Source organism: Streptomyces sp. NPDC058650 (assembly GCF_042717315.1).
Lineage (GTDB): Bacteria > Actinomycetota > Actinomycetes > Streptomycetales > Streptomycetaceae > Streptomyces.
This window is the reverse complement of record NZ_JBHXRL010000012.1, coordinates 1-56994: the sequence shown is the minus strand read 5'-3', so window position 1 is coordinate 56994 and position 56994 is coordinate 1. Positions and strand designations below refer to the sequence as shown.

Below are 56994 nucleotides of genomic sequence, written 5' to 3'. Positions count from 1 at the left end.
CAACCCGGCCTGCATCGCCTACGACCCGGCCTTCGGTTTCGAGATCGCGCACATCGTCAAGGACGGCCTGCGCCGGATGTACGGCCCGGCCGCCGAGGACGTCTTCTACTACCTGACCGTCTACAACGAGCCGATCCAGCACCCGGCCGAGCCGGCGGACGTGGACGTCGAGGGCATCCTCGCCGGCATCCACCGCTTCAAGCCGGCCGAGGCCGGTGTGATCCCGGCGCAGATCATGGCCTCCGGTGTCGCCGTGCCGTGGGCGATCGAGGCGCAGCGGATCCTCGCCGAGGAGTGGAACGTACGGGCCGACGTCTGGTCCGCGACCTCGTGGACCGAGCTGCGCCGCGAGGCCGTGGCCGTCGAGGAGCACAATCTGCTCCACCCCGACGAGGAGCAGCTCGTCCCGTACGTGACGCGCAAGCTCCAGGGCGCCGAGGGCCCGTTCGTGGCGGTCTCGGACTGGATGCGCTCGGTCCCGGACCAGATCTCCCGCTGGGTGCCGGGCCAGTACACCTCGCTGGGCGCGGACGGCTTCGGCTTCGCGGACACGCGGGGTGCGGCCCGTCGCTACTTCCACATCGACGCCCAGTCGGTCGTGCTCTCGGTGCTGACCGAGCTCGCCCGCGACGGCAAGGTCGACCGGTCGGCGCTGAAGCAGGCCGTGGACCGCTACCAGCTGCTCGACGTGGCGGCCGCCGACCCGGGCGCCGCGGGCGGCGACGCGTGACCGGACGGGCCTCCTAGCACGGAGGTCCTGGTGAGGGGCGGTGGGACCGATGGTCTCGCCGCCCTTCGGCGTTCTCTACGATGCCCCGCATGAAGGTTCGCTGGAAGAGCTGGGAAAAGCGCACGCAGACACCCCTGCTGGTGCTGGCCGTGGCCTTCGGCATCGCCTATGCCGTGCCGATCGTGGCTCCCGATGCCGCCCCCTGGGTGCACCGGCTGTGCACCCATGTCGAGTGGGCGGTGTGGGCGGCCTTCGCCCTGGACTACGCGGTCCGCCTCGCCCTCGCCCCGGCCCGCTGGGCCTTCGTCCGCTCCCACCCCCTAGATCTGCTCGCGGTCCTGCTGCCGATGGTGCAGCCGCTGCGGCTGCTGCGGGTCGTCTCCACACTCCTCCTCGTGGGCCGGCGGGCCCGGATGGCCCCGCAGATCACGCTCACCACCTATGTGGCGGGCGCGGTCGTCGGGCTGATGATGTTCGGCTCGCTGGCCGTGCTGCACGTCGAGCGGGACGCCCCGGACGGCAACATCAGGACGCTCGGGGACGCGGTCTGGTGGTCCTTCACCACGATGACGACGGTCGGCTACGGCGACCACGCCCCGACCACGGGTCTCGGCCGGGTCCTCGCGGTCGGTCTGATGCTCTCGGGCATCGCCCTGCTGGGTGTGGTCACCGCGAACATCGCGGCCTGGTTCATCGCCCGCTTCGACCGGGACGACGCGGTGGAGCGCCGGCAGACCGAGCTGCTGGAGGCGCTGACCCTGGAGGTGCGGGAGCTGCGCGCGGAGGTGGCGCGCCTCTCCCCGTCGAACGGCCCCCGAGACCTTCCCCGGGACGTCCCCGCCCCTACCGCTCCCACAGCTTGAACGCTCTGACCTCGTAGGGCGTCTGCGGCACCCAGGTCCCCCGCCCCGGGTAGGTCTCGAACTCCCCCACCTCCGCGCACTCCGCCGACTGGTACGTGGTGACCGGCCGGCCCGTGCGGTTCGCGAGGGACTGCGCCGAGGCGCCGGGCGGCAGGGCGACACAGCTCTCGATGTCGGTCGTGGCCAGCTCGTGGCTCTGGACCCGGCCCTTGAAGTCGGGCTTGGGCCAGAGGCAGAGCCGGCCGGGACCGCAGGCCCCGAGGGCGGTCCCGGCCGGCCCGACCGCCGCAGGGGCCGGGGCGGCCGCCAGGAGCCCGGTCAGAAGCGCGGCCAGGACGGCCGCGGCCGCCGTGGCGAGCACGGTCTTCGTATACGAGTACATGCTGATGACCCCCCGTTTCGTCACTCTCTGTAATCACGAGCATGGCGGAGGTCACCCCCGGACGGAAGAGGGGCCGCCCCCGTTCACGCGAACGGGTGACGGCCCCCTACGGGAACCCCGACTACGGACCCCCGGTTACGGGAATCGCGCGGGCGTCAGATGTGACCGCCCATGCCGCCCGCCTCCGCGTTCTCGCCGCGCTTGGTGAGCATGGCGACCAGGGCCGCGACGACAGCGACGCCGCCGGCGACGGTGAAGGCCAGGCCCATGCCCTCCAGGAAGGTGTCGTGGATGACGCCGGCGACCTTGTCGAAGAGGTCGGGGGTCATCCCCGGCGCCTGGGCCAGTTCCGGCGGGGCCATGCCGAACTCGGCGGCCTCCTCCAGCTTCGGATCGGCCGGGACCGGGATGCCGGCCTCCTTCCAGTTGCCCGCGAAGGAGTCCGCGACCTTGGAGGACATGACGGCGCCGAGCACCGCCGTACCGAGCGCGCCGCCGACCTGCATGGCGGCCTGCTGCAGACCGCCGGCGACACCGGAGAGCTCCAGCGGGGCGTTGCCGACGATGACCTCGGTGGCGCCGACCATGACCGGGGCGAGGCCCAGGCCGAGCAGCGCGAACCACAGGGACATCACCAGCGTGCTCGTACCGGACGAGAGCGTGATCATGCCGAACATCGAGACGGCCGTGCAGACCATGCCGCCGACCAGCGGGACCCGCGGGCCGAACTTGGTGATCAGGGCGCCCGCCAGCGGCGAGGAGACGATCATCATCGCGGTCAGCGGAAGCAGGCGCAGTCCGGCGTCGATCGGACCGAGCCCCTTCACGCCCTGGAGGTAGAACGTCACGAAGAACAGGCCGCCCATGAAGGCGAAGGCCATCAGGACCATCAGCACCACGCCGGCCGAGAGCGGCACGGAGCGGAACATGCCCAGCGGGACGAGCGGCTCCTTGACCTTGGTCTCCCAGAAGGCGAAGACCAGGAAGAGCAGCAGCGCGCCGATGATGCAGCCCCACGTCTTGCCGTCGGCCCAGCCCCAGTCCGCACCCGCCTGGATGATGCCCCAGATGAGCGATCCCATCGCGCCGGAGAGCAGCAGGATGCCGAGGACGTCGAAGGAGCGCGGCGCGTTCTCGGCGCGGTGGTCCTTGAGGATCACCAGGCCGAGCACGAGCGCGATCACACCGACCGGCACGTTGATGAAGAAGACGGACTGCCAGCTGACGTGCTCGACGAGGAAACCGCCGAGGATCGGGCCGCCGGCCGTCGAGGCGCCGATGACCATGCCCCAGATGCCGATGGCCATGTTCAGCTTCTCGGCGGGGAAGGTGGCGCGCAGCAGGCCGAGGGCGGCCGGCATGAGGAGGGCGCCGAAGACGCCCTGGAGGACACGGAAGGTGATCACGGCCCCGATCGAGTCGGAGAGGCCGATCGCCCCGGAGGCGACGGCGAAGCCCGCGATGCCGATGAGGAAGGTCTGCCGGTGTCCGAAGCGGTCACCGAGCTTGCCGGCGGTGATCAGGGCGACGGCGAGCGCGAGCAGGTAGCCGTTGGTGATCCACTGGAGCTGGCCCAGCGTGGCGCCGAGGTCGGCCTGGATGGCGGGGTTGGCGATGGCGACGATCGTGCCGTCGAGCGCGACCATCATCACGCCCACGGCGACGCCGAACAGGGTCAGCCAGGGGTGGCCGCGCAGTCCCTTCGCCGGGCCCGGAACGGGTTCCCGGACGCCCCCTTGACCCTGCGGGGCCTTTTCCACGGTGGTCTGACTAGTCATGCGAGTGAGGCTAATGTCAGCCACTGACAATTGACAAAGCGATTCACACGCCGGTAACTGTCACGTAGCTCACAGGTACCCTGACTCGGACGAAACGCCTGAAACGACGCCAGAGAAGAGGATCCTCGTTGACCGTCCCCGCCCCCGGCCTCCGCGAGCGGAAGAAGCAGCGCACGCGCGACGCGCTGATCCGGGTGGCCCTGGAGCTCTTCACCACCCAGGGGTACGAGCGGACCACCGTCGACGAGATCGTCGACGCCGTCGAGGTCTCCCAGCGGACCTTCTTCCGCTACTTCGCCTCCAAGGAGGAGGTCGCCTTCGCCGTCCAGCACATGGTGGAGGCGCTGTTCGTGAGCGCGCTCGAGCAGCGACCGCCCGGTGAGGGACCCTTCGACGCGCTGCGGCACGCCGTCCTCAGCGCCTGGGACCGCACGGGCGAGGCGATCGTCGAGGTCGTCCCCGTCGAGCTGTACCTGCGGACCTTCCAGCTGATCGAGTCGACGCCCGCGCTGCTCGCCGTCCACCTGCGCCGGTCGGCGGAGACCGAGGAGACGATCGCCCGGATCATCGCCGAGCGGGAGGGCCTCGACGTCGACGAGGACCCGCGCCCCCGGATCGCGGTGGCGGCGTTCAGCGGGGTCATGCGGGTGACCGGCCAGATGTGGGTCCGGGGCACGGACCAGAGCTTGGAAGCCATCCGGGCCCTCACCGAGCGCTATCTCGACCACCTCGGCCCGGCGCTCGCCCCGCACTGGCGGAACGGCTCGGCCGGCGACGACGCCCCGTAGGCACGCGCGGCCGGCGGCGGCAGCCCGCAGGCACCGGCGGCCGGTGGCGGTAGCCCGCAGAAGCCCGCGTCAGCGACGCCCCGCACGCACCGACGGCCGACGACGACACCCCGCACGCACCAGCGGCCCGCGGTGGCAGCTCGCGGAAGCCCGCGTCCGGCGACGCCCCGTAGGCGTCCCGTACCGCTCCGAAGTACCCGGCGCCGGCCTTTGAGCCACCCGCGGCGACCCCCGTAGGGTGGCGGCCCGTGACCCCCGCCGACGCCTCGCCCACCCTCGCCGTGACGCGCACGCTCCTCGCGCTCGCCGTCGTGTTCGTGCTGCTCGCGACCACCGGATGGACCACGATCCGGCACCGGTCCGAGCCCGGACCGTCCCGCGAGACCGCGCTCACCGCGTGGGCGCGCGACCGCGTCGGCCACCACCCGCTGCCCGACCCGGCCGTCGCCCCGGCCCGCACGGTCGCCGCGTTCTTCGCCCGGCTCGGGCCGGCCGGCGGCCTCCGGCTCGCCGAGCGGCACCCGCTCGTCGTCGGCAACCTCAACGGCGCCCCCGTCGCGCTCCGCTACCGCGCCAACCGGCTCACCCTCGCGGTGGCCCTCGCCGCCGAGCGGGGCCGGCTCGGCGACTCCCGGCTGACCGCCGACGGCCGGCACGAGGCGCGGCGCCGGGCCGACCGCTTCGCCTCCCTGATGCGGCCGGGCCGCCAGGTCCTCGCCTTCGACCCGACGGGCAAGGGACGCGCGGCCGAGGTCCTCGGCGACCTGGAGCGGGCCCGGCGGGTCTCGGTGATCGTGCCCGGCGTCGACACGACCCTCCTCACCTTCCAGAAGACCCACGGCCGGTACGCGGCTCCCGCCGGCATGGCCGAGGCACTGTTCGCCGCCGAGCGGCGGGCCTCCCCCGGCGCGCGGGTCGCCGTCATCGCCTGGGCCGACTACACCGCGCCCGCCGGGGTCGGCGTCGACGCGATGACCGGCCGGCTCGCCGCGAACGGAGCCGTACGCCTCGTGGAGCTGACCTCGGCGCTGCCCGGGACCGCCCGGGTGGCGCTCTTCTGCCACAGCTACGGCTCCGTCCTCTGCGGGCTCGCCGCGCCCCGGCTGCCCGCCCGGGTGACGGATCTCGCCGTGGCCGGCAGCCCCGGCATGCGGGTGGAGCGCGCGGCGGACCTGGCCACTCCGGCCCGGGTGTGGGCCATGCGGGACGCGGACGACTGGATCGCGGACGTGCCGCACGTGGAGGTGGGCGGGGTCGGGCACGGCGCGGACCCGGTGGAACCGGAATTCGGCGCGCGGCTGCTCTCGGCGGACGGAGCGGTCGGCCACGGCGGCTATTTCGAGCCGGGGACGGAGAGCCTCGGCAACTTCGCCGCGATAGGGGTCGGTTCGTATCAGGACCTGATCTGCGCACGTGCCGACAGCGCTTGCCACCACGGAATATCCGGTGCGGAAGAGGCCCGACGCGCGTAGATCACGGAATTTCCCGACCTTTCACAGGGGCGACGCATGGGCACGCGCCGCTTACGATGAGGCGTATGGGTGATGTGCTGGCCGGAATTCATGCCACCTGGGAGTTCGAGAGCGATGCCCTCGTCATCCGCTTCGAACGGGGGAACCGCAATACGCCGAAACTCTTCAGCGCGCTACGCGAACGACGAGTACCGCACGAGGCGTTGGCGTCCGTGACGCTCACGCCCGGGAAGCGGGGCACCGTCGTGCTGCACGCCGTGCCGAGGCCCGGCGCCGATCCGCTGATGGAGGCGGCCGCGGGACAGCTCAAGGAAGCCTGCGACCCGTACCGTCTGGTGCTGCCGGCGGACCGGGAGACGCTCGCCGAGTACTACCGGGACGAGCTGCGGGCGCTGCTCCCGGCGGACGCGGTGGACCCGGCGGACCCGGCCGGGGGCGAGGACGCGGCGGCCGTGTGGCCCGCCGACGGCTTCCTGGTGGCCGCGCCCACGGGACCGCAGTCCTTCAAGACGTACGACGGGAGGGCGAGCTTCGACGGGATGTCGGAGGTCGCTTTCCGCTGGTCCTGGACGGGCGCGTCCTCGGAGAAGTGGAAGGCCGGCGACCAGACCTTCTCCGTACGGGAGCTGAGCGGCGTCGAGTGGCGGTCGCCGGAGGTCCTCGACGGGTACCTGCGGCTGGTCCCCCGGGACGGCGGCTCCCGGCCCGCCCAGCCCGACCGGGACCCGGCCTCGGTCGTCTTCGGTCTCGGCTACGGGCCGGTGCACGAGTCCCTCCCCTTCGCCGCGGCCGTCCTCGCGGCGACCCGGGGCAAGGACCGCGTGCCCGCCGCCGTCACGGCCGGTGCTCAGGACGCCGCCCGCCGCGACCCCGGGGCGGTCGCGGACAGGATCCGGCACCTGGGCGATCTGCACCGGGCGGGGCTCGTGACGGACGAGGAGTTCTCGGCGAAGAAGGCGGAGCTCCTCGCGGAGCTGTGAGCCACCCACCAGGCCCGGCGTCATACCCCGGTATCGGGTCGCGGCCCCCTCCCCGGTATGACGCCGACCGCCCCACCCGCTGCCTACCCTGGGCGGGTCATGGCTACCGAACAGCGGCACGAGCCGCCCCTCCGCCGCTTCCGCCGGTACAGCGCACGGTCACGCGAGTTGTTCCAAGGCCTCGGGGCCGCGCTCACCACCCCGACCACCCCCGGCGCGCCCCTGCTCTCCGAGGCCTCCTCGCGGTGGGTGCGCCTGCTGCCGTACGTCGTCGCCCTCGCCTTCGTCTCCTCGCTGCTGCCCACCACGATCACCGTCCTCGTCAACGACTACGGCGTGAACGGCGGCCTCGCCGGGGCCATCGCCGTCGCCCAGACCGTGCCGCTGCTGCTCGCCGTCTCCCGCCCCCTCCAGGCCTGGTGGGTGATCTTCACCGCCGACGTGCTCGGCTCGCTCGCCCTCCTCGGTTCGGACGGCGTCCACGCCGACCTGTGGCCCTGGACCCCGCCGGTCGTCATCGGCTACTGCGCGCTGATGGTCGCGCTCGGACTGCGCGAGTCGCGCCGGACCCTGTTCGGCGTCTGGCTGGCGACCGGCGCCGCCGGGTACGTCCTGGAGGCCTTCCGGCCCGACGGGGTCACCAGCGTCCACACACTGCTGCTCGTCCTGAGCGGCGTGCTGCTGCTGCTCACCTCGGCGGTACGCGCCCGGGGCGACGCGCAGCGGCGGCTCGTCGAGCAGGAGATCATCAACGAGGCCGAACGCTCCCGCCGCACGCTCCTGGAGGAGCGCGCGCGGATCGCGCGCGAGCTGCACGACGTCGTCGCCCACCACATGTCCGTGATCACCGTGCAGGCCGACTCGGCCCCGTACCGCATCCCGGACCTTCCGGACGCGGCCCGGGAGGAGTTCACGTCCATCGCGGCGAGCGCGCGCGAGTCGCTGGCCGAGATGCGGCGGCTGCTCTCCGTGCTGCGCAGCGACGGCAGCGAGGGCGAGCGGGCCCCGCAGCCGGGTCTCGACCGGGTCCAGCAGCTGGTCGAGGCGACGGTACGGGCCGGGGTGCCGGCCGAGCTGTCGCTCGCCGCCGGCCTCGGGGACGTACCGCAGGCGGTGGACCTGTCCGCGTACCGGATCGTGCAGGAGGCCCTCGCCAACATCGTCCGGCACGCGCCGGGCGCCGCGACCCGGGTGTCGGTGCGCGCCTCGGACGACGGGTGGCTGACGGTCCTCGTCGTCAACGGGCCCGGCGAGGAGGCGGGTTCCGGGGTGGAGCGCGGTGCGGCCGGCACCGGGCACGGCCTCGTCGGGATGCGGGAGCGCGTACGGTTGACGGGCGGCTCGCTGGACACCGGGCCGCTGCCGGACGGCGGCTTCCGGGTGGCCGCACGGCTCCCGCTGACGGCGGACCCGGCGCCCGAACCGGACCCGGAACCGGCACCCTGAGGGGCCCGGGCCCGGGCGACGACCACGACCCCGAGCCCGAGCCTGAGCCCGACCCCAAGCCCGAGCCCGAGCCCGCCCCTGACCCCGACCCCCAAGGACCCCGAGTGACCATCCGCGTGATCATCGTCGACGACCAGGCCATGGTGCGGGCCGGTTTCGCCGCGCTGCTCGCCGCCCAGCCCGACATCGACGTGGTGGGCGAGGCGCCGGACGGGCGGCAGGGCGTGGACGTGGCCCGTTCGACGCATCCGGACGTCGTGCTGATGGACGTGCGGATGCCGGAGCTGGACGGGCTCGCGGCGGCCCGCGAGATCCTCCACCCGCCGACCGGCGTCACGCACCGGCCGAAGGTGCTGATGCTGACCACCTTCGACGTGGACGACTACGTGTACGAGGCGCTGCGCGCGGGCGCGTCGGGCTTCCTCCTGAAGGACGCGCCGCCCGCCGATCTCATCGCGGCGGTACGGATCGTGGCGGCGGGCGAGGCACTGCTCGCACCGTCCGTGACCCGCCGCCTCATCGCCGACTTCGCCGCCTCCCGCCCCGCCCCGCGCCGGGACACCACCGCGCTGCGCCTGAACGGCCTCACCCCGCGCGAGACGGAGGTCCTGGAGCTGATCGCCCGGGGCCTGTCGAACCAGGAGATCGCGGACCACCTGGTCCTCGCTGAGCAGACGGTGAAGACCCACATCGGGCGGGTGCTCGCCAAGCTGGACCTGCGCGACCGCGCGCAGGCCGTGGTCTTCGCGTACGAGTCGGGCCTGGTCACCCCCGGCACGACCTGACACCCGGGGGATATCCCCACCGGGAAACCCCCACCCCCGCCAGGGGGTCGGCTGCTCCTCCACCCCCTACCCCGGTATCAACCCGTGGTTGGCTCCCCGGTGTGACGTGCCGTCACCCGTCGTCTTCCTACCTTCCTCTCGCCGACGAAAGAGCGAGAACCGGAGAGGGAGGGCGACCCCATGCGCCGCTTTGCGAGGACCCTGACCACCGTGGCCGTAGTGGCCACCGTGATCGCCGGGACGGCCGGCTGGGCGTCCGGGGACGCCCAGGAGGCCGTCACCGGTGCGCCGGCCGGGACGGGGGCGTGGCGGGATGCGGGGCTTCCGGACCCCGAGCGGATGAGCCCGGCCGGGACCGCGCGGTACTTCGCGGGACTCGCTCCCGTACGACAGAGCGAACTGGCCCGCACGCACCCCACGGTCGTCGGGAACCTCGACGGCGCACCCCTGGCCCTGCGGTACGAGGCCAACGACCGTGCCACGCGCGGCCGGTTCCCCGGAGCGCGGGTCCTGGCCCACGATCCGCGCGGCCGGGGTCAGGTCGCCCTCGTGTACGGGGACCTGGCGCGGGCCGAGCAGGTCGCCGTGATCGTGCCCGGCTCCGACACCGACATCGACCACGTCACGCCGCTCGCGGCCATGGCACGGGCCCTGCACCGGGCGACCGGCGGCCGTACGGCGGTCGTCGCCTGGGCCGGGTACACGACGCCCGTCGGCGTCGGCCTGGACGCGGCCACCGGCCGGCTCGCCGAGGCCGGGGCGGACCGCCTCACCCGGTTCGTGGCCGGTCTCGCCGCCGTCAGGCCCGCCGGGGCCGCAGAGCCGTCCGTGTTCTGCCACAGCTACGGCTCCGTCGTCTGCGGTCTCGCCGCGCACGGCCTCAAGGCGAAGGACCTCGTGGTCTTCGGCTCGCCCGGGATGCGCGCGGAGAACGTCGCCGAGCTCGGCACCTCCGCCCGTGTCTGGGCGGCGAAGGACCCCACCGACTGGATCGACCGGATCCCGAACGTCGAGCTCGCGGGGCTCGGGCACGGCGCCGACCCCACCGACCCGTCCTTCGGGGCCCGCCGGGTCCCGGCCGAGGACGCCACCGGCCACGGCGGCTACTTCGCGGCCGGCACCAGCTCCCTGCGCACGTTCGCCGCGATCGCCGAGGGAGACGTCCGATGAGCTCGCTCGCCACGATGGCCCGCAAGACGGCCTCGAAGATCGAATCCGGGACTCCCGCCCACCGCGACCGGGCGATCGACGGGCTCCGCGCCCTCGCCCTGCTCGCCGTGCCGACCGGGCACTGGCTCCTCGGCGGCTTCACCCTCTCCTCCGACGGGGCCCTCCACAACGCGAGCCCGCTGGGCACCTTCGCCGGGCTCGCCCCGGTCAGCTGGGTCCTCCAGATGCTGGGCATCTTCTTCCTCGTCGGCGGTTACGCCTCCGTCCTCTCCTACCGGCGCCGCAAGGGCTCCACGGGCGAGTGGCTGAAGGGCCGGCTGGCCCGGCTCGGCCGCCCGGTGCTCGGCGTCACCGCCGTGTGGGCGGCACTGCTCCCGGTGCTCCACTTCGGCCTCGGAGTGCCCGTCGACAGCCTGCGGACGGCGTCCACGCTCGTCGTCCAGCCGCTCTGGTTCGTCGGGGTCTACACGGTGGTCACCGCGCTCACCCCGTACTGCGTCCGGGTCGCCCGCCGCCTCGGGGTCTGGGCCGCGGCGCCGCTGCTCGCCTCGGTCGCCGTCGTCGACTTCCTCCGCTACGGGCCGTACGCCGACGCCGTGCCGTCCTGGCTGAGCCTCCTGAACATCCTGCCCGGCTGGCTCTTCGCCTATCAGCTCGGCGTCTCGTGGGGCGAGGGCCGGGTCACCCGGCGCCACGCCTGGGGGCTGCTCGTCGGCGGGGCCGCGCTCTTCGCCGCCCTCCTGCTCGCCTTCGGCTACCCGGCGTCCATGGTCGGCGTCCCCGGCGAGGCCCGCACCAACTCGCACCCGCCGTCGCTGCTCGTCCTCGCCCTCGCCGCCGCGCAGAGCGGCGCCGCGATCCTCCTCCGCGGCCGGCTCGGCCGGCTCCTGAAGCGGCCCGCGCTGTGGGCGCCGGTCGTGGTGGTCAACCTGTCCGCGATGACGATCCTGTGCTGGCACCAGACGGCGATGCTCGCGGCGGCGATCCCCGGCTCGTACCTCGGGGAGATCCCCGGCCTGGTCGGCGCGCCGGACTCGGTCGGCTGGATCCTGGCCCGGCTGGCGTGGATGCCGGTCTTCGCCGGGCTGCTCGTCCTCATCGGGCGGTTCGCGCGGGGCTTCGAGTCCCCGTGGGCGAAGACCGGGCCGGCCCGCCGTGTGCTCGCGGGGCTCCTTGCGGCGGGCTTCGGGGTCTTCGCCCTGGGGCTCGCGTGAGCGCGGTGTCAGACCTCGCGGGCCAGGGACGTGAGGCTCATGTCGGGGTACCGGTCGCCCGCCACCAGGCCCGCGATCGGCTCCAGTTCGGCCAGCTCGGCCGCGGTGAGGACGATCCGGGTGGCGGCCGCGTTCTCCTCCAGGCGGGAGCGCTTGCGGGTGCCGGGGATCGGGACGACCGTCAGGCCGTGCACGGCGGACCGCTGCTGCACCCAGGCGAGGGCGATCTGCGCCGGCGTGGCCCCGTGCGCGGCGGCGATCTTCCGGACCGGGTCGAGCAGCGCGGCGTTCCGCTCCGCGTTCTCGCCGGTGAACCGCGGCTGGTGCCGGCGGAAGTCGCCGCCCGACAGGTCCTTGCCGGCGTCCGCGAACGCCCCGGTCAGGAAACCCCGGCCGAGCGGCGAGTACGGCACCAGGGTCACCCCGAGTTCGGCGGCGGCGCCGACGGCGCTGCGCTCCACGTCCCGGGAGAAGAGCGACCACTCCGACTGGAGTGCGGCGATCGGATGCACCGCGTGGGCCTCGCGCAGCTCGGGCCCGGTCACCTCGCTCAGCCCCAGGAAGCGGACCTTGCCCTCCTGGACGAGCTCGGCCATCGCGCCGACGGACTCGGCGAACGGGATCTCCGGGTCGCGGCGGTGCATGTAGTAGAGGTCGATGGTCTCGATGCCGAGGCGGCGCAGGCTGTTCTCGGCGGCCCGCTTGATGTACGCGGCGTCGTTGCGGACGGCGCGGTACGACGGGTCGTCGGCGCGCCGCTCGATGGCGAACTTGGTGGCGAGGGTGATCTCGTCGCGGTGGGCGGCGACGAAGGGGGCGAGGAACTCCTCGTTGGCGCCGTTCCCGTAGATGTCGGCCGTGTCGATCAGGGTGACGCCGGCCTCCAGGGCCGCGTCGAGGGTGTCGCGGGCGGCGGCCTCGTCGGTGTCGCCGTAGAACTCGCTGATGCCCATGGCGCCGAAGCCCTGGACGCCGATCTCCGGGCCTCGGCCGGCGATGTCCTGGCCGCCGAGCCGTACGGTGTCGATCCTGGTCATGTGGGTGTACCTCCGCAGACGGTCCCGTAATGGCTGATCTTGATGTCGAGCACGGCGAGCGTGTCCTGGAGCTCGGTGATCCGGGCGAGGACGTCCCGCCGGGTGGTCTCCAGGAGCTCGCGCCGTTCGTCCCTGGTGTGATCGCCCTCGCGGACGAGTTCGGCGTAGCGGACCATGTCGGCGACCGGCATGCCGGTCAGCCGCAGCTTGCCGACGAAGCCCAGCCAGCCGAGGTCGCGCTCGCTGAACCGGCGCTGCCCGGTGTGCGAGCGGTCGACGTGCGGCATCAGGCCGATCCGCTCGTACCAGCGCAGGGTGTGCGCGGAGAGGCCGGTCAGGGCCGCGACCTCGCTGATGGTGTAGTGCGCACGGCCGCCGTGCGCGGCCGTCGCCGCCGTACTCGTGCTCGCGATCACGCTCATGACCCCACGCTAAAACGTTGGAGTGCACTCGAAGCAAGTAGGCTCGGCCCCATGCAGAGCAGCAGCGTGCCGAGCCTGGCGTCGATCGAGAACTGGCCCGTCCCCACCGCGGCCGCCGCCGTCGTCCGTGCGGACGGCACCCTGGCCGGGTCGCACGGCCCCACCGGGCAGCGCTTCCCGCTCGCCTCGGTCACGAAGCCGCTCGCGGCGTACGCCGTCCTCGTCGCGTACGAGGAGGGGGCGATCGACCTCGACGAGCCGGCCGGGCCCGAGGGCGCGACCGTCCGCCATCTGCTCGCCCACACGTCGGGGCTCGCCTTCGACGAGAACCGGGTCATGGCGGCGCCCGGCACCCGCCGGATCTACTCCAACACCGGGTTCGAGGCGCTCGGCGACCACGTCGCCAAGGCGACCGACATCCCCTTCGCCGAGTATCTGCACCAGGCGGTCCTGGAGCCGCTCGGCATGGTCTCGACGACGCTGGAGGGCTCGCCCGCCAAGGACGGCGTGTCGACCGTCGACGACCTGGTGCGGTTCGCCGCCGAGGTGCAGGCGCCGCGGCTGCTCGACGCCCGGACCGTCCTCGACGCGATGACCGTCACGTACCCCGGCCTGACCGGCATCCTGCCCGGCTACGGGCACCAGCGGCCGAACGACTGGGGGCTCGGCTTCGAGATCCGCGACGGCAAGTCCCCGCACTGGACGGGTGCCACGTCCTCGCCGCGCACCTTCGGACACTTCGGGCAGTCGGGGACATTCCTGTGGGTCGATCCGGACGCGCGGGCCGCGTGCGTGGCCCTCACGGACCGGCCCTTCGGGCCGTGGGCGGTCGAGGCCTGGCCGGCGTTCACGGACGCGGTCCTCGCGGACCTGCGCGTCTCCTGACCCTCCTGACCCTCCTGACGCTCCTGACGCTCCTGCTGCTCCTGAGGGGCGAGCCGCTCTCTACAGCGTGTCGGCGCAGGTGGTCGGGGGCAGGGCTCCGTCCGGGCCGGTGACGGCCACCTCCGCCAGGCCCATCCGGTCCTCCGCGTAGGCGGTCGTGCACACCAGCTGGCGGACGGCCGTCGCCGGCAGGTCGGTGACCGTGAACGGGGCCCGCAGGCGCAGCAGTCGGCGGTCCTGCGCGCCGCCGGACTTCTCCACCTGAACGTGCGGGACGCCGGCGCCGTGCGGCAGGGCGGTGGTCAGGCCCGCGGCGGCCTCGGCCTGGTTCGGTCCGGCGAGGAGCGCGGCGAGCACCTTGTTGCTGACGACGCGCGACTGGCGCAGGACCGCATGGTCGACCTCGTAGCCGGGGCCGAATCCGTCGTAGGGGTCGTGGGTGTCGGTCTCGTTGTCGGACGCGGACGTGGGCTCCGGGCCCCCGAACCCGACGTCACGGGCCACCGGCCTGGAGCGCCCGTCCGGGCCGACGAAGTACAGCAGCATCCGGGACTCGGGGTTGGGCGCGACCAGGACGGTCGCGGCGCCGCCCGCCTCGACGACGTCGCTCCCCTGGATGCCGCACGCCGTCAGCGACAGGAGCCCGGCCAGGGTCGCGGCGGCCGTCCGGCGGCGGGTCTCGGCGGCAGTCCCACGGCGGGTCTCGGTGGCCGTCCCACGGCGGGTCACCGCGGCCGTCCGGCGGCGGGTCACAGTGGCATCCGCACGGTGAAGACGGCGCCGCCTTCGGGGTGGTTGGCGGCCTCCACGGTGCCTCCGTGCAGCCGCACGTTCTCCAGGGTGATCGCGAGGCCGAGGCCGCTGCCCGCCGAGCGCGTCCGGGCCGGGTCGGCCTTGTAGAAGCGGTCGAAGACGTGCGGCAGGACGTCCGGGTGGATGCCAGGACCCCGGTCGGCGACCTCCGTCACGAAGTGGTCCCCCTCCTCGTACACCCGGACGGTCACCGGCGTCCCGCCGTGCCGCAGGGCGTTGCCGACGAGGTTGGCGACGACGACGTCGAAGCGGCGCGGGTCGAGGCGGGCCCTGATGCCGGGGGCGAGGTACGGGACGACGCACGCGGGGTCGGTCCAGTGCCGGTTCTGGAGCGTCTTGCGGACGCAGTCGGCGGCGTCGACCTCGTCCGTGTGGAGCTCGGCGGCGCGCGCGTCGAAGCGGGAGATCTCCATCAGGTCCTCCACGAGGACGGCGAGACGGCCGGTCTCGGCGCTGACCAGCCGGACGGCGCGGGCGGTGTCGCTGTCGAGCGTCCCGGCGTCGGCGTCCTCGTCGAGGACCTCGGTGACGGCGAGCATGCCGGCGAGCGGGGTGCGCAGTTCGTGCGAGACGTCGGAGGCGAAGCGGCGGGCGCGGGCCTCGGCGCTGCGGAGTTCGGCGACGGAGCGTTCGAGCTCGGCGGCGGACTCGTTGAACGTGCGGGCGAGGTCGGAGAGTTCGTCGCTGCCCTTGGCGTGGATCCGGGTGTCGAGCCGGCCGCGGCCCATGTTGTGGGCGGCGATCCGCAGCTCCCGTACGGGGCGGAGGACGCCGCGCGACGCGATGAGCGCGGGGATCAGGGCGACGGCGAGGGCCGGGAGGGCGCCGTCGCGGGCGGCGGCGACCATGGCCTCGATGTTCGCCTCCTCCTCGTCGAGTTCCAGGACGGCGTAGTAGACGAGGCCGGTGGGCTGCGTCGCGTCATCGGCCGAGAAGGCGTGGAAGGCGGCGGGGACGGCCATGGTCAGGTACGGGGTGCCGTTCTTGACGACGCGCTGGAAGGTGCCGTGCGGGGCGGCTTCGGACGCCTGGGCGCGCGCCCGCAGCTCGGGGGTGATGACGGAGGAGGTGGGGCGGTCGGTGGAGGAGACGCGCACGGTGCCGTACTCGGCGTAGACGCGCCAGGGGCGGGGCTTGCCCTGGCGGGCGATCTGGAGGGCGTGACTCCGCAGGGTCTCGGCTTCGGGGGGCAGGCTGACGCCGAGGCCTTCGACCTGCTCGCGGAAGGCGGAGACGGCGGTGTTCTGGGTCTGTTCCAGGATGGCGTTGCGGGCGGCCCGGTAGGTGAGGGCGGCGGTGGTGCCGCAGCCGACGGCGGCGACGAGCAGGAACGCGAGGACGAGCCGGGTGCGCAGGCCGAAGGGGCGCGGGCGGGGGCCGCGGGCCCGACGCCGCCGGCGCGGGGCCGGCTCGCTCTCCGGTCCGGGGCCGGCGGCCGGCCGGTGCCCTGCCTCCTGCTCCGGTCCCCCACGGGTCTCCGCACGGGACGTCACGCGGGACTCCACATGGGACGTCACGCGGCTCTCCACATGGGACGTCACGCGGGACTTCACACGGGACGTCACGCGGGTCTTCACAGGGGTCCGAAGCGGTAGCCGAAGCCGCGCAGGGTCTGGATGTAGCGGGGTTCGCCGGGGGTGTCCTCGATCTTGTTGCGGAGGCGCCGGACGCAGGCGTCGACCAGTCGGGCGTCGCCGTGGTAGCTGTGCTCCCAGACGTGTTCGAGGAGCTGCTGCCGGCTGAAGACCTGCTCGGGGGCGGCCGTGAGGTGGAGCAGCAGCTTCAGCTCGGAGGGGGCGAGGGCGATGCGCTCCCCCGCCTTGGCGACGGTGAGCCCGGCCCGGTCGACGGCGAGCTGCCCGTGGAACTCGACGCCCGGGCGGCCCGCGCCGGGCTCCTCGATCCGCCGCAGCACGGCCCGTATCCGCGCCTCGATGACCTCGGTACGGGCGGGCTTGACGATGTAGTCGTCGGCGCCGGCCTCCAGGCCTATGACGACGTCGAAGTCGTCGCCGCGGGCGGTGAGCATGATGATCGGCAGCTGGCTGCTCTCCCGGACCCGGTGGCAGACCTGGACGCCGTTCATGCCGGGGAGCATCAGGTCGAGGAGGAGCAGGTCCGGCCGGAACTCCGCGAGGGCGTCGAGCCCGGCCTCCCCGGTGGCCGCGGTCCGCACCTCGTGCCCGCGGCGGCGCAGCCCGAGCTCGACGCCCTCGCGGACGGAGGGGTCGTCTTCTATGAGGAGCACGCGGGGCATCTGTGGAGTATCCCAGGGTCGTTCGGAGCCTCCCCGGGGAGGGGGGCGGTGTGGTCAGGCCCGGCGGGTGAGGCCGCGGAGGCGGGTGGTGCCGGTCGTGAGGAGGGCCTGTACCTCGACGAGGCGGAGGGGGCGGGCGAGCAGGGCGAAGACGGCGAGGACGGCGAGTCCGCCGGTGAGCCCGGCGACGACGGCACCGGCCGCGCCGGTCAGGTCGGCGACGAACAGGCCGAATCCGGCGGCGGGCACGGCGGCGACGAGGAGCCGCGCGAGCGCGGAGCCCGCGCCGCCGCTCTCCCCGGGGGCGGTCGCGTCGGCGGTGCCCCGCAGCCGGCGCCCGAGCACGTACGCGGTGAGGGCCCAGCCGGCCCACAGGGCGAGCGAGTAGCCCGCGGCCATGCCCGCGACGGCCCAGTGCGTCGGGAGGTAGTGGTACGCGGCGAGGGAGAGCCCGGCGTTGAGGCCGGCGATCACCAGATTGAGGAGGAACGGCGTGCGGGTGTCGCGCAGGGCGTAGAAGGCGCGGGTGCACACGTACTGGCCGGAGAGGGCGACGAGGCCGGGCGCGAAGGCCATCAGGATCCAGGACATCGCGCGGATGTCGTCGCCGTCGGTCGCCCCGTACCGGAAGACCACCGTCATCAGCGGGACGGCGAGGGCGAGGAGCGCGCAGGCCGCCGGGACGACAGCCGCCGCGCTGGTCCGCTGCGCGTACGCGACGTCCCGGCGGACGCCCGCGAGGTCGCCGTCGGCGGCGGCGCCGCTCATCCGGGGCAGCAGCGCGGTGACGAGGGAGACGGTGATGATGCCGTGCGGGACGGTCCAGAGCAGATAGGCGTTGTTGTACGCGGCGAGGCCGCCGCCGCCCGAGGTGTCGGATCCGGCGGAGGTGGCGAGCCAGGTGGTCACCCAGTACGCGCCCTGGTTGGTGAGGACCAGCAGCACGAGCCAGCCGGCGGCGCGCAGGGGCGCGGCGAGGCCGCTGCCTCGGAAGTCGAGGCGGGGGCGCCAGCGGAAGCCGGCGGCGCGCAGCGAGGGCACGAGGGCGAGGGCCTGGACGGCGATGCCGGCGGTGGTGCCCCAGCCGAGGAGCGCGGTCTCGCCGGAGGTGAGCTCGCCGCCGTCGCCGACGACGAGGAAGAGGGCGAAGACGGCGACGACGACCACGTTGTTGAGGACGGGGGTCCACATCATGGCGCCGAACCGGCCCCGGGCGTTGAGGACCTGGCCGAGGAGGGTGAAGAGGCCGAGGAAGAGGATCTGCGGGAGGCAGGCCTGGGCGAAGGCGACCGTCATCTCCCGCTGCGCGCCGGTGTAGTCGGTGTACGTGTCGACGATCAGCGGCGCCGCGAACACGGCGGCCGCCGTGAGGACGGTGAGGGCGAGCGCGCAGAGGGTGAGGAGCCGGTCGGTGTAGGCGACTCCGCCGTCCTCGTGTTCCTTGGCGGCCTTGACCAGTTCGGGGACGAAGACGGCGTTGAGGGCGCCGCCGAGGAGCAGCATGTAGACGATGGTGGGGACGGAGTTGCCCACCGCGTAGCCGTCGGCGACGAAGCCCGCGCCGAGCGCGGCGGCGACGACGGAGGCCCGGACGAAGCCGGTGGCGCGGGAGACGAGCGAGCCCGCCGCCATGAGCGCGCCGCTGCGGAGCGCGGAGGGGGCCTTCGTCCTCGGGCGATCGGCGGTGAGCGTGACGGCCGGGCTCGTCACCGGCGGGCCAGATATGCCTGGAAGGCGCGGAACAGCGCCTGGTTGGTCGTGCCCTGCATCGGAATCTCCCACTCCCCCAACGTCTCGACGACCTGTCCGCCCGTGCCGAGCTTCCAGCGCAGGAGCCCGTGGGCGCGGTCGCCCGGATCGAGGGTGGAGGGTACCCCGCGGAGGTCGTACACGGCGGCGCCGAGGGCGTGGGCGTCGAGCATCATGCGCCACTGGAGGGCGTTGGAGGGGCGGACCTCGCGGCGGTGGTCGGCGGAGGCGCCGGTCTGGTACCAGACGCGGGCGCCGACGGTGACCATGGTGTGGGCCGCGAGTATCTCGCCCTCGTGGCGGGCGAGGTAGAGCCGCATGCGGCCGGGCTGTTCGGCGTTGAGGACGGCGTACTGGCGCTCGTAGTAGGCGAGGGAGCGGCCGAGCCGGAAGCCGTCGCGCTCCTCGGTGATGCGGAGCAGCCGGTAGAACTCGGGCAGGTCGGCGGCGGAGCCGATGGTGATCTCCACGCCGGACTTGCCGGCCTTGCGGACGTTGCGCCGCCATTCCTGATTGAGGCCCGACCAGAGGTCGTCGGTGGAGCGGCCGGCGAGCGGGACCTGGAAGACGTGCCGGGGCTGGGCGTCGGCGCCGTTCTCGGAGTCGCCGCCGCACTTGCGCCAGCCGCGGGCCCTGAGGCGTTCGGCGACGACGGTGCCGAGCGGGTCGACCTCGTCGGCGAGGACGTCGGCGAGGCGGCGGCCGGGGCCGGTGGCGGCCTTGGCGGTGGCGGCGCTCCAGCGGCGGTACGCGGGCCCGGGGCCCATGCGTACGGCGAAAACACCGGACGAGCGCAGGTGACGGAGGAGCGGGGCGAGCCAGCCGTCCAGGTCGGGGTCGGACCAGTCGGCGACGGGCCCCTCGGGGAGGTAGGCGAAGTACTTGCGGGTGCCGGGGAACTGGCGGAGCAGGACGAGGGCGACGCCCGTGAGCTCGCCGGACTCCGGGCCCCAGCCGACGAGTTGGTGACTCCACCCGTCCTTCACCTGCGCCCAGGAGGGGAGTTGGAGAAAGCTGGGTCCGTCCGCGCCGGTGGCGCGGGAGGCGAGGAACGCGCGGTACGTCTCGGGGGTCACGGGGCCGAGCCTGACCGGGCCCGCGGGGACGCGGCGGTCGGTGGGTGCGGCCGTCACGAGCAGCGCTGACACAACGGGAGCCTCCTGGTTCCGCCCCTCGGTGGTGGGGCGCACAGCAGGCTCACAGCCGAATTCGACGGAAGCGCACGGTCATGGTGACCGGACGGTGACCGTTCCGCCGCAGCCCTCGTCATACGGGCCTCCGGCGGCCCGCGGGACGGCCGGGCGGCTTACAGTCCGGAACATCCCACCTTCTTCCCTCACCGCGGAGGTCTTCCGTGCTGCCGATACGCACGTCCTCGCCGATACACACCTCGCCGCCTCGTCCGGCCCGTCCCTCCCGTCCGTCCCGTCCGTCCCGTTCCCTGCTCACGGCCGTCGCGCTGGGCGTCTCGCTCACCGCCTGCTCCGCCCAGGCGGCGAGCGGCCCCGGCTCCTCGCCCACGCAGGCCCCCGGCTCGGCGGCGTCCCCGGCGAAGGTGACGGTCGTGGACCCGGCGGCCGGCCGGCCGGTCTCGGTGACCGCCTCGGGCGGCACGCTCGCGACGGTGAAGGTCGCCGACGCGGAGGGCGGGGTCCTCGCCGGGCGTACGGGGGCGGGCGGGACGAGCTGGACGTCGGACCGCAAGGCGGTGCCGGGCACCTCGTACACGGTGGAGGTGACTGCCCGTACCGCCGACGGCAAGGAGGCCACCACCCGGTCCTCCTTCGTGACGCCGGAGCCGAAGGAGGTCAACAAGCTGACCCTGGCGCCCGGCAAGAACACGACGGTGGGCGTCGGGCATCCCCTGTCGATCGTCTTCGACCTGCCGGTGACGCGGAAGGCGGACGTGGAGCGGCAGCTGAAGGTCACCACGTCGAACGCCACCGAGGGCTCCTGGGGCTGGGTGAAGGACTACTCGGGCCGCGACCGGGCGGACTGGCGGCCCCGGGAGTACTGGAAGCCCGGCACGAAGGTCACCCTGGAAGCGGACCTCAACGGCACCGACTCGGGCGGCGGTTGGTTCGTACGCGACTACCGCACCGGCTTCACCGTCGGCGCCGCGCAGGTCGTCAAGGTCGACCTGGACCGGCAGAAGCTGACCCTGGAGCGGGACGGGCGCGCGGTGCGCACGATCCCGGTCTCCGGCGGCACGCCGGGCGGCGACAAGCGGTCCTGGCGGGGCACGGCCGTCCTGATGGCGAAGGAGGGCACCATCAACATGAACTCGGAGACGGTGGGCCTCGGCGACGCCTACGACAAGATGGTCGACTACTCGATGCGGCTGACCTGGTCGGGCATGTACGCGCACGCGGCCCCGTGGAACGCGGCGTACTTCGGCAAGGCCAACAAGAGCTCCGGCTGCATCGGCATGAGCGACGAGAACGCCGCCTCGTTCTACGCCCAGGTGAACGTCGGCGACCCCTTCGAGATCACCGGCCGCGACACCAAGGGCACGGTCGCGGAGGGCAACGGCTACGGGGCGTGGAACCTGAGCTGGGCGCAGTGGAAGGCGAAGAGCGCGCTCGCCTGAAGGGTCAGCCCAGGCCCTTGCGCCAGTCCCTCATCTCCCAGACCAGGGCCTCCGCATCGGTCGTCGCGACGAGGGTGTGCCCTTCGGCATCGGTGATCCGGGCGGCGTCGCCAGGGCCGAGTTCGTCGCCGTCGCCGTCGCCGTCGAGCCGGACCGTGCCGCGGACGACATGGACGTACGCGAAGTCGGCGGCCGGTACGGCGGTGCGCTCGCCCGCCGCAGCGCGCAGGACGTGCAGCCGCGCGTCCGCCCCCGGCAGGTCGTACGCCCCGTCGAGCGCGCGCACCACCTCGTACGCGGGCTCCCCGCCCGGCACCAGCGGCGCGAGCCACATCTGCACGAAGACCAGGGGCACGTCGGCGTCGTTGCGTTCGACGTGCCGGACTCCGCCCGCGGAGCCGAGCCGCTGGAGGTCGCCGGGGCGGACGACGGTGGTGTGACCGGCCGTGTCGTGGTGGGTGAGCTCGCCCTCGACGACCCAGGTGACGATCTCGGTGTGGCTGTGCGGATGCTCGTCGAAGCCCGCGCCGGGCGCGAGCCGCTCCTCGTTGCAGGCGAGGAGCGCGCCGAAGCGGAGGTTGTCGGGGTCGTAGTGCGCCCCGAAGGAGAGGGCGTGCCGGGTCTCGATCCCGGCCGCCGGGTCGCCCCCGGGGTAGCGCTCTTCCGCCCGCTGGATGCGTGTCACGGTACGTACGGTAGTGCGGGTGCCCCGGGCGAATCCGCCCCGCCCCCGCACGTCGGCGCCCTGATAAGGCAGTCTTGTCCCCGTGCCAGAACCCACGAACGCCGCTCATCCGCACGCCGCGACCCTGAAGCGCCTCGAACAGTCCTCCGGGAGGCTCGCCGCCGGCGCCATCGCCCGCATGGACGAGACGCTGCCGTGGTACCGGGCGATGCCGCCGGAGAACCGTTCGTGGATCGGTCTGGTCGCCCAGGCCGGTATCGCCGCGTTCACCGAGTGGTTCCGGCACCCCGAGACGCCGCAGGCGATCTCGACGGACGTCTTCGGCACCGCGCCCCGCGAGCTGACCCGGGCGATCACGCTGCGCCAGACCGTGGAGATGGTCCGCACCACGATCGAGGTCATGGAGTCGGCGATCGAGGAGGTCGCCGCCCCCGGCGACGAGTCCGTGCTCCGCGAGGCGCTGCTCGTCTACGCCCGGGAGATCGCCTTCGCCACCGCCCAGGTGTACGCGCAGGCCGCCGAGGCCCGGGGCGCGTGGGACGCGCGCCTGGAGTCGCTCGTGGTGAACGCGGTGCTCTCCGGCGAGGCCGACGAGGGCGCCGTCTCCCGGGCCGCCGCCCTCGGCTGGAACTCGCCGGACCACGTCTGCGTGATCCTCGGCACCGCCCCCGAAGGGGACAGCGAGCTGACCGTGGAGGCGATCCGGCGAGCCGCCCGGCACGCCAAGCTCCAGGTCCTCACCGGCGTCCTCGGCGACCGGCTCGTCGTCATCGCCGGCGGCAGCGACAATCCGCTCGCCGTGGCGAAGTCGCTGATCGGCCCGTACGCGCCGGGGCCGGTCGTGGCCGGTCCCGTCGTCCCCGACCTGCTGGCGGCGACCCGCTCCGCGCAGGCCGCGGCGGCCGGTCTCAAGGCGGGCTCCGCCTGGCAGGACGCTCCCCGTCCGGTCCTGGCGGACGATCTCCTCCCGGAGCGCGCCATCGCCTCCGACCCTTCGGCCCGCGACCAACTGGTGGAGGAGATCTACAGACCACTGGAGGAGGCGGGCTCGGCGCTCCTGGAGACGCTGAGTGTCTACCTGGAACAGGCGAGCAGCCTCGAAGGCGCGGCGCGGATGTTGTTCGTGCACCCCAACACCGTGCGCTACCGGCTTCGACGTGTGACCGACGTCACCGGTTGGTCACCCTCTGATGTCCGCTCGGCGTTCACGCTGCGGATCGCACTCATCCTGGGGCGCTTGGCCGACGGGGATACCCAGTCCTAGACTTTTGTCGAAGACCAACAATTCCCCCGACGGTTCTTCGTCCTTGTCCTCACGGGCGCCGGGAGCCGTCCGCAAGAGAGAGTGTGAGGGTGCTCGTACTCGTCGCTCCCGGCCAAGGCGCCCAGACGCCCGGCTTCCTGACTCCCTGGCTCGAACTCCCCGGTGCCGCCGACCGCATCGCGGCGTGGTCCGAGGCCATCGGGCTCGACCTCGTCCACTACGGCACGAAGGCCGACGCGGACGAGATCCGTGACACCGCCGTGGCGCAGCCGCTGCTCGTCGCCGCCGGCCTGCTCTCCGCCGCCGCCCTCGGCACCGTGACATCAGCCGCGGCGGGGGCGCCCGGCGCCGTCGCCGGTCACAGCGTCGGCGAGTTCACCGCCGCCGCGTTCGCGGGCGTCCTCGACGACACCGCCGCGCTGCGTCTCGTACGCACCCGTGGTCTCGCGATGGCCGAGGCCGCCGCGGTCACCGCGACCGGCATGTCGGCGCTGCTCGGCGGCGACCCCGAGGTGACCGTCCCGCACCTGGAGAAGCTCGGCCTGACCGCGGCCAACGTGAACGGCGCGGGCCAGATCGTGGCCGCCGGCACGCTGGAGCAGCTGGCCGCCCTGGACGCGGACAAGCCGGAGGGCGTGCGCCGGGTCGTGGCGCTCAAGGTCGCCGGCGCGTTCCACACGCACCACATGGCGCCCGCGGTGGCGAAGCTGGAGGAGGCGGCCGCCGAGCTGTCCCCGGCGGACCCGGCCGTGACGTACGTCTCCAACAAGGACGGGCGGACCGTCGCCACCGGCGCCGAGGTCCTCGCGCGCCTGGTCGGCCAGGTCGCGAACCCGGTCCGCTGGGACCTGTGCATGGAGACCTTCCAGGAGCTCGGTGCGACCGCCCTGATCGAGGTGTGCCCCGGCGGCACCCTCACCGGCATCGCGAAGCGCGCCCTGCCGGGCGTGGCCACGGTCGCCCTCAAGACCCCCGACGACCTCGACGCGGCCCGTACGCTCATCGCCCAGCACGCGGCCGTCTGAGAAGGAGTGTCGAGAAGCATGTCGAAGATCAAGCCCAGCAAGGGCGCCCCGTACGCGCGGATCCTGGGTGTCGGCGGTTACCGCCCGACCCGGGTCGTGCCGAACGAGGTGATCCTCGAGAAGATCGACTCGTCCGACGAGTGGATCCGCTCGCGCTCCGGCATCTCCACCCGCCACTGGGCCTCCCCGGAGGAGACCGTCGCCGCCATGTCGGTGGAGGCCTCCGGCAAGGCCATCGCCGACGCCGGGATCGCCCCGGAGCAGATCGGTGCCGTGATCGTCTCCACGGTCTCGCACTTCAAGCAGACGCCGGCCGTGGCCACCGAGATCGCCGACAAGGTCGGCGCCGGGAATCCGGCCGCGTTCGACATCTCCGCCGGTTGCGCGGGCTTCGGCTACGGCCTGACACTCGCCAAGGGCATGATCGTCGAGGGTTCGGCGGAGTACGTCCTCGTCATCGGCGTCGAGCGGCTCAGCGACCTGACGGATCTGGAGGACCGCGCGACGGCCTTCCTGTTCGGCGACGGCGCCGGTGCCGTGATCGTCGGTCCCTCGGACGAGCCGCACATCGGCCCGACCGTCTGGGGCTCCGAGGGCGACAAGTCGGAGACGATCAAGCAGACCGTGCCGTGGAACGAGTTCCACGTCGGCGACGTCTCGAAGCTGCCCCTCAACGAGGCCGGCGAGATCAAGTTCCCCGCCATCACCCAGGAGGGCCAGGCGGTCTTCCGCTGGGCCGTCTTCGAGATGGCCAAGGTCGCCCAGCAGGCGATGGACGCCGCCGGCATCACGGTGGACGACCTGGACGTCTTCATCCCGCACCAGGCGAACATGCGGATCATCGACTCGATGGTGAAGACTCTGAAGCTGCCGGAACACGTCACGGTCGCCCGTGACGTGGAGACCACCGGCAACACCTCGGCCGCCTCGATCCCGCTCGCGATGGAGCGGCTCCTGGCGACCGGGAAGGCGAAGAGCGGCGACACCGCGCTCGTCATCGGCTTCGGGGCGGGTCTCGTCTACGCCGCGACGGTCGTTACCCTCCCCTAGGCACCCGGATCCTTCCGGAAGCCCTTTTTACCGAAGCAATCACAGAAGGAGCGCCACCATGGCCTTCACCCAGGAGCAGGTCGTCGAGGGTCTCGCTGAGATCGTCAACGAGATCGCCGGCATCCCGACCGAGGACGTCCAGCTGGACAAGTCCTTCACCGACGACCTGGACGTCGACTCCCTGTCCATGGTCGAGGTCGTCGTCGCCGCCGAAGAGCGCTTCGAGGTCAAGATCCCGGACGAGGACGTCAAGAACCTCAAGACGGTCGGCGACGCTGCCGACTACATCCTGAAGCACCAGGCCTGATTCGGCCCCTGCTGACTCGGTCCGCCACCTGGCGGTGGCGCCGTATTCCGACCATCACACACATGGAGAACGAATTCCTGTGAGCTCGACCAATCGCACCGTGGTCGTTACCGGTATCGGCGCAACCACACCGCTGGGTGGCGACTCCGCGTCGACCTGGGAAGGTCTTCTCGCCGGGCGCTCCGGCGTCAAGCCCCTGGAGGGCGAGCGCTTCGCGGAGCTGCCCGTCCAGATCGCCGCGACCGCCGCCGTCGACCCCGGCGACGTCCTGCCCCGCCCGCTCGCCCGCAAGCTGGACCGCTCGGCGCAGTTCGCGCTGATCGCGGCCCGCGAGGCCTGGGCCGACGCGGGCTACACCGCGCCCGCCGGCGAGGACGAGAAGATCGTGCCCGAGCGGCTCGGCTCCGTCATCGCCTCCGGCATCGGCGGCGTCACCACGCTGCTCGACCAGTACGACGTGCTGAAGGAGAAGGGCGTTCGCCGCGTCTCCCCGCACACCGTGCCCATGCTCATGCCGAACAGCCCCTCCGCCAACGTGGGTCTGGAGGTGAACGCCCGGGCGGGCGTCCACACCCCGGTCTCCGCGTGCGCGTCGGGTGCCGAGGCCATCGGCTACGCGGTCGAGATGATCCGTACCGGCCGGGCCGACGTGGTCGTGGCCGGCGGTACCGAGGCCGCGATCCACCCGCTGCCGATCGCCGCGTTCGCCAACATGATGGCGATGTCCAAGAGCAACGACGAGCCGACGAAGGCCTCGCGTCCGTACGACACCGGCCGGGACGGCTTCGTCCTCGGCGAGGGCGCGGGCGTCGTGATCCTGGAGTCCGAGGAGCACGCGAAGGCTCGCGGCGCGCGCATCTACTGCGAGGTCCTCGGCCAGGGCCTGTCGGCCGACAGCCACCACATCGCGCAGCCCGAGCCGACCGGCCGGGGCATCGCCGCCGCGATGCAGAACCTGCTCGACTCGACGGACCTCAAGCCGTCCGAGGTCGTCCACCTCAACGCGCACGCCACGTCGACGCCGCAGGGTGACGTCGCCGAGATCAAGGCGCTGCGGAAGGTGCTGGGCGACGACCTCGACCACGTCGCGATCTCCGCGACCAAGTCGATGACCGGTCACCTCCTGGGCGGCGCGGGCGGCATCGAGACCGTCGCGACGGTCCTGGCGCTCCACCACCGTCTGGCCCCGCCGACGATCAACCTCGACGACCTGGACCCCGACGTCGACGCGGACATCGTCCGCGGCGAGCCGCGCGAGCTCCCCCAGGGCACGATCGCCGCGATCAACAACTCGTTCGGCTTCGGCGGCCACAACGTGGTCCTGGCGTTCCGCACGATCTGATCCACGCCTGACGACGGAGGCCCACCCCCGGCAAGGGGGTGGGCCTCCGTCGTGTTCGGGTGCGGGTCAGCGCAGGGCGTAGGCCGCCGGTTCCGTACCCATGAAGCTGTGGTTGACGACCACGTGCCCTCCCGCGACGGGGAGCAGCTCGGGGTGGTGTCTTGGCGAGGCTCGGGCGGCCGTCCGGTGCCGCGTCCCGCGGTTCGGCCGCCGGTGCCGACGCGTCCGCCGCTCCCGCCGTCCGCTCCGTCGGCAGGGCCGTGCGGCTCCCGCGCGCCGCGCGGATCGTGACCCCCACGGCCGTGAGGACCAGCGCGCAGACCATCGCCGCCCAGCCCGTCGGCCAGGCGCCGGCGACGACGCCCGCCCCGAGGAGCGCCGCCGCCGCACCGAACGCGGCCCCCGACAGCGCGACGGCGCCCGACGAGGGCCCGCTGTGTTCGGGTGTCACTTCTCTCCCGCCCGGCGTGCCCCCTGCCCGCCCGGGCGGAATCCACAACGCGCGGGTGAAGCCCCGTCAGACGACCTGGTGAAGCCAGCGGACCGGGGCGCCCTCGCCCGCGTACCGGAAGGGCTCCAGTTCGTCGTCCCAGGGCTTGCCGAGGAGTTTGGCGACCTCGGCCTCCAGCTGTGTCTCGCCCTGGAGGGAGCGCGCCAGGGCGGCCCGCAGCCGGTCCTCGGGGATCAGGATGTCGCCGTGCATGCCGGTGACGGCGTGGAAGATCCCCAGGTCGGGGGTGGCGCTGTAGCGCTCGCCCTCGGCGGTGGGGCAGGGTTCCGCGGTCACCTCGAAGCGGAGCATCTGCCAGCCGCGCAGCGCGGAGGCGAGTTTGGAGGCGGTGCCGGTCTGCCCCTTCCAGGAGAACTCGGCTCTCCAGGTGCCGGGGGACGCCGGCTGGCGGATCCAGTCGAGCTGGACCCGCACACCGAGGACACCCGCGACCGCCCATTCGACGTGCGGGCACAGCGCGCGCGGTGCGGAGTGTACGTACAGGACTCCACGTGTCGTCACCGGGACCTCCAGTGTGGGACGAGGGTCGCCTTCCCAGCGGCCTCAGTTAACAGCATCCGGAGCAAAACGTCGCAAACCCTCAAAAAGGGGACAGCATGTGACGTGAGGTAATTTACCGGAGCCCGTCGGCGAAGGCGCCTCTGGTTCGACGGGGGAAAAGCTACCGTGCCGCACCGTCATCGGTGTGACGTACGGTCGGTCCGGGAGCCGGTGAACACGAACCTTTCACCCGCCAGGACGCCGAAGGAGGGGCCGGGGATGCGCGGTCGACGCAGATTCCGTACCGCACGCCGTGTCACTTTCCGTGCCACGGCGGCGCTGTTGTGCGCGGGGGTTCTCTTCGGCTGTACGGCCGAGGGGCCGGACGCGGCGGTCCCGGCTCCGGCGCGGACTCCGAAGCCCACGCCGAGTCCGACGTCCCTGTGGGACGTCTCCCCCGGCTCCGTCGCCGCCGTCGGCGATTCCGTCACCCGCGCCTTCGACGCCTGCGCGGTCCTGGCGGACTGCCCCGAGGTGTCCTGGGCGACCGGGACGGACCGGGCCGTCAACAGCCTGGCGCTGCGGCTGCTCGGGCCGGAGAAGGTGGCCGCCCGCAGCTGGAACCTGGCGCGGACGGGTGCCCGGATGGCGGAGCTGCCGGAGCAGATGGCGGGGGCGGCGGCCGAGAAACCGGAGCTCGTGACGGTGATGATGGGCGCCAACGACGCCTGCCGGCCCACGCCCGAACTCATGACCCCGGTGGCCGACTTCCGCTTCTCCTTCGAGACGGCGATCGCCCGGCTGCGGGCGGGCGCCCCGAAGGCTCAGGTGTACGTGTCGAGCGTGCCGGACCTGAAGCACCTGTGGTCGACGGGGCGGGTCAGCCCGGCGGGTCTGAAGGTGTGGAAGCTGGGGATCTGCGGCTCGATGCTGGCGGACGCGGAGGACCTGGGTCCGGCTGCGGAGCGGCGGCGGACGGCGGTGCGGGAGCGGGTGGTGGCGTACAACAGGGTCCTGGAGGAGGTCTGCGCCGAGGACGAGCGCTGCCGGTACGACGGCGGGGCGGTCTTCGGTTTCCGCTTCGACGGCGGGCAGTTGAGCCCGTGGGACTGGTTCCATCCGAGCAGGGACGGCCAGGCGTGGCTCGCGGAGCTCGCGTACCGGCGGATCACGAAGGGGTGAGAGCCCCGGGACGGTTGTCAGGTTCCGTCCCGGGGCCCGGTCGTGGGGATCGCGCGGTCAGATCTCCAGGGTGGCGGTCAGGCGCGCGTCCGTGAGGGAGTGCGCGGCCACGACCTCGTACGCGCCGGGGACGAGGGCCCAGTCGTTCTTCTCCTCGTCCCAGATCTCGAAGGCGCGGCGGGGCAGCGCGATCTCGGTCTCGACGGTCTCGCCGGGTGCGGCCTCGACGCTCGCGAAGGCGGCCAGCCAGCGCACCGGACGCTCGTGGACGTCGGCGGCGGGCGCCAGGTAGATCTGGACGACCTCGCGGCCGGTGCGGTCGCCGGTGTTGGTGAGCCGGACGGTGACCGCCTCGGGGGCGGCGGTGAGGGAGTCGTACGACCAGGTGGTGTAGCCGAGGCCGTGACCGAAGGCGTACGCGGGGACGGCGCCGGCCTTGTCCCAGGCGCGGTAGCCGATGAAGACGCCCTCGGTGTAGTCGAGTACGCCCTCGGTGGGCGTGACCTCCGTGACGGGGACGTCGGCGAGGACGGCCGGCCAGGTGGTGGGGAGGCGGCCGCCGGGCTCCTCGGCGCCGGTGAGGACGTCGGCGAGGGCGTCGCCGCCTTCCTGGCCGGGGAACCAGCTGAGCAGGATCGCGGCCACGTCCTCGCGCCACGGCATCTCGACCGGGGAGCCGGCGTTGACGACGACGACGGTGTTCGGGTTGGCGGCGGCGACGGCCCGTACGAGCTCGTCCTGGCGGCCGGGGAGGGCGAGGTCCTTGCGGTCGAAGCCCTCGGACTCGACGCGCTCGGTGGTGGCGACGACCACGACGGCGGTCTCGGCGGCGCGGGCGGCCTCGACGGCTTCGGCGATCAGTTCGTCGGGGTCACGGCGCGGACCGAGGTGGACGAAGGAGAACATGACGGCCGGCAGCGGCGCGGCGAACTCCTTGCTCAGGGTGTGGCGCAGGGAGACCTCGACGGTCTCGCCGGCGGTGAGGGCGACCTTGGCGCGCTCGACCGGGGAGCCGAAGAAGGCCTCGAAGGGGTCGCTCTCGGGGCCCATCGCCTGGACGCCGTCGAAGACGGTGACGCCACCGACGGAGAGGGTGAAGGCGCCGAGGCCGCGGGTGCCGAAGGCGTGCTCGCCGGACTCGCGCGGGGTGAAGGTGCCGAGGACCTCGATGGAGGCGAGGGCCTCGTGGGTGACGCCGGCGGGCAGGTCGTCGCCGATCCACTGGACCTGGCCGTTGGGCAGGGAGCCCTCGCCGAGGAGTCGGCCCTCGGCGTCGCGGCAGCGGGCGCGGAGGGTGAAGCCCTGGTCCGCGGGGGCGAGTTCGTCGCTGGGGTCGGCGCCGATGGTGAAGGTGAGCGCGCCGTCGGGCAGGGCGGCGGTGAGGCCGGCGAGCGGGGAGACGATGTGCTCGGGGAAGACCTGGGCGGAGCCGCCGCCGAGGACGCGGGCGTCGCGGGCGGCGGCGCCGGAGAGGGCGACCGGGCCGCTCTTGAGGGGAAGGGCCGCGTTCTCGTTGCGGACGAGGACGAAGCCACGGCGGGCGATCTCGCGGGCGAGGGCGTCGCCGGCGATGGCGGCCGGGTGCTCGATGACGACCGCCGGGGCGCCTTCGAGGGCGCCGACGCGGGCGGCGAGCCGCAGGACGTTGCGTACGGCCGCGTCGACGGTGGACTCCTCGACCTCGCCGGCGCGGACGGCGGCGGCCAGGGCCTCGCCGTAGACGGTGACGGGGCCGGGCATGGCGACGTCGAGGCCGCCCTCGATGTCGCCGGTGGTGGAGCGGGCGGCCATCCAGTCGGAGACGTTGTAGCCGTCGAAGCCCCACTCGCCGCGCAGGACCTCGTTGACGAGGTAGCGGTGTTCGGTCATCGTCACGCCGTTGACCCGGTTGTAGGCGGTCATGATGCCCCAGGGGTGGGCGTTCTTGACGATGGCCTCGAAGGGGGCGAGGTAGACCTCGCGGAGCGGGCGGGCGGCGACCTTGTTGTCGACGGTGAAGCGGTCGGTCTCGGCGTCGTTGGCGACGAAGTGCTTGACCGTGGTGCCGACGCCGCCGTCCTGGACGCCCTGGACGTAGCCGGTGCCGATCTCGCCGGTGAGGTACGGGTCCTCGCTGTACGCCTCGAAGTGGCGGCCGCCGAGCGGTGTGCGGTGCAGGTTGACGGTGGGCGCGAGGAGGACGTGGACGCCCTTGCGGCGGGCCTCCTGCGCGAGGAGGCGGCCGGCGCGGCGGGCGAGCGCGGGGTCCCACGCGGCGGCGAGCGCGGTCGGGGACGGCAGGGCGACGGACGGGTCGTCGGCGGTCCAGCGGACGCCGCGGACGCCGATGGGACCGTCGGACATGACCAGGGAGCTCAGTCCGATCTCCGGCAGCGCGGGCAGGGACCACATGTCCTGGCCGCCGAGCAGCCGGGCCTTGGTGTCCAGGTCGAGCTTGGCGAGCGCCGCTTCGACGGCCGCTTCCCTGGTGGTCTCCGCACTGGTGCCCGTGGTCGTCTGCGCCATGGCCGTACCTCCTCGTTGACGTACCCCGATGCCCCCATCGTGCACCCCCTTACCTGTAGATCGGTAGGTGACGTTACTATTCTGTTATTTTTTGGTGAGGCGGTACGGTCTCGGGAAGACGTCAGGAGAGGGGCCGAGGCGATGGTGCGGGCCAGGAGCGAGGAGCGGCGCGCGGAGATCCTGCGGGCCTCCCTCGAAGTGATCGCCGAGCGCGGCTACCGGGGCGCCACCCTCGGCTCCGTCGCCGAGCGCGTCGGGCTGACCCAGCAGGGGCTGCTGCACTACTTCCCGACGAAGGAGGCGCTGCTCATCGCGGTCCTGGAGGAGCGCGACCGCTGGGACACGAGCGGCGGCCGGGACCGCGAGAACTGGCGGCTCGACCTGATGGAGTCCCTCGTCGAGTACAACGCGATGCGGCCGGGGATCGTGCAGACCTTCTCCGCCCTGCTCGGCGAGAGCGTCACGGACGGGCACCCGGCGCGGGAGTTCTTCACCGAGCGGTACGGGCAGGTGCGGGCCAGCATGGCGGACGTGCTGCGCCTGGAGTTCGGCGAGCGGCTGCCGAGCGGGCTCACCCCCGAGCAGGCGGCGCCGATCCTGACGGCGGTGCTGGACGGGCTCCAGTACCAGTGGCTGCTCGACCCGGCGGCGGTGGACATGCCGGCCGCCTTCCGGGACTTCCTGCGGCTGCTGCGCGGGGACGGCCCCCAGGCCTGACGCGGAGGTCCGGGTGCGGGGCCGACGGGATTCGAACCCGCGGGGTCCGGCCGCCAGGGGGTGCAATGGACCGCGCTCTGCCACGGCCCCACACCCTGCGGGACCGCGCGATCCCGCGAGCACCGGAGTGCAGGGCCTGAACTCCGGTCGCCCACCGGTCCCGACCGTGGCGGCGACGGCCTTCCCGGGGCAGCCGCGGGAGACGGCGGAGGCGCTGCGGGGTCCCGGGGTTCCCGCGCGGCGGGCGGGCGGGATGATGGGGGTCATGATCGTCGCAGCCACGCAGTTCGTCCCGGTCGCCGGGGACATCGACGCCAACGTCCGTACGATCGCCGGGCTCGTCCGGGCCGCCGGGGCCGAGGGGGCCCGGGTGGTCGTCTTCGCCGAGCTCTGTCTGAGCGGGTACGAGCCGTCCCTGATCCGGGACACCCCCGGGCTCGTCCTCACCGAGGACGACCCGCGCCTCGAACCCGTACGGGAGGCCTGCCGGACGGTCTCGGCGGCGGCCGTGGTCAACGGTCCGGTGCGGACGGCCGACGGGCGGACCGGGGTCACCTCGCTGGTGATCGGGCCCGACGGCAGGCTCCTCGCCCGCTACGACAAGCAGCACTTGTACGGGATCGAGGCGGAGGTCTTCGCGCCGGGCGCCGCCGACGGGCGGTTCGCGCTCGACGGGGTCCGGTTCGCCCTGGCCACCTGTTACGACAACCGCTTCCCCGCGCTGGCCGAGCGGGCGGTGGCCGACAACTGCACGGCGTACCTGGCGAGTTCGGTGCTCTCCGCCGACAACGACTCGTTCGAGACGGTGTATCCGGTCCGGGCCCGGGACTTCGGCCTGTACGTGGTCCTCGGCAACGCCCTCGGGGCCAACGAGGACGGGGTGGCCGTCGGCCGGGCCGGGGCCTGGGGCCCGGACGGGAAGCGGCTCGCGGACGCGGGGACGGACGGGCCGGGCTTCGTGCTCGCCGAGGTCGGCTGAGCACGACGCCTTCTACCGTGGCGGGTGGGCCGCGCGGCCCGAGCCGCGCCCGGTCCTCGAAGGCTGAGGCGCCTGAGGACCGGGGCGACTCGCCGGATCAGTCGTAGGAGAGGTCTCCGGCGGCGTAGCGGCAGGTGGTGCCGTCCGGTCCCGTGCCGATCTCCTTCGGCTCCTTGCCGGTGTCGTTGCCGGTGAAGCGGGTGCACGGCTTGATCTTCTTCTTGGCGTCGCCGTGGATCCGGACGTTCCGCAGGCTCGCGGTGTCGCCGTAGTTGGCGTTGACGCCGACGATCGACTTGCCGGGCGTGGTGATGTCGACGTCGTTGATCAGGATCGTGCGGGGGTACTGCTTCTTGCAGTTGCCGCAGGAGCGGACCAGCTTGCCGAAGTCGGAGACCTGGAACTTGTTCACGACCAGCTTGCCCGCGCCGTTGAACTGGAAGACCTTGTCGGACGCGCCCTTCGCGCCGCCGCCGTGGACCGCGTACACCGCCGTCTTCGCGGTGCCCTTGAAGGTGGCGGCGTCCTCGCCGACGTTCTCCCACCAGACGTTCTGGAGGGTGCAGCTGCCGAGGCAGTGGACCCCGTCGGCGGCGGGGGTGCCGATGATCACGTTCTTGAGGGTCGCGCCGTCCTTGAGGACGAAGAGCGGCTGCTGGCTCTCGCTCTGCCCGTCGGAGCCGAGTTCACCGGTGCCGGAGAAGCGCTTGAGCTTGCCGTCGTAGGTGCCCGAGACCTGGATGGTCGTGGCGACCGGCGTACTGCCCTTGGCCTGCGGCCAGGCGGCCGCCGTCGCCGCGCCCGCGGGGGCGAGCAGGGTGGTGGTGACGATTGCCGCGCCGGTGATGCCGAGGGCGCTCAGGCCGCCGACGACCGCGCGGCGGCGGCCCGTCTTCCGCTTGTGTGACGTCATGGGGCTCTTTCCTCAGTGGGGGAGGTGGTGCACCCCCTGGTCGCCACCGGAGGACGGAAGGTTGCCGCGTTCTTGATCGTTTTCCTGGGAATCGCCGTCCCGGCCCTCCCCGGCCGTCTCGCCGCGCAGGTCCCGGACCATCAGGGTGGCTCCGGCGACGGCGCCCGGCATCAGGAACACGGCGAGGAACGGCACCAGGAAGGCGAGGGTCAGCGGCACGCCGAAGCCGAGGGTGGCCATGCGGTGGCCGCGCAGCAGCGCGAGGCTCTCCCTGAGCTCGACGCCGCGGCGCTGGAGGGCGACGGACGTGACCTCATGGGCGAGGAAGAAGCCGGAGACGCAGAAGCCGATGACGGGGACGACGGTCTGGCCGATCACCGGGATGAAACCGCAGGCGAAGAGCAGGATGCCGTAGAAGGCGACCCGCAGCACGACCCGCAGGCTGTCGCGGGCCGAGATCCACAGCTCGCGCCAGAGCGGCAGCCCGGACTCGGGCACGTCGCCGCCCTCGCTTCGGTCGACCTCCTCCGAGAGGGACTCGTAGAAGGGCTGGCCGACGAGGAGGGTCACGGCGGTGAAGGTGATGACCGCGAGGAAGAGCCCGAAGGCGAAGACGAGGCCCGTGAGCGTGCCCCGGAAGATCCCGAGCCAGGGCGAGCTCCAGTCGTCGGCGAACGGCGTCACCCAGGCCGCCAGGTCGTCGGCTCCGTAGCCGAGGCCGACGAGCGCGCCCACGTAGAGCACGAGGGTCACGAGCCCGGGCAACAGCCCGAATCCGAACCACCTTCCGCGCCGGCCGACCCACTTCTGGCCCTGTACCAGGTATCTGAAACCCACCCCGAGATCACGCATGGGAGTCACCCTACTGACGAACGCGGTGAGGGCCGCACCCCGGTCGGTCGGGGTGCGGCCCTCACTCAGTGTGCGGGTCCGAAGCTCAGACGGCGAGCTCTACCGTGATGTTGCCGCGGGTCGCCTTCGAGTACGGGCAGACCTGGTGGGCCTTCTCGATCAGGCTCTTGGCGGTCTCGACGTCCACGTTCGGGATGGTCGCCGAGATCTTGACGATGATGCCGAAGCCGTCGTCGTTCTTGCCGATGCCCACCTCGGCGGTGACCGTCGAGCCCGAGATGTCGGCGTTCTCGTTGCGGGCGACGACGCCCAGCGCACCCTGGAAGCAGGCGCTGTAGCCGGCCGCGAAGAGCTGCTCGGGGTTCGTGCCCGCGCCGGAGCCGCCCATGGCCTTGGGCGGGTTGACGACGACGTCGAGCTGACCGTCGTCGGTGGTGACCCGGCCGTCCCGGCCGTTCTCGGCGGTGGCGACGGCGGTGTAGAGAACGTCGGAGTGCTGAATGGACATGCTGGTCGTTCCTTCGTCAGTTCGCCGCGACTCGCGCCCACGATCGCGACGGCTGAGGGAAGACTAGCGGTTCACCGAAACGATCATCTTTCCGGTGTTGTCCCCGCGCAGCAGTCCGAGGAAGGCGTCCACGCCGTTCTCGATGCCGTCGACGAAGGTCTCGCGGTGCTTCAGCTCGCCGGAGCCGAGCCAGCCGCCGACCTCCTGGACGAACTGGTTCTGCAGGCCGTAGTGGTCGCCGACGAGGACGCCCTGGAGGCGCAGCCGCTTGCCGATGATCATCGCCATGTTGCGCGGGCCCGGGACCGGCTCCGTGTCGTTGTACTGGGCGATCATGCCGCAGATGGTGGCGCGGCCGTGCACGTTGAGCGAGGAGATGGCGGCTTCGAGGTGGTCCCCGCCGACATTGTCGAAGTAGACGTCGATGCCGTCGGGGGCGGCCTCGCGGAGCTGGTCCTTGACCGGGCCGTTCTTGTAGTTGAAGGCCGCGTCGAAACCGAGCTCCTCGACGAGGAACTTCACCTTCTCGTCGGAACCCGCGGAGCCGATGACCCGGGAGGCTCCCTTGAGGCGCGCCATCTGGCCGACCTGGCTGCCGACGGCCCCGGCCGCGCCGGAGACGAAGACGGCGTCGCCCTCCTTGAAGGAGGCGACATCGAAGAGACCCGCGTAGGCCGTGAGGCCGGTCATGCCGAGCACGCCCAGGTAGGCGGAGAGGGGGGCGAGCGCCGGGTCGACCTTGGTCGCGTGCTGCGCGGGGACGTCCGCGTACTCGCGCCAGCCGAGGCCGTGCAGGACGTGGTCGCCGACGGCGAAGCCCTCCGCGTTGGACGCGACGACCTCGCCGACCGCGCCGCCGTCCATGGGGTGGTCGAGCTTGAACGGCGGGATGTACGACTTCACGTCGTTCATCCGGCCGCGCATGTACGGGTCGACGGAGAAGTGCAGGTTGCGCACGAGGATGCGGCCCTCGGCGGGCTCGGCGACCGGGGTCTCGCGCAGGGCGAAGTCCGCGGCGGTGGGCCAGCCGTGCGGACGGTCGACGAGGTGCCACTCACGGCTGGACGCGGGAAGAACGGACATGAGCACGGCCTCCAGATAAAGCTTCAGAACGCAAAAGATTCACTTACTGAAACAACCATGCGCCTTGATATTTCATGTTGTCAAGTATCTGGGTAGGATGAAGCCCATGGCCACCTCACGCACGGACCCCCTGACCCTCGAAGTCGTCGAGCTGATCGGCACGGTCGTGGCGCGCTACTACGAGGAGTACGAGCAGGCGGCCGCTCAGCACTCGCTGACCGGCGCGCAGGCCCGGGTCCTCGGGCTGCTCTCGCTCGACCCGCTGCCGATGCGGCGGATCGCCCAGAAGCTGAAGTGCGAGCCGTCCAACATCACGGGGATAGTCGACCGCCTGGAGGCCCGCGGCCTGGTCGAGCGCCGGCCCGACCCGGACGACCGGCGGGTCAAGCTGGCCGTCCCGACGGACGAGGGCCGGAACACCGCCCGGCGGCTGCGCGAGTCGCTGGACTTCGCCCGCGAGCCCCTCGGTGAACTGACCGAGGTCGAGCGGACCCTCCTGCGGGACCTGCTGAAGCGGATGCTCGGCGAGGACGCGGTCCAGGTCTAGCGCCGGACGGACCCCAGGGGGCTCCGCGCCCTCACACGCACCACCAGAGGAAGCGGGTGCATTCCGGCGTCGGGGTCGGGGTCGGTGTGGCGCTCGGGGGCGCTGTCGCCGTCCTGGACGGTGAGCCGCTCGGGGTGGGTCCGGGGCCCGTGGGCGTCGCCGTCGGCGTGCCCGAGGCGGTCGGCGTGCCGGGCTGTGTGACATCGGGCGTGGCGGACCGGGACGCCGTGCGGGTGGGCGTCGGCGATTCCGCCGGGTCACCCCCGGACCCCTCCCCCGTACCGGAACCCGAGCCCGAGCCCGTACCGGAACCCGAGCCCGAGCCCGAGCCCGTACCGGAGCCGGAACCCGCCCCGGAGCCCGAACCGGAGCCGGAACCCGCGGCCGTACCGGAGCCCGAACCCGTACCGGAGTCGGAGCCCGAACCCGTACCGGAGCCCGTGCCCGACCCCGTGCCCACCTGGTGCTCGCGGGTGGGCGCGTTCTTGCTCGGGGTGTCCGTGACCGGGGACGGGCCGGAGCCGTCCGGCGGCGCGGCGCTCTCGGTCGTCTCGGCAGGGGTGGGCGGCGACGAGGTCTCGATGACCTCCTGCTCCTGCACGGCCGTGGCCGCGCCGCTCGCCTCCGGCTCCTCCAAGGCCAGCTGCACCACGCCCAGCGTCCCGGCCGCGAGGACCAAACCCAGCGTCCCGAGCAGCGCCGTACGCCCCCGGCGCGCCCGCGCCCGCCTGCTCCCGCGTGACGCGGACCGACCCCGCGCGGCGGTACGGGCGGCGCGACGGCCGCCCGTGGCGGGCCGCGGTGGCTCGACGACGTCCAGCTCGTAGACGTACTCGGGCTCGGCGGGCGGAACGGGTACGTGGGGGGTCTCGTACCGCAGTTCCTCGACGGGGGTCCCGCACCCGGCACAGGCGAGGGCCCCGTTGAGATGCCGCCGGCACGCGTGGCAGTAGTCCATGGGGCCCGCAGGCTATGCGGCGCGGTGCGGCGGCAGGTAGGCGCGGAAGTGAGGATCCTGTGAGGAAACCGCAGGTCGTCGGCGGTGCGTCGCGATTCTCCCGCTTCGGTCAGGATCGTCTCGGGCCACGCCGGGGATCCTTCCGGCGCTCGCCCAGCGCTCGTCCGGCGCTCGCCCAGCGCTCGTCCGCACTCGCCCAGCGCTCGCCCAGCGCTCGTCCGGGTGCCCTCCGAGGCCCGTTCGGATGCCTTCCGAGGGCCATCCGGGTGCCTTCCTGAGCCCGTCCGGGTGCCTTCCGCGCCGCGCCGCCGCCACCCCCGCCGCCCCCCGGGTGGCCCCGGGCGGCTCAGCCCAGCGCGCGCCGGGCCCGGGGCGGTCGCACGATGCGAACTAGGACCTGTCCGGGCAGCCCCGGCCGTGATCGACCGGACAGGTCCTGGGACCGCGCAACGCGAAACACCTCGCCCGTGCCAGCACCGCATTCCGGAGGATCCGCCGTGACCGTCAGCCTTGAGCAACTGCGCCGTTGCCATGTCGCCGTCGACCTGGGGGCCGCACGCACCCGGGTCTTCGTCAAGGGCGCCGGACTCGTCGTCGACGAGCCCAGCGTCGCCGCCGTCAACACCCGTACAGGAGCGCTGATCGCCGTCGGCGCGCTGGCGGAGAAGATGACGGGCCGCACTCCCGACTACATCCGGGTCGTCCGCCCCGTCTCCGGCGGCACGGTCGTCGACATCGAGATGGCGCAGCGGATGCTCCGCCACCTGCTCGGCGAGAAGCTGCGCCGCCAGCTCCGCCGCAAGCCGCGGCTGCGCGCGGCGGCCTGCACGCCCCATGACAGCGACCCCCTCGCGCAGCGCGCCGCCGTGGAGACGCTCGTCGGTCTCGGGGCGCGCAGGGTCGAGCTGGTCGACACCCTGATCGCCGCGGCCGTGGGCTGCGGCCTCCCGGTCGAGCAGCCGACCGCGACCATGATCCTGGTGTGCGGCGCGGCGACCACGCAGGTCGCGGTGCTCTCCCTGGGCTCGATCGTCACGGCCGAGCGGATGCCGATCGGCGGCGACGCCATCGACCACGCCGTCATCCAGCACCTGCGCCACCACCACGAGCTGATGCTGCCGAGCCAGTCGGTGCGCCCGCTCCAGCTCGCCCTCAGTGGCAACGGCCTGACGCCGCACGGTCCGGCCTCCACGGAGATCCACGGCCGGGACGTCGCCACGGGCCTGGCCCGCTCGGTGACCGTCGACACCGCCGCCGTACGGGAGGCGATCCACACCCCGCTGACGGCGGTCCTCGACGGCATCGGGAAGGTGTTGCGCGACTGCCCGCCGGATCTGGTGGCCGACCTCGCGGACCGCGGGATCATGATGGTCGGCGGCAGCGCCCTGCTGCCGGGTCTCGACCAGATGCTGCGCGAGGCGACCGGCATGCCGGTGCACATCGCCGAACGGCCCGACGTGTGCGCGGTCCTGGGTCTCGGAGCGATGCTGGAGGGCAAGGTCCAGCCGATGGTCCTCGACCCGCTGTCGGTGCGCGACCCGCTCGCCGACGACGTCTGAGCCCTCGAAATCACCCGATTCGTACGATGATGAGACCATGACGATCATGGACGAAGCCGAGCACGAGGACGTGGACGGTGTGGTCGAGGTCGGTGGGGACGAGGGTCGTGGGGACGAGCGTCGCGGGAACGAGGGTGGCGTGGACGAGGGTGGTGTGGACGAGGACGGCGCCCGCCTGCCCCTGCTGCTCGAAGCGGTCCTCAGTGTCGGTACGGATCTCGAACTCCACGCCACCCTCCAGCACCTCGTGGACTCGGCGACCGAGCTAGCGGGGGCCCGCTACGGAGCGCTCGGGGTCGTCGACCCCGAGCGCAACCGGCTCACCGAGCTCTTCACCTCCGGCATGACCGACGAGGAGCGGCAGCGCGTCGGCCCGCTCCCCGACGGCCACACCGGTCTGCTCGGCGTCCTGCTCCAGGACGCGCAGCCGCTGCGGCTCGACGACCTGACGGCCGATCCGCGCTCGTCCGGAGTCCCCGAGGGCCACCCGAAGACGCGTTCCTTCCTCGGCGTCCCGATCCGGGTCCACACCCAGGTCTTCGGCCATCTGTACCTGACCGAGAAGCGGAAGGGCACCTTCACCGAGGAGGACCTCACCCTCCTCCGGATCCTCGCCTCCCAGGCCGGGATCGCCATCGGCAACGCCCGTCTGTACGAGACGACCCGGCAGCGCGAGCGCTGGATCGAGGGCGCGGCGGCCGTGACCACCGCCCTCCTCACCGGCGAGTCCGCCGAGAACGCCCTGATGACCGTCGCCGAACAGGCCCGGATCCTCGCCGACGCATCGGCCGGTGTGGTCCTCCAGCCCACCCCGGAGGGGGGCATGGAGATCGTCGCCGCCTCCACCAACGACGACCCCGGCGATCTGGTCGGCACGACGATCTCGCCGGGCTCCCCCGTCCTCGTCCAGCTCCTCGGCGGGGAGCCCGTCTTCGTGGAGGACTCGGCGACGGATCCGCGGATGACCACCCATGTCCGGTCCCGTTTCGGCCCGTCGATGATGCTGCCGCTCCAGAGCGGCGGGAAGCTCATCGGCACTCTCGCTCTCCCCCGGCGGCGCGGCGGGCCGCCGTACTCGGCGGTGGACCGCCTGCTGGCCTCGCAGTTCGCCTCGCAGGCGGCGCTCGCGCTGGTCCTCGCGGGCGCCCGGCACGACCGGGAGCGGCTCGCGGTGTACGAGGACCGGGACCGGATCGCGCGGGACCTGCACGACCTGGTCGTCCAGCGGCTGTTCGCCACGGAGATGATGCTGGAGTCGACCCGCCGGCGGGCGCTCGGCGCGTCCGGATCCGGCGGCTCCCGCCACCCGGGTTCCGCCCCCGCCCCCGCCCCCGGCTCCGGCTCCGACTCCGACTCCGGCCCCGACTCCGAATCCGAATCCGAAGAGAGCCTGCTCCTCGGCCGGGCCGTGGACGAGCTGGACTCGACGATCCAGGAGGTCCGGACGACCATCTTCGCGCTCCAGCAGCCCCCGGCGGAAGCGCCGACCTCCTTCCGCGGCCGGGTGCTGCGCGAGACCGGCGGGGCGGCGGCCCTGCTCGGCTTCCAGCCGTCCGTGCACTTCTCGGGCGCGGTCGACACGCTCGTGGAGGACGCGGAGGCCGGGCAGCTCCTCGCCACCCTGCGCGGGGCGCTCGCGGCGGCCCACCGGCGGTCCGGGATCACCGCGATCACGGTCGAGGTGACGGCCGGCGGTGACGGCGTACGGCTCCGCGTCGAGGACGACGGGACCCCGTCGACCACGGTCGCCTGGCCTTAGGGCAGGGCCCGTGGGATGTCCGGGCTGCCCCGTACGGAGCAGCCCGGCGCGCCGCGCCTCCCGTCCGGATCTTGACTGGAGGCGTGGACACCGAGACCAAGACCCCGACCGCGGCGGCCTACCGCAATCTGGCGATGGCCACCATCGGCTTCATGCTCACCTTCTGGGCGTGGGACCTGATCGCGCCCCTGGCCAGCTGGTACGGCGAACGCCTCGAACTCAGCTCCTTCCAGCAGTCACTGCTCGTGGCGGTGCCCGTCCTGGTCGGCTCCGTCGGCCGCGTCCCGGCGGGCGCCCTGACCGACAAGTACGGCGCGAAGCTGATGTTCCCGGTCGTCTCGGCGCTGACGATCATCCCCGTCCTGCTCCTCATCGTGGCCAAGGACAGCTACGGCCTGATGCTGGCCGTCGGCTTCCTCCTCGGCCTGGGCGGCACGACCTTCGCCATCGGCATCCCGCTGGTCAACTCCTGGTTCCCGCCGGCCAAGCGCGGTCTCGCGCTCGGTGTGTTCGGCATGGGCATGGGCGGTGTGGCGCTCTCCGGCTACTTCACGCCCCGGATCGCCAAGCACGGCGAGAACCTCCCCTTCATCGTGGTGGCGATCGCGCTCGCCGTGTACGCGGTGCTGGCCGCGCTCCTCATCACCGACCGCCCCGACCGGCCCGTGCCGACCGCCTCCCTCGCGAAGCGGCTCGGCTCGGCGGGTCGGCTGCGGGTGACGTGGGAGCTGTCCGCGCTGTACGCGATCGGCTTCGGCGGCATCGTCGCCTTCGGCGTCTACCTGCCGACGTACCTGAAGACCTGGTACGAGCTCGACCCGACGGACGCGGGCACCAAGGCCGCCGGTTTCGCCCTGGTCACCGTCGTTTTCCGGCCGATCGGCGGCTGGCTCTCGGACCGGGTGCACCCGGCGGTCGTGACGGCGGTCGCGCTCGGTGTGGTCGCGCTCTTCGCGATCGTCCAGGCCTTCGACCCGCGGCTGAACCCGGGCGGCACGATCGCCCTGCTCGTCATGGCCGCCGGTCTCGGCACGGCGAGCGGGTCCGTCTTCGCCCTGGTCTCCCAGGTCACGCCGCAGGCCCAGGTCGGCAGTGTCACCGGCATCGTCGGCGCGATGGGCGGCCTCGGCGGCTTCGTGCCGCCGCTGGTGATGGGCGCGATCTACAGCGCCAAGGACTCGTACTCGATCGGCTTCATGCTCCTCTCCAACCTGGCGCTCGCGGGCTGTGTGTACGCGTACGGGCGGATGCGCGGGATCCGGCCGGGCGGGGACGAGACGGAGCCCGAGCCGACGAAGATCACAGCCCGGCGGCCCTGACGGACGGGCAGAATTCTCCCGGCAACCCTCGACCTCGACATCGACCCGAGGAGTACGACCGGTGAGTGCGCTCTTCCCCGCCCTGGCGGTTCCGTCCGACCGGCCCGCGCTGCGCTGCGGCGCGGACACGCTGACCTATGCCGGACTGGCCCGCGCCGCCGGTGCCCTCGCGGTACGGATCGGGGGCGCGGACCGGGTCGCCGTCTGGGCCACGCCGAGCGCGCACACGGCGGTCGCGGTGGTGGCCGCCCTGCTCGCGGGCGTGCCCGCCGTACCGCTCAATCCGCGCACGGGCGAGCGGGAGCTGGCGCACATCCTGGGCGACAGCGCGCCGGGCGCGGTGCTCGCGGGTCCGGACGACGTCCTGCCGGCCGGGCTCGCCGCGCTCCCCCGGATCGACGTGGACCTCGCTCCGACGGGCGGGTCCCCCGTGCCGGAACCGGACGACGCCGAGTCCCCCGCGCTCATCGTCTACACCTCCGGCACCACGGGCCCCCCGAAGGGCGTCGTGCTCTCCCGGCGGGCGGTATCCGCCTCCCTCGACGCGCTGGCCGAGGCGTGGGCCTGGACGGCGGACGACGTCCTCGTGCACGCGCTGCCGCTGTTCCACGTCCACGGCCTGATCCTCGGGATCCTGGGCCCGCTGCGGCGGGGCGGCGAGGTCCGGCACCTGGGCGCGTTCTCGGTGGAGGGCGTGGCGCGGGAGCTCGGTGCCGGGGGCGGCACGATGCTGTTCGGCGTACCGACGATGTACCACCGGATCGCGGACGCCCTCGGCGAGGACACCCGCCTCGCGAAGGCCCTGGCGGGGGCGCGGCTCCTCGTCTCGGGTTCGGCGGCGCTGCCGGTCCACGACCACGAGCGGATCACGGCGGCGACGGGCCGGACGGTCGTCGAGCGGTACGGGATGACCGAGACGCTCATGAACACGAGTGTGCGGCCGGGCGGCAAGCCCCGGCCGGGAACGGTCGGGACCCCGCTCGCGGGCGTCGGCCTGCGGCTGGTGGACGAGGACGGTTCCGTGCTCGTCGGGTACGACGCGGAGACGGTCGGCGAGGTACAGGTCCGCGGCCCGAACCTCTTCTCGGGCTATCTGAACCGGCCGGACGCGACGGCGGCGGCCTTCGACGGCGACTGGTTCCGCACGGGCGACATGGCGGTCCGCGAGGCGGACGGCGCGGTGCGTCTCGTGGGCCGCAAGGCGACCGATCTGATCAAGAGCGGCGGCTACAAGATCGGGGCGGGCGAGATCGAGAACGCGCTCCTCGACCACCCCGGCGTGCGGGAGGCGGCCGTCACGGGCGAGCCGGACCCGGACCTGGGCGAGCGGATCGTGGCCTGGGTGGTGCCGGCGGACGCCGCGCTGCCCCCGTCGGAGGCGGAGCTGGCCGACCACGTGGCGGGGCTGCTCGCCCCGCACAAGCGGCCCCGGGCGGTGCGCTACCTCGACGCGCTCCCCCGCAACGACATGGGCAAGGTCCTGAAGAAGGCGCTCCCGGCGGCGCGTTGACCAGGTCTGTAGAGCGCGTGTCGAGCAGGTGGGACGACCAGGTGTGTAGAGCAGGCGCGTTGACCAGGTGTGTCGAGCAGGCGTGTCGTGCATGCGTGAGGCCGGGCCCCGGCTCACAGGGGTCCGGCCTCACACGTTCTCCGGGGTGGTGACGTCGGTTACTTCACGCCGAGCGCGCGGATCAGCTCCTGCGTGACCGTGCCGCCCTGGTCGTCGCTCGCGCCCGCCCGCAGCGAGACGGAGGCCGCCCCGGACGGGATCCGCAGCTCACCGCTCCAGGAAGCGCCGCGCCACGAGGGCTTGAGGGCGACCTTCGTCCAGGTCTTGCCCTCGTCGTAGGAGACGTCCAGGGTGCCGCCGGTGATCGTGCCGGTGCCGGCCGCGCCCTCCACGTACTCCGCGAAGGTGCGGACGGACAGCTTGCCGCCGGCCCGGACGTCGCCGTCGAGGTCGGTGTCCAGGTCGAAGCCGAGGTTGAGCATCGGCAGGTAGGTGATCCGGTCGGCCGGGGTCTCGGCCGAGCGGAAGGTCCACTCGGTGTGGCCCTTGGTCGCGAGCCGCCAGCGGGCCGGGTCGAGCGTGGTGTCGGTGACGACCTTGTACGTGGCCTCCTGCGCCGGGGCGTCCCAGGCGTAGGCGCCGGAGCTCTTCTTCCGGTCGACGCGGACGCCGTCGACGTACACCTCGGTGTACTGGTTCATCGTCGGGTCGTTCCACACGTTGCCGAAGCCGGTGTGGTCGGTGCCCGAGTCGCCCCAGCCGGGGGTGTTGAAGCGCAGGTCGTTGCCGGAGCGCTGCTGGCCCCAGCCGAGGCCGGTGCCGAGCCACGGGTGCCAGACGGGGCCGAACCAGTCGAGGTCGACGCGGCTGCCGCCCCCGTAGGACGGGGTGCCGCCGCGCTCTTCGAGGGAGTCGCCGAGGTCGACGGACTCGTGCCAGCGCTGGCCGGTGCCGGTGGAGACGTACTCGGTGCGCTCGGTCGGGAAGGCGATCCACTCCTTGAAGCCGAAGCCGATCGGGAAGGTGTCGGTGATCGAGTAGCGGAACTCGCCGCCCAGTTCCTTGCGCTTCGTCGGCGCGTAGAAGGTGGAGCGGATGGTGGCGAGTTCGTCCTCCTCGGGACGGAAGACCAGATCCTTGCCGATGGCGCCGGGGTGGCCCTCGGAGAGGTCGTACGTGAACGGGGTGAAGCGGGTGCCGGTCAGCTCGACGCGCTTGCCTCGGGCCGCGCCGGCCGCGAGCCGCTGGGCGTCGGCGGTGTTGACGGTGGCGACGGCGAGCGGCCGGTCCTCGTAGTCGGCGGTGCCGAACCACTTCATCAGTCGGCCGGGCTGGTCGTCGGTGACGAACAGGGCCTTGGCGCCCGCGTCCTGGGCGGCCTGGGCGAGCTGCGCCGGGTCGGCGCCCTGGGTCAGCCGGACGAGGACGGCCTTGCCGGTGACGTCCTTGCCCGTGTACTCGGCGGGGGTTCCGGTGCCCGCGTCGACGAGGCCGAGACGGTGGCTGCCCTCCAGGAGGGTGGCGCCGGCCTGCGGGGTGGCGCCGGAGAGACGGGTGCCGTCGACGCCCGCCTCCAGCATCGGCTTGCCGAGGCGCCAGACGGTCCGGTACTCGAAGGTGCCGGTGGCGGGCTTGGCAGTGGGCGCCGCGAAGATCGAGTCGTACTTCGGCGGGACCTGGACGGCGCCGCCGTAGGAGGCGCCGTTGGCCTCGCGGTCGAACTCCATGAGGAGCTGGCGGGTCTCGGTGCGCTTCTCGACCTCGGCGCGGATCTCGCGGAGCTGCCGGCCGTCGAGGGTGATCTCGCGGTCACGGTCGAGGGTGATCTCCGGCGCGGTGAGGAAGCCGAGGCCGAGGGAGTCCTTGCCGTGGGAGCCGCGTACGTCGAGGAAGGTGTCGACGGTGTACGTGCCGGGCTTGAGGCGGAGTTCGAGGGTGCCGGACTCGCCGACGGCCGCCGGGAAGGGGTCCACGCCCTGCGTGAGCTGCTGGACGCCCAGGTGGGCGGGGGTGGGGGCGCCGTCACGGTCCTTGACGTGGACGGTGAGGGTGTAGCGCTCCTCCTCCTTCACCAGGCCGAGCGCGGTGTGCGAGACGACGGTTCCGGCGGCGCTGGCGGTGATCCGGCCGGAGGACTGGCCGACGGGGGCCTTGGTGCCGTCACCGGTGACGGTGGTGCTGGCGGAGCCGTGGGCCGGGACGGTGAGGGTGGTGTCGGCGAGGGCGGCGACCCCGGCCGGCATGCCCTCGACGGCGAGGTCCAACTCGACCGGGGCGTCGGATGAGTTGGTGTACGTGACGGTCTTGGTGACCGGCTTGCTCTCCTCGTACGGCCAGGAGACGTAGCCGAGGTCGGCGGAGCCCGTCGCGGTGACGTTCGCGGCGATCGCGGCGGCCACGTCGACCCGGCCGGAGCCGAGCGCGTACGAGGAGGCGTCGAGCGTCTTCGACGAGGACATCAGCGCGTTCTTGAGCTGGGCGCCGGTCCAGTCGGGGTGCTGCTCGGCGAGCAGCGCGGCGACGCCGGCGACGTGCGGGGTCGCCATCGACGTACCGCTCATGGTGGTGTAGAGGCCGCTGCCGGAGACGAGCTGGGAGCGGGCGGCGAGGATGTCCACGCCGGGCGCCGACAGGTCGGGCTTGAGGGCCTGGTCGCCGTAGCGGGGGCCCTGGCTCGTGAAGTAGGCGGCCTCGTCGGAGGAGTCGACGGCGCCGATGGTGAGCGCGGAGTCGGCGGCGCCGGGCGAGCCGATGGAGCCGGGGTAGCCGGAGTTTCCGGCGGCGATGACGAAGAGGGCGCCGGTCTCGGCGGAGAGCGTGTTGACGGCCTGGGCCATCGGGTCGGTGCCGTCGCTCGGTTCGCGGGAGCCGAGGCTCATCGAGACGATCTTCGCGTCGATGTCCTTGGCGGCCCACTCCATGCCGGCGATGATCTGCGACTCGGTGCCGGAGCCCTCGTCGCTGAGGACCTTGCCGACGGCGAGGGTGGCGCCGGGGGCGACGCCCTGCTCCTTGCCGTCGGAGCCCGCGCCGCTGCCGCCGACGGTGGAGGCGACGTGCGTGCCGTGGCCGTTGCGGTCGGCGACCTCCTGGCCCTCGATGAAGGACTTGCTCTCCGCGACCCGGCCGCCGAGGTCGGGGTGGGCGAGGTCGGCGCCGGTGTCGAGGACGGCGACCTTGACCCCCTTGCCGGTGAGCCCGGCCTCCCAGGCCTTCGGGGTGCCGATCTGGGCATTGGAGTCGGCCATGGCGGCCTCGACCCGGCCGTCGAGCCAGACCTTGGCGGGGGCGGTCACGGCCCGCTGGGTGTTCTGCGCGGTGAAGCCGCGCCAGAAGGCGGCGGGGTCGGTGGCGGTGACGGCGGCGCCGCCGACGCTGGGGAGGGCGCGGACGGTCTCGGTGCCGCGCGGGGCCGGGGCGGCGGCCCGGGCACTCTTGGCTCCGTACGTGACGATCAGCGGCAGTTCGCCGGTGATGCCCTGCTCGACGAGGCCGGTGACGTCGAAGAGGCGGGGGTCGAGCGCGCCGGAGGCCACGTAGGGGGCGGCCTCGTCGGGAACGACCGTGACCCGTCCGTCGGCGATCCGGCTGCGTATCGCGCCGGTGGCGCCCTCGGCCCGGTCGACGGTGACGGTCTGCTTGCCGCCGCCGAGGTCGGTGAGGGTGACGCGGTCTCCGGTGACGAGGGTGACGGTGGCGGTGGTGCCCGTGCCCTTGGCCCCGGTGAAGGTCGCGGGTACGGGGGTGGTGGTGCCCGGCGCGGCGGCGGTCTGCCCGGCCGAGAGCATCACGAGGGAGATGCCGGCGGCGAACAGCCCGGCCCTCCCTCTGCCGAAGGGGGTGATCCTCGACGTCATCGACGAAACTCCTCGCGGACCCGGGGTCGGGGGTGTTTCCGGGTGCCGGGAGGAGTCTTGGCCTCCGGGGCGGAAGTTGACTCCGTCCGGTCCTGGCGGTTATGTGCCGTGGCGGTCAACCGCCAGGTCAGGAGGGTGACTTCGGGGTGAAACCCGCCCGGAGCCTCACGGAGTGGGGTCCAGTGCGTCGTACCGGCGGAAACGGCGTCCGTAGAGGGCCAGGACGCCGACGGCGAGGACGCAGGCGATCCCGCCGCCCGTGATGGCGACGGCCGGGGAGGTCAGATCGGCGACGGAGCCCGCGAGGAAGTCCCCGAGCCGGGGCCCGCCCGCGACGACCACGATGAAGACGCCCTGGAGCCGGCCGCGCATCTCGTCGGGCGCGGCGACCTGCATCATCGTGTTCCGGAAGATCATCGAGACGGTGTCGGAGTAGCCGGCGAGGGCGAGCAGGAACAGCCCGAGCCAGAGGTTCCGGGTCAGCCCGAAGACGGCGATGGCGGTGCCCCAGCAGGCCACGGCGATCAGGATCGCCTGTCCGTGGTGGCGGATCCTGCCCTGCCAGCCGGAGAGGACGCCGCCGAGGAGCGCCCCGAACGCGGGCGCGGCGACGAGGAGTCCGGTGGTCTTCGCGTCCCCGCCGTACCAGAGGACGGCGACGGCCGGGAACAGGGCGCGGGGGTGGGCGAGGATCATCGCGCAGAAGTCGGAGAAGAACGTCATGCGCAGGTTGGGGCGGGTGGCGAGGAAGCGGAGTCCGTCGAGGACGGAGGCCCTCTTGCTCCCCTTCCGGTCCGGGAGCATCGACGGCAGCCGCCACATCGCGTAGAGGCTCGCGGAGAAGGCGAGGGCGTCGACGAGGTACGCCGTCTGGTACCCGGCGACGCCGACGATCAGGCCGCCGAGGCTGGGCCCGACGAGCGTGCCGAACGTCATCACCATCGAGTTGAGGGCGTTGGCCGCGCGCAGCTGCTCGGGTGGCAGGAGCCGGGGGATCATCGAGGTGCGGGCGGGCGAGTTGAGCGCGGCGCACACGGCCTGGAGGGCGACGATCCCGTAGAGGAACCAGACGCGGTGGAAGCCGGCGAACGCGGCGCCCGCGAGGGCGATCGAGAGGACGGCGGAGCCGAGGGCGCTGGCGAGGCCGAGCTTGCGGCGGTCGACGGTGTCGGCGACGGCGCCGCCGTACAGGCCGAAGACGACGAGCGGGACGAGGGAGAAAAGACCGACGAGCCCGACGGAGAAGGGCGAGCGGGTGATCTCGTACACCTGGAGGGAGACGGCGAGGGCGGTCATGCCCTGGCCGACCCAGGAGATGGTGCTCCCGAACCAGAGGCGGCGGTAGTCGGCGGAGGTCCGCAGCGGGGTGAGGTCGGCGAAGAGCCTGCGGGGGGTGGTCGCGTCCTGTGGCTTCTCGGTGGTGGTCACGCGACGTCGTACCGCAGCTCGGGGCGGGCCCAGTGGATCCGTCCGGCGGGCGGGAGGATTCCGGTGCGGACGGCGCCGGTGCGCAGGTAGAACTCCTCCGCGGGCGGATGCGCGACGACCCGTACGGCGTGCAGTCCGGCGGCCCTGGCCTCCCCGGTCATGTGCTCCATGAGCAGCCGGCCGATGCCGAGGCCCTGGGCGGTGTCGGCGACGAAGGCGAGGTCGAGCTCGGCCTCGTCGAGGAGGAGGGCGTAGAAGCCGAGCACCCGGTCGGTTCCGTCGACGGCGACGAAGACCCGGTGGTGCTCGATGTACGACCCGCCGACCTGGTACCCGTCCACCATGGCCGCGTAGTCGCCCCGGTAGGCGGCGGAGGTCCGGACGAGCCGGGTGAGCCGCTTGGAGTCGTCGGCGGTGGCGCGCCGGATGGTGATGTCGGGCATGGGGTGAGTATAGGAACGGAGAGAGCGGTGACTCCTTACAGTTTCATGGCTTCGGTCACAGCGGTGTCGTGCGTGAGGCTCCCGCCGTGGGTGAAGGCCGTGGCGAAGGCGGCGTCGCCGAGGGCGGCGCGGGCCGCCGTCTCCGTGCGGTCGACGTCGGCACGCTCCGCCGGGGGCAGCGGCGCGCCCGTCGAGGAACGCAGCGCTGCCGCCGCACCGAGCAGGAGCGCGGCGCCCCGGGCGCGGCCGGCCGGGGCGTGCGCGGAGGCCAGGCCTTCCAGGGCGAGCGCGACCGCCCTCGGATCGCCCGAGGTCAGCGCGGTCCCGTACCCCTCCTCCTGGAGCTTCAGGGCCGCCTCCAGGTCGCCGCGCCCGAGCGCCGAGAAGCCGAGCTCGGCCAGGATCAGGGCGTTCGCGGAGTCGAGACCGACCGACCGGTGCCAGTCGAGGACCTCCCGCATGTGCCGTTCGGCCTCCTCGAAGAGGCCCTCGCGGCGGGCGCCCAGGCCGAGCCCGAGGACCGCGTTGATCTCGCCCGCACGGAAGCCGACCTCGGCGGCCCGGTCCCTGGCGGCCTCGTGATAGGTCCGGCACTCGGCGAGATCGCCCCGGAGGAGGGCCGTGCGGCCGAGCCCGGCGAGCAGGTCGGGCACCTCGGTCGTCAGTCCGAAGCTCTCCGCCGCCGCCAGACCGGCCCGCTTGAGCCGGTCGGCGCGCTCGTACTCCCCGTGGATCTCCGCGACGGTCGCGAGCGGGTACACGGTCCACAGCCGGGAGCACGCGTCGCCGAGCTCGGCGAAGAGCGCGTCCGAACGGGCCGCGTCGGCCTCCGCGCCCGCCACGTCACCCTTGAGCAGGAGCTGTACGGAGCGGTCCGCGAGCGCCGCCGCCTCGCCCCAGCGGTCGCCGTGGGCCCGGAAGCCGCCGAGGGCGCTGCCGGTCAGCTCCCCGCCCTCGACCTGACTGCCGGTGCCGCAGAGCGCGTGGGCGAGGAACCAGCGGGCCCAGGGGCGGCCGGCGACGCCTTCGTACGAGGCCGGGCTGGCCGTGTTGGTCGTGCCGGTCGTCTCGGCCGTGCCGGTCGTGCTGGTCGTACTGGTCGTCTCGGCCGTACTGGTCGTACCGGTCGTGCTGGTCGTGCTGGTCGTCTCGGCCGTACCGGTCGTGCTGGTCGTGCTGGTCGTCTCGGCCGTGCCGGTCGTACCCGCCGTGCCTGTCGCGTCCGCCGCGTCGTAGGCCGCCAGGGCGTCCGCGATCCGGCGCCGCCGGTCCGTCCCGTCGCCGCCCATGACCGCGAGCCCCGTGCGCCACACGCCCACGCGGGCCCGCAGCGCGGCGAGTCCGGGCGCCTCGCCGGTGCCGTCCTCCGGGTGCGCCCGCAGCGCCGCCGTCGCCGAGCGGAGCGCCTCGCCGAGCCGCCCGCGCATGATCCAGTACCAGGCGAGCGCGTCGACGAGCCGGAGCGCGGCCCCCGCGCTCGCCCCGGCGCCGCCGGTCGCGGTGAGCGCCCGGTCCAGGGCCGCCCGCAGGTTCGGGGTCTCGGCGTCGAGGTGGGCGAGGCGGCGGCGCTGGTCCGGGCCGCGCAGGGCGGGCCCGGCCTCCTCCGCGACGCGGAGGTAGTACGCGAGGTGGCGTTCCCGTACGGCCTCGGTCTCGCCCTCCTCCCGCAGCCGTTCGAGGCAGTACGCGGCCACGGATTCCAGCAGCCGGTAGCGCGGCCCGTCCGGTCCGTCGACGGCCACGACGAGCGAACGGTCCACGAGCCGCGCGAGCAGCCCGAGCACGTCACCGGCGACGACGTCGCCGGCTCCGCCGCCCGCCCCGCTCTCCCCCGCGCAGACCCGTTCCGCCGCCGCCAGGGTGCAGCCCTCCGCGTGGACGGCGAGGCGGCGCAGTACCGTCCGCTCCGGTGCGCTCAGCAGATCCCAGCTCCAGTCGATGACCGCCCGGAGCGTGGCCTGCCGGGCGGGCGCGCCGCGCAGCCCCGAGTCGAGCAGCCGGAACCGGTCGTCGAGCCGTTCCAGGAGCCCGTGCACCCCGAGGGCGCGGACGCGGGTCGCGGCCAGCTCCAGGGCGAGCGGGATGCCGTCGAGGCGGCGGCAGATCCCCCGTACCGCCTCCCGGGCCGACGCGTCGAGGGTGAGGCCGGGCGAGGAGGCGGTCGCGCGGGCCGTGAACAGGGCGACCGCGCCGTCCGCGTCGAGCGGTTCCACCGCCCACAGCGTCTCGCCCGCGAGCGCCAGCGGCTCCTGGCTCGTGGTCAGGACGACGAGGCCGGGTGCGGCGCGCAGCAGGAGTTCGGCGAGTGAGGCGGCCTCGTCGACGACGTGCTCGCAGTTGTCCAGGACGAGCAGGGTGCGTCGCCCGCGCAGGACCTCGGCGAGCCGCTCCGCCGTGGTGGGCGGCCGTTCCCCGTCGGGCCGCAGCCCCCACACCCCGTCGTCGCGCAGTTCGAGCGCGGCGGCGACGACCTCGGCGAGCTCGCCGCCCGCGCCGGCGAACTCGACGAGCCACGCGCCGTCCGGGAACGCCTCCTCCACCTGCCGGGCCGCCTCGACGGCGAGCCGGGTCTTCCCGACGCCGCCGGGTCCGGTCAGGGTGACGAGCCGCCGCTCGCGCAGCAGTCCGGTCACCTCCGTCACGGCCTCGTCGCGGCCGACGATCCCGCTGAGCGGCACGGGAAGGTTGCCCCGCGCGGGCCCGCCGACCACGGCCGGGCCGGATCCGAACCCGAACCCGGACCCGGACCCGGACCCGGACCCGGGCACGGACCCGGACGCAGGCACGGCCACGGACGCAGGCACGGCCACGGACGCAGGGACAGTCCCGGGCACAGTCGCGGACGCCGTCACCGGGACCGGCACCGGCACCGTCGCGGGCAGCGACAGATCGGCGTCCTGCCGCAGCATCGCCGTGTGGAGCGCGGCCAGTTCGGGGCTCGGGTCGAGCCCGAGCTCGTCGGCGAGGAGGGCGCGCAGCTCCTCGTACCCCGCGATGGCCTCGCTCTGCCGGCCGGCGCGGTACAAGGCCCGCAGGTGTACGGCGCGCAGGCGTTCACGCAGCGGGTGACGGGCCACCAGCTCCGCCAACTCGCCGACCAGCATGTCGTGTTCGCCGAGTCCGAGGCGCGTTTCGGCCAGCGTCTCGCGCGCGGAGAGCCGCTCCTCCTCCAAGCGGTCGGCCGCCGCCCGGGCGAACGGCTCGGCGGCGAAGTCCGCGAACGCGGGCCCCCGCCACAGGCCGAGGGCCTCGCCGAGGAGATCCGCCCGGGCGCGCGGCGCGGCCGTGTCCCGGGCGCGGGCGGTGAGCATCGCGAACAGGTGGGCGTCCAGGGCCCCTTCGGGTACGGCGAGGAGGTAGCCGGGGGCGCGCGTGACGACGAGCTCGCGCCCGCCGGGCTCGGCCTCGTCCAGGGCGCGGCGCAGTTGGGAGACCTTGGCCTGGAGGGCCCGCAGCGGGCTGCCGGGCGGTTCGTCGCCCCACAGGTCGTCGACGAGCCGGTACGCGGCGACCGGCCGGCCCGCGTCGACGAGCAGGGCCGCGAGCAGGGCCCGCACCTTGAGCTCCGGCACCCGGACCGGCCGCCCGTCCTCGGTCCGTACGGACGTCTCCCCCAGCACCGCGAATCGCATGCGGCCACCGTAACCCGGCCCGAACCGGGCCCGAACAGGGCCCTGACCAGGCCCGAACAGGATCCGAGCCGGACCCGAACACCCGCCCGGCAGAGTCGTTCCCGTCAGCAGGAAACGACGGAACAGACACACACCAGGAGCCGGACATGAGCAGCAACGCCACCACCGCCACCACCACCACCACCCGCACCCTCGCCGGCAAGACCGCCCTCGTCACCGGCTCCAGCCGGGGCATCGGCCGGGCGATCGCCCTCCGCCTCGCCGCCGACGGCGCCCGCGTCGCCGTCCACTACGCCGGCAACGAGACGGCGGCGAAGGAGACGGTCGCCGCGATCGAGGCGGCCGGCGGCACCGCCTTCGCGATCCGCGCCGAACTGGGCGTCCCCGGCGACGCCGAGGCCCTGTGGAAGGCCTTCGACGAGCACGCCGACGGCCTCGACATCCTCGTCAACAACGCCGGGATCTCCGGCCCCGGCCTGATCCACGAGGTCGAGGAGGCCGACTACGACCGGGTCTTCGCGGTCAACGCCAAGGCGCCGTTCTTCATCATCAAGCAGGGGCTCGGCCGGCTGCGCGACGGCGGCCGGATCGTCAACATCTCCTCCGGGGTCACCAAGGTCGCCTTCCCGGGCATGACCTCGTACGCCGCGTCCAAGGGCGCCGTCGAGGTGCTGACCCTGACGCTCGCCCAGACCCTCGGCTCCCGGGGCATCACGGTCAACGCGGTCTCCCCGGGCACGATCGAGACCGACATCCACCCGTGGATGGCCGACCCCGCCGCCAAGGCGCACGCCGCCGGGTTCTCCGTCTTCGACCGGGTGGGCCAGCCGGAGGACGTGGCCGACGTCGTCGGCTTCCTCGCCTCCGACGCCGCCCGCTGGGTGACCGGCCAGAACATCGACGCGAGCGGCGGCTCCGGCCTCGGTCTCTGACCCGGCCGCCCCACCCACCAGCCCCTCTTCATGTGAAGGATCCCCGCCGTGACCCGCCATACCCTCCTCGTGCACGCCCACCCCCGCTCCGACTCGCTCACCGCCCAGGTCGCCGACCTCGCCCACGCCCGCCTGAAGGACGAGGGAGGGACCGTCGACGTGCTCGACCTGTACGCCGAGGGCTTCGACCCCGTCCTCCGGCCGGCCGACGAACCGGACTGGGAGGACCGGGAGAAGCAGTACTCCCCCGAGGTGCACGCCCACATGGACCGCATCCTGGCCGCCGACGACATCGTGATCGTCTTCCCGGTGTGGTGGATGGCGCCGCCCGCCGTCCTCAAGGGCTGGATCGACCGGGTGTGGAACTACGGTTTCGCCTACGGGCGCAGCAAGCCCCGCCTGGCCGCCAAGCGGATGCTGTGGCTGGCCCTGATGGGCAGCCCCGCCGACGAGATCGAGCGTCTGGGCCTGTCCGCCGTCCTGGACGCCCAACTGCGCATCGGCGTCTCGGAGTACTGCGGGATCAAGGACTCCTCGGTACGGATCGTGTACGGCACCGAGCTCTCCGGTGTGGCGAAGGACCTGCGCCCGGAGCGGGTGCGGGCGCTGCTCGCCGAGGCCGGCGCGGCGCTGGACGGAGGTCTCTCGCGATGACCACCCGGATCTCGCCCCCGACCGAGACCGCGCCGGCGAAGGCCGGAGCCCGCCAATGGCTCGGCCTCGCCGTCCTCCTGCTCCCCGTCACCCTGATGACGGCCGACCTCGGGGTGCTGTGGCTGGCCACCCCGTACCTCTCCGCCGATCTCCGGCCCAGCGGCGCCCAGTTGCTGTGGATCACCGACATCTACGGCTTCCTCACCGCCGCGACGCTCGTCATCATGGGCACGCTCGGGGACCGGCTCGGCCGCCGCAGGCTCCTGATGGCGGGTTCGGCGGGCTTCCTGCTCGCCTCGCTGCTCGCCGCGTACGCCCCGAACGCCGGGACGCTGATCGTGGCCCGCGCCCTCCTCGGGGTGGCCGGCGCGGCGGTCCTGCCGTCCACGCTCGCCCTGATCAGCCACATGTTCACGGACGCCCGGCAGCGGGCCACGGCGATCGCGATGTGGGTGACCGCCCTCTCGGTCGGTCTCGCGATCGGGCCGGTCATCGGCGGGGTACTGCTCGCGGCCTGGTGGTGGGGGTCGGTCTTCCTGATGGGCCTGCCGGTCATGCTGATCGCGCTGGTCACGGCCCCGCTGCTGCTCCCCGAGTACCGCGACCCGAAGCCGGGGCGGCTCGACGCGGCGAGCGTGGTCCTGTTCCTGCTCGCGGTGCTGCCGCTGGTGTACGGCGTGAAGTCGCTGGCCGCGCACGGCCCGACGGGGGAGGCGGCGGTCGCCTTCGCTCTCGGCGGCGCCTTCACCGTCCTCTTCGTCCGCCGGCAGAACCGGCTCGCGACGCCGCTCCTGGACCTCCGGCTCTTCCGGAACAAGGCCTTCACGGGCGCGCTGCTCGCCCTGCTCCTGGGGATGACCGCGCTGAACGGCGTCGAGTACCTGATCCCGCAGTACCTCCAGTCGGTCGCGGGGCTCTCCCCGCTCGACGCGGGACTGTGGCTGCTGCCGGGGGCGGCCGCCCTGATCGCCGGTTCGCAGCTGACGCCGTTCGTGGCCGCCCGGGTCCGCCCGGCGTACGTCCTGGCCGGCGGGCTCCTCGTCTCCCTCGTCGGGTACGCGGTGGTCGCCCTGGCCTCCGGGGTGACGGTGGCCGCCCTGGGCCTCGCCGTGATCATGTTCGGCGCGGCGCCGATCAGCGTCCTCGGAACGGCGCTCGCGGTGGGCGCCGCCCCGCCGGAGAAGGCGGGCGCGGCGGCGGCCACCGGGCAGACGGCCTACGACCTGGGCCTGGCCCTGGGGATCGCGGTGACCGGCAGCGTGGCCGTGGCCGTCTACCGGACGGGCATCCCGGCGGACGCCCCGGCGGCGGCCCACGAGAGCCTGGGCGCGGCACTCTCCCTGACCGACGAAGGCCTGATCGCCCAGGCCCGGGAGGCGTTCACCACGGCCCTGCACACGGCCTCGGCGCTGAGCGCGGGCTTCGCCCTGGTGACGGCGGTCGTGGTCCTCACCCTCCTGCGGGGCGTCCCCCGCACGTGAGTCCCCCGCAGCACATGACGGGGCCGGGGGGGGGGGGGGCCCCCCCCCCCCCGGCCCCCGGCCCCCCCCCCCCCCCCCCCCCCCCCCCCCCCCCCCCCGCCCCCCCCCCCCCCCCCCCCCCCCCCCCCCCCCCCCCCCCCCCCCCCCCCCC

General features: G+C 73.4%; 49 protein-coding genes and 1 tRNA gene (1 of these 50 only partly in view). 29 read left to right on the top strand and 21 right to left on the bottom strand.

Going from position 1 to position 56994, the window contains the following annotated elements:
* Both aceE and ACFWWU_RS22070 read left to right on the top strand, forming a co-directional pair.
* On the top strand, positions 1 to 730 hold the final stretch of the coding sequence (aceE, locus tag ACFWWU_RS22075) for a pyruvate dehydrogenase (acetyl-transferring), homodimeric type (RefSeq protein WP_384147529.1). 2003 nt of this gene lie to the left of the window's left edge; the window shows 730 of its 2733 coding nt (coding positions 2004-2733); its start codon lies off the left edge, out of view; it ends in the stop codon at positions 728 to 730.
* Between the two features lie 89 nt (positions 731 to 819).
* Positions 820 to 1593, top strand: a complete 774-nt coding sequence (locus tag ACFWWU_RS22070; protein WP_384147528.1) for a potassium channel family protein — start codon at positions 820 to 822, stop codon at positions 1591 to 1593.
* Here ACFWWU_RS22070 and ACFWWU_RS22065 read toward each other — a convergent pair.
* Entirely contained in the window at positions 1574 to 1975 is a 402-nt protein-coding gene (locus ACFWWU_RS22065) for a peptidase inhibitor family I36 protein (RefSeq protein ID WP_384147527.1), read from the bottom strand. The genes ACFWWU_RS22070 and ACFWWU_RS22065 overlap by 20 nt on opposite strands.
* 155 nt (positions 1976 to 2130) lie before the next feature.
* Positions 2131 to 3624, bottom strand: coding sequence for an MFS transporter (locus tag ACFWWU_RS22060; protein ID WP_384147653.1), 1494 nt, complete (start codon positions 3622 to 3624; stop codon positions 2131 to 2133).
* Positions 3625 to 3881: 257 nt separating this feature from the next.
* Here ACFWWU_RS22060 and ACFWWU_RS22055 point away from each other — a divergent pair, with 257 nt between their 5' ends.
* From ACFWWU_RS22055 to ACFWWU_RS22025, 7 genes are all read left to right on the top strand, one after another.
* Positions 3882 to 4541: a TetR family transcriptional regulator gene (locus ACFWWU_RS22055; RefSeq protein WP_384147526.1), complete on the top strand. Its 660-nt coding sequence runs from the start codon at positions 3882 to 3884 to the stop codon at positions 4539 to 4541.
* A gap of 248 nt (positions 4542 to 4789) precedes the next feature.
* A complete protein-coding gene (locus ACFWWU_RS22050; protein WP_384147525.1) occupies positions 4790 to 6013 on the top strand; it encodes an alpha/beta hydrolase in 1224 nt (407 codons plus the stop codon).
* 65 nt (positions 6014 to 6078) lie between these two features.
* A complete protein-coding gene (locus ACFWWU_RS22045; protein ID WP_384147524.1) occupies positions 6079 to 6993 on the top strand; it encodes a DUF4429 domain-containing protein in 915 nt (304 codons plus the stop codon).
* 57 nt (positions 6994 to 7050) lie between these two features.
* Positions 7051 to 8439, top strand: a complete 1389-nt coding sequence (locus ACFWWU_RS22040) for a sensor histidine kinase (RefSeq protein WP_384147523.1) — start codon at positions 7051 to 7053, stop codon at positions 8437 to 8439.
* 104 nt (positions 8440 to 8543) lie between these two features.
* Positions 8544 to 9224: a response regulator transcription factor gene (locus tag ACFWWU_RS22035; RefSeq protein WP_317594663.1), complete on the top strand. Its 681-nt coding sequence runs from the start codon at positions 8544 to 8546 to the stop codon at positions 9222 to 9224.
* Positions 9225 to 9404: 180 nt separating this feature from the next.
* Positions 9405 to 10394 carry an alpha/beta hydrolase gene (locus ACFWWU_RS22030; RefSeq protein ID WP_384147522.1) on the top strand — a complete coding sequence of 330 codons (990 nt, stop codon included), beginning with the start codon at positions 9405 to 9407 and terminating at the stop codon, positions 10392 to 10394.
* Positions 10391 to 11608, top strand: coding sequence for an acyltransferase (locus tag ACFWWU_RS22025; RefSeq protein WP_384147521.1), 1218 nt, complete (start codon positions 10391 to 10393; stop codon positions 11606 to 11608). Before ACFWWU_RS22030 ends, ACFWWU_RS22025 begins: the two co-directional genes overlap by 4 nt.
* A gap of 8 nt (positions 11609 to 11616) precedes the next feature.
* Here ACFWWU_RS22025 and ACFWWU_RS22020 read toward each other — a convergent pair whose 3' ends face one another.
* Both ACFWWU_RS22020 and ACFWWU_RS22015 read right to left on the bottom strand, forming a co-directional pair.
* Positions 11617 to 12645 (bottom strand): aldo/keto reductase, encoded by a 1029-nt coding sequence (locus ACFWWU_RS22020; protein WP_384147520.1) that lies wholly within the window; start codon positions 12643 to 12645, stop codon positions 11617 to 11619.
* Positions 12642 to 13067, bottom strand: a complete 426-nt coding sequence (locus tag ACFWWU_RS22015) for a MerR family transcriptional regulator (protein ID WP_384147519.1) — start codon at positions 13065 to 13067, stop codon at positions 12642 to 12644. The genes ACFWWU_RS22020 and ACFWWU_RS22015 overlap by 4 nt, the downstream gene beginning before the upstream one ends.
* A gap of 51 nt (positions 13068 to 13118) precedes the next feature.
* Between ACFWWU_RS22015 and ACFWWU_RS22010 the strand changes: the two genes are divergently transcribed.
* Positions 13119 to 13952 carry a serine hydrolase domain-containing protein gene (locus ACFWWU_RS22010; protein WP_384147518.1) on the top strand — a complete coding sequence of 278 codons (834 nt, stop codon included), beginning with the start codon at positions 13119 to 13121 and terminating at the stop codon, positions 13950 to 13952.
* Between the two features lie 60 nt (positions 13953 to 14012).
* Here the strand turns inward: ACFWWU_RS22010 and ACFWWU_RS22005 are convergent, their stop codons facing one another.
* The 5 genes from ACFWWU_RS22005 to ACFWWU_RS21985 all read right to left on the bottom strand — a co-directional run bounded on the left by ACFWWU_RS22005 (position 14013) and on the right by ACFWWU_RS21985 (position 19919).
* Positions 14013 to 14705, bottom strand: coding sequence for a hypothetical protein (locus tag ACFWWU_RS22005; RefSeq protein ID WP_384147517.1), 693 nt, complete (start codon positions 14703 to 14705; stop codon positions 14013 to 14015).
* Positions 14702 to 16258 (bottom strand): sensor histidine kinase, encoded by a 1557-nt coding sequence (locus ACFWWU_RS22000; RefSeq protein ID WP_384147516.1) that lies wholly within the window; start codon positions 16256 to 16258, stop codon positions 14702 to 14704. The genes ACFWWU_RS22005 and ACFWWU_RS22000 overlap by 4 nt, the downstream gene beginning before the upstream one ends.
* 80 nt (positions 16259 to 16338) lie before the next feature.
* The gene (locus ACFWWU_RS21995) at positions 16339 to 17022 is read right to left on the bottom strand and encodes a response regulator (RefSeq protein WP_384147515.1); all 684 of its coding nucleotides are present in this window, start codon (positions 17020 to 17022) and stop codon (positions 16339 to 16341) included.
* A 54-nt stretch (positions 17023 to 17076) separates the two neighbouring features.
* Complete coding sequence (gene murJ / locus ACFWWU_RS21990; protein WP_384147514.1) at positions 17077 to 18732, bottom strand: murein biosynthesis integral membrane protein MurJ; 1656 nt, start codon at positions 18730 to 18732, stop codon at positions 17077 to 17079.
* The gene (locus ACFWWU_RS21985) at positions 18729 to 19919 is read right to left on the bottom strand and encodes a lipid II:glycine glycyltransferase FemX (protein ID WP_384147513.1); all 1191 of its coding nucleotides are present in this window, start codon (positions 19917 to 19919) and stop codon (positions 18729 to 18731) included. The genes murJ and ACFWWU_RS21985 overlap by 4 nt, the downstream gene beginning before the upstream one ends.
* A 206-nt stretch (positions 19920 to 20125) precedes the next feature.
* On the opposite strand from ACFWWU_RS21985, the gene ACFWWU_RS21980 reads away from it, so the two are divergent.
* Positions 20126 to 21361 carry an Ig-like domain-containing protein gene (locus ACFWWU_RS21980; RefSeq protein ID WP_384147512.1) on the top strand — a complete coding sequence of 412 codons (1236 nt, stop codon included), beginning with the start codon at positions 20126 to 20128 and terminating at the stop codon, positions 21359 to 21361.
* Between the two features lie 4 nt (positions 21362 to 21365).
* Here the strand turns inward: ACFWWU_RS21980 and ACFWWU_RS21975 are convergent, their stop codons facing one another.
* Complete coding sequence (locus ACFWWU_RS21975; RefSeq protein WP_384147511.1) at positions 21366 to 22046, bottom strand: pirin family protein; 681 nt, start codon at positions 22044 to 22046, stop codon at positions 21366 to 21368.
* Positions 22047 to 22128: 82 nt separating this feature from the next.
* On the opposite strand from ACFWWU_RS21975, the gene fasR reads away from it, so the two are divergent.
* The 6 genes from fasR to ACFWWU_RS21945 all read left to right on the top strand — a co-directional run bounded on the left by fasR (position 22129) and on the right by ACFWWU_RS21945 (position 27567).
* Complete coding sequence (fasR, locus tag ACFWWU_RS21970; RefSeq protein ID WP_384147510.1) at positions 22129 to 23310, top strand: fatty acid biosynthesis transcriptional regulator FasR; 1182 nt, start codon at positions 22129 to 22131, stop codon at positions 23308 to 23310.
* 89 nt (positions 23311 to 23399) lie between these two features.
* Positions 23400 to 24335, top strand: coding sequence for an ACP S-malonyltransferase (locus ACFWWU_RS21965; protein ID WP_384147509.1), 936 nt, complete (start codon positions 23400 to 23402; stop codon positions 24333 to 24335).
* A gap of 18 nt (positions 24336 to 24353) precedes the next feature.
* Complete coding sequence (locus ACFWWU_RS21960; protein WP_384147508.1) at positions 24354 to 25385, top strand: ketoacyl-ACP synthase III; 1032 nt, start codon at positions 24354 to 24356, stop codon at positions 25383 to 25385.
* A gap of 58 nt (positions 25386 to 25443) precedes the next feature.
* Entirely contained in the window at positions 25444 to 25692 is a 249-nt protein-coding gene (locus ACFWWU_RS21955; RefSeq protein WP_376405179.1) for an acyl carrier protein, read from the top strand.
* A gap of 79 nt (positions 25693 to 25771) precedes the next feature.
* Positions 25772 to 27034, top strand: coding sequence for a beta-ketoacyl-ACP synthase II (fabF, locus tag ACFWWU_RS21950; RefSeq protein ID WP_384147507.1), 1263 nt, complete (start codon positions 25772 to 25774; stop codon positions 27032 to 27034).
* Between the two features lie 161 nt (positions 27035 to 27195).
* Positions 27196 to 27567 (top strand): hypothetical protein, encoded by a 372-nt coding sequence (locus tag ACFWWU_RS21945; RefSeq protein ID WP_384147506.1) that lies wholly within the window; start codon positions 27196 to 27198, stop codon positions 27565 to 27567.
* Here ACFWWU_RS21945 and ACFWWU_RS21940 read toward each other — a convergent pair.
* Positions 27552 to 28046 carry a DUF3145 domain-containing protein gene (locus ACFWWU_RS21940; RefSeq protein WP_384147505.1) on the bottom strand — a complete coding sequence of 165 codons (495 nt, stop codon included), beginning with the start codon at positions 28044 to 28046 and terminating at the stop codon, positions 27552 to 27554. The genes ACFWWU_RS21945 and ACFWWU_RS21940 overlap by 16 nt on opposite strands.
* A gap of 258 nt (positions 28047 to 28304) precedes the next feature.
* Here ACFWWU_RS21940 and ACFWWU_RS21935 point away from each other — a divergent pair, with 258 nt between their 5' ends.
* A complete protein-coding gene (locus ACFWWU_RS21935; RefSeq protein WP_384147504.1) occupies positions 28305 to 29207 on the top strand; it encodes an SGNH/GDSL hydrolase family protein in 903 nt (300 codons plus the stop codon).
* Positions 29208 to 29264: 57 nt separating this feature from the next.
* Here ACFWWU_RS21935 and ACFWWU_RS21930 read toward each other — a convergent pair whose 3' ends face one another.
* The gene (locus ACFWWU_RS21930) at positions 29265 to 31712 is read right to left on the bottom strand and encodes a glycoside hydrolase family 3 protein (protein WP_384147503.1); all 2448 of its coding nucleotides are present in this window, start codon (positions 31710 to 31712) and stop codon (positions 29265 to 29267) included.
* Between the two features lie 141 nt (positions 31713 to 31853).
* Here ACFWWU_RS21930 and ACFWWU_RS21925 point away from each other — a divergent pair, with 141 nt between their 5' ends.
* A complete protein-coding gene (locus ACFWWU_RS21925) occupies positions 31854 to 32429 on the top strand; it encodes a TetR/AcrR family transcriptional regulator (RefSeq protein WP_384147502.1) in 576 nt (191 codons plus the stop codon).
* 16 nt (positions 32430 to 32445) lie between these two features.
* On the opposite strand, the gene ACFWWU_RS21920 is transcribed toward ACFWWU_RS21925, so the two are convergent.
* Positions 32446 to 32519, bottom strand: a tRNA-Gln gene (locus tag ACFWWU_RS21920).
* A 175-nt stretch (positions 32520 to 32694) separates the two neighbouring features.
* Between ACFWWU_RS21920 and ACFWWU_RS21915 the strand changes: the two genes are divergently transcribed.
* Positions 32695 to 33408 carry a carbon-nitrogen hydrolase family protein gene (locus tag ACFWWU_RS21915; RefSeq protein ID WP_384147501.1) on the top strand — a complete coding sequence of 238 codons (714 nt, stop codon included), beginning with the start codon at positions 32695 to 32697 and terminating at the stop codon, positions 33406 to 33408.
* Between the two features lie 97 nt (positions 33409 to 33505).
* On the opposite strand, the gene ACFWWU_RS21910 is transcribed toward ACFWWU_RS21915, so the two are convergent.
* The 4 genes from ACFWWU_RS21910 to ACFWWU_RS21895 form a co-directional block, all read right to left on the bottom strand.
* Positions 33506 to 34321, bottom strand: coding sequence for a pectate lyase (locus tag ACFWWU_RS21910; RefSeq protein ID WP_384147500.1), 816 nt, complete (start codon positions 34319 to 34321; stop codon positions 33506 to 33508).
* A 12-nt stretch (positions 34322 to 34333) separates the two neighbouring features.
* The gene (locus ACFWWU_RS21905) at positions 34334 to 35173 is read right to left on the bottom strand and encodes an EI24 domain-containing protein (RefSeq protein WP_384147499.1); all 840 of its coding nucleotides are present in this window, start codon (positions 35171 to 35173) and stop codon (positions 34334 to 34336) included.
* 85 nt (positions 35174 to 35258) lie between these two features.
* Positions 35259 to 35681, bottom strand: coding sequence for an organic hydroperoxide resistance protein (locus ACFWWU_RS21900; protein ID WP_384147498.1), 423 nt, complete (start codon positions 35679 to 35681; stop codon positions 35259 to 35261).
* A 63-nt stretch (positions 35682 to 35744) separates the two neighbouring features.
* Positions 35745 to 36764 (bottom strand): NADP-dependent oxidoreductase, encoded by a 1020-nt coding sequence (locus ACFWWU_RS21895; RefSeq protein ID WP_384147497.1) that lies wholly within the window; start codon positions 36762 to 36764, stop codon positions 35745 to 35747.
* Between the two features lie 106 nt (positions 36765 to 36870).
* Here ACFWWU_RS21895 and ACFWWU_RS21890 point away from each other — a divergent pair, with 106 nt between their 5' ends.
* The 6 genes from ACFWWU_RS21890 to ACFWWU_RS21865 all read left to right on the top strand — a co-directional run bounded on the left by ACFWWU_RS21890 (position 36871) and on the right by ACFWWU_RS21865 (position 44416).
* Entirely contained in the window at positions 36871 to 37311 is a 441-nt protein-coding gene (locus ACFWWU_RS21890; protein ID WP_384147496.1) for a MarR family winged helix-turn-helix transcriptional regulator, read from the top strand.
* A 56-nt stretch (positions 37312 to 37367) separates the two neighbouring features.
* Positions 37368 to 38138 (top strand): hypothetical protein, encoded by a 771-nt coding sequence (locus ACFWWU_RS21885; RefSeq protein WP_384147495.1) that lies wholly within the window; start codon positions 37368 to 37370, stop codon positions 38136 to 38138.
* A gap of 628 nt (positions 38139 to 38766) precedes the next feature.
* On the top strand, positions 38767 to 39828 hold the full coding sequence (locus ACFWWU_RS21880) for a rod shape-determining protein (RefSeq protein WP_384147494.1): 1062 nt from the start codon (positions 38767 to 38769) through the stop codon (positions 39826 to 39828).
* A 37-nt stretch (positions 39829 to 39865) separates the two neighbouring features.
* The gene (locus tag ACFWWU_RS21875) at positions 39866 to 41587 is read left to right on the top strand and encodes a GAF domain-containing protein (RefSeq protein WP_384147493.1); all 1722 of its coding nucleotides are present in this window, start codon (positions 39866 to 39868) and stop codon (positions 41585 to 41587) included.
* Positions 41588 to 41721: 134 nt separating this feature from the next.
* Positions 41722 to 42906 carry a nitrate/nitrite transporter gene (locus ACFWWU_RS21870; protein ID WP_384147652.1) on the top strand — a complete coding sequence of 395 codons (1185 nt, stop codon included), beginning with the start codon at positions 41722 to 41724 and terminating at the stop codon, positions 42904 to 42906.
* 61 nt (positions 42907 to 42967) lie between these two features.
* Complete coding sequence (locus tag ACFWWU_RS21865; protein WP_384147492.1) at positions 42968 to 44416, top strand: acyl-CoA synthetase; 1449 nt, start codon at positions 42968 to 42970, stop codon at positions 44414 to 44416.
* A gap of 158 nt (positions 44417 to 44574) precedes the next feature.
* Here the strand turns inward: ACFWWU_RS21865 and ACFWWU_RS21860 are convergent, their stop codons facing one another.
* From ACFWWU_RS21860 to ACFWWU_RS21845, 4 genes are all read right to left on the bottom strand, one after another.
* Positions 44575 to 48273: a S8 family serine peptidase gene (locus ACFWWU_RS21860; RefSeq protein ID WP_384147491.1), complete on the bottom strand. Its 3699-nt coding sequence runs from the start codon at positions 48271 to 48273 to the stop codon at positions 44575 to 44577.
* 165 nt (positions 48274 to 48438) lie between these two features.
* Positions 48439 to 49701 carry an MFS transporter gene (locus tag ACFWWU_RS21855; RefSeq protein WP_384147490.1) on the bottom strand — a complete coding sequence of 421 codons (1263 nt, stop codon included), beginning with the start codon at positions 49699 to 49701 and terminating at the stop codon, positions 48439 to 48441.
* The gene (locus ACFWWU_RS21850; RefSeq protein ID WP_384147489.1) at positions 49698 to 50144 is read right to left on the bottom strand and encodes a GNAT family N-acetyltransferase; all 447 of its coding nucleotides are present in this window, start codon (positions 50142 to 50144) and stop codon (positions 49698 to 49700) included. Before ACFWWU_RS21850 ends, ACFWWU_RS21855 begins: the two co-directional genes overlap by 4 nt.
* Before the next feature lie 35 nt (positions 50145 to 50179).
* On the bottom strand, positions 50180 to 53776 hold the full coding sequence (locus tag ACFWWU_RS21845) for a BTAD domain-containing putative transcriptional regulator (RefSeq protein ID WP_384147488.1): 3597 nt from the start codon (positions 53774 to 53776) through the stop codon (positions 50180 to 50182).
* 146 nt (positions 53777 to 53922) lie between these two features.
* On the opposite strand from ACFWWU_RS21845, the gene ACFWWU_RS21840 reads away from it, so the two are divergent.
* The 3 genes from ACFWWU_RS21840 to ACFWWU_RS21830 are packed head-to-tail and all read left to right on the top strand — an operon-like array spanning position 53923 to position 56843.
* Positions 53923 to 54708, top strand: coding sequence for an SDR family oxidoreductase (locus ACFWWU_RS21840; protein ID WP_384147487.1), 786 nt, complete (start codon positions 53923 to 53925; stop codon positions 54706 to 54708).
* A 48-nt stretch (positions 54709 to 54756) separates the two neighbouring features.
* Positions 54757 to 55362: an NAD(P)H oxidoreductase gene (locus ACFWWU_RS21835; RefSeq protein WP_384147486.1), complete on the top strand. Its 606-nt coding sequence runs from the start codon at positions 54757 to 54759 to the stop codon at positions 55360 to 55362.
* Positions 55359 to 56843: an MFS transporter gene (locus ACFWWU_RS21830; RefSeq protein WP_384147485.1), complete on the top strand. Its 1485-nt coding sequence runs from the start codon at positions 55359 to 55361 to the stop codon at positions 56841 to 56843. Before ACFWWU_RS21835 ends, ACFWWU_RS21830 begins: the two co-directional genes overlap by 4 nt.
* Positions 56844 to 56994: the final 151 nt, after the last annotated feature.

Coding starts and splice junctions, on each gene's coding strand:
- ACFWWU_RS22070 (WP_384147528.1), top strand. CDS start 820: ATGAAGGTTCGCTGGAAGAGCTGGGAAAAGCGCACGCAGACACCCCTG.
- ACFWWU_RS22065 (WP_384147527.1), bottom strand. CDS start 1,975: ATGTACTCGTATACGAAGACCGTGCTCGCCACGGCGGCCGCGGCCGTC.
- ACFWWU_RS22060 (WP_384147653.1), bottom strand. CDS start 3,624: ATGATGGTCGCGCTCGACGGCACGATCGTCGCCATCGCCAACCCCGCC.
- ACFWWU_RS22045 (WP_384147524.1), top strand. CDS start 6,079: ATGGGTGATGTGCTGGCCGGAATTCATGCCACCTGGGAGTTCGAGAGC.
- ACFWWU_RS22040 (WP_384147523.1), top strand. CDS start 7,051: ATGACGCCGACCGCCCCACCCGCTGCCTACCCTGGGCGGGTCATGGCT.
- ACFWWU_RS22030 (WP_384147522.1), top strand. CDS start 9,405: ATGCGCCGCTTTGCGAGGACCCTGACCACCGTGGCCGTAGTGGCCACC.
- ACFWWU_RS22025 (WP_384147521.1), top strand. CDS start 10,391: ATGAGCTCGCTCGCCACGATGGCCCGCAAGACGGCCTCGAAGATCGAA.
- ACFWWU_RS22020 (WP_384147520.1), bottom strand. CDS start 12,645: ATGACCAGGATCGACACCGTACGGCTCGGCGGCCAGGACATCGCCGGC.
- ACFWWU_RS22015 (WP_384147519.1), bottom strand. CDS start 13,067: ATGAGCGTGATCGCGAGCACGAGTACGGCGGCGACGGCCGCGCACGGC.
- ACFWWU_RS22010 (WP_384147518.1), top strand. CDS start 13,119: ATGCAGAGCAGCAGCGTGCCGAGCCTGGCGTCGATCGAGAACTGGCCC.
- ACFWWU_RS21995 (WP_384147515.1), bottom strand. CDS start 17,022: ATGCCCCGCGTGCTCCTCATAGAAGACGACCCCTCCGTCCGCGAGGGC.
- ACFWWU_RS21960 (WP_384147508.1), top strand. CDS start 24,354: ATGTCGAAGATCAAGCCCAGCAAGGGCGCCCCGTACGCGCGGATCCTG.
- ACFWWU_RS21955 (WP_376405179.1), top strand. CDS start 25,444: ATGGCCTTCACCCAGGAGCAGGTCGTCGAGGGTCTCGCTGAGATCGTC.
- ACFWWU_RS21935 (WP_384147504.1), top strand. CDS start 28,305: ATGCGCGGTCGACGCAGATTCCGTACCGCACGCCGTGTCACTTTCCGT.
- ACFWWU_RS21930 (WP_384147503.1), bottom strand. CDS start 31,712: ATGGCGCAGACGACCACGGGCACCAGTGCGGAGACCACCAGGGAAGCG.
- ACFWWU_RS21925 (WP_384147502.1), top strand. CDS start 31,854: ATGGTGCGGGCCAGGAGCGAGGAGCGGCGCGCGGAGATCCTGCGGGCC.
- ACFWWU_RS21915 (WP_384147501.1), top strand. CDS start 32,695: ATGATCGTCGCAGCCACGCAGTTCGTCCCGGTCGCCGGGGACATCGAC.
- ACFWWU_RS21910 (WP_384147500.1), bottom strand. CDS start 34,321: ATGACGTCACACAAGCGGAAGACGGGCCGCCGCCGCGCGGTCGTCGGC.
- ACFWWU_RS21905 (WP_384147499.1), bottom strand. CDS start 35,173: ATGCGTGATCTCGGGGTGGGTTTCAGATACCTGGTACAGGGCCAGAAG.
- ACFWWU_RS21900 (WP_384147498.1), bottom strand. CDS start 35,681: ATGTCCATTCAGCACTCCGACGTTCTCTACACCGCCGTCGCCACCGCC.
- ACFWWU_RS21895 (WP_384147497.1), bottom strand. CDS start 36,764: ATGTCCGTTCTTCCCGCGTCCAGCCGTGAGTGGCACCTCGTCGACCGT.
- ACFWWU_RS21890 (WP_384147496.1), top strand. CDS start 36,871: ATGGCCACCTCACGCACGGACCCCCTGACCCTCGAAGTCGTCGAGCTG.
- ACFWWU_RS21875 (WP_384147493.1), top strand. CDS start 39,866: ATGACGATCATGGACGAAGCCGAGCACGAGGACGTGGACGGTGTGGTC.
- ACFWWU_RS21870 (WP_384147652.1), top strand. CDS start 41,722: ATGGCCACCATCGGCTTCATGCTCACCTTCTGGGCGTGGGACCTGATC.
- ACFWWU_RS21860 (WP_384147491.1), bottom strand. CDS start 48,273: ATGACGTCGAGGATCACCCCCTTCGGCAGAGGGAGGGCCGGGCTGTTC.
- ACFWWU_RS21850 (WP_384147489.1), bottom strand. CDS start 50,144: ATGCCCGACATCACCATCCGGCGCGCCACCGCCGACGACTCCAAGCGG.
- ACFWWU_RS21845 (WP_384147488.1), bottom strand. CDS start 53,776: ATGCGATTCGCGGTGCTGGGGGAGACGTCCGTACGGACCGAGGACGGG.
- ACFWWU_RS21840 (WP_384147487.1), top strand. CDS start 53,923: ATGAGCAGCAACGCCACCACCGCCACCACCACCACCACCCGCACCCTC.
- ACFWWU_RS21830 (WP_384147485.1), top strand. CDS start 55,359: ATGACCACCCGGATCTCGCCCCCGACCGAGACCGCGCCGGCGAAGGCC.